Source organism: Lichenihabitans psoromatis, assembly GCF_004323635.1.
Classification (GTDB): Bacteria; Pseudomonadota; Alphaproteobacteria; order Rhizobiales; family Beijerinckiaceae; genus Lichenihabitans; species Lichenihabitans psoromatis.
On the sequence record NZ_CP036515.1, the window covers coordinates 1,423,187 to 1,479,276 of the forward strand.

Here is a 56,090-nt window from a genome sequence, read left to right on the forward strand (position 1 = left end):
AGTCCACGCCATCCAGGCAAGATGTTGAGCGATATAGTCCATGGATGCTCCTCAAACCCGCCCGAGGGCAAAGCCCTTGGCGATGTGGTTGCGGACGAACCAGATCACGATCGCGCCGGGAATCATGGTGAGGACGCCGGCCGCTGACAGCAGGCCCCAATCGAGGCCGGCGGCCGAATAGGCGCGCGACATCATCGCGGCAATCGGCTTGGCATCCACGGTCGTCAGCGTGGAGGCGAGCAATTGCTCCACCCAGGAAAACATGAAGCAGAAGAAGGCCGCGACCCCGATGCCATTGGCGATCAGCGGCAGGAAGATCTTGATGAAGAATCGCGGGAACGAATAGCCGTCGATCATCGCGGTTTCGTCGATCTCGCGCGGCACGCCCGAAATAAAGCCTTCCAAGATCCAGACCGCCAGCGGCACGTTGAAGAGGCAATGCGCCAGCGCCACGGCCCAGATCGAGTCGAACAGCCCGATCGACGAATAGAGGTTGAAGAACGGCATCGCATAGACGGCCGGGGGTGCCATCAGGTTCGACAGCAACCAGAAGAATAACGGTTTGTCGCCGATGAAGCGGTAGCGGCTGAACGCATAGGCGGCCGGGAGCGCGATGGTGACCGACACGACCGTGTTCACGGCCACGTAAAGGATCGAGTTGATGAAACTCGCATGCCAGTCGGGGTCGTTGAAGATCTTGCGATAATTGTCGAGGACGGGTGCATGTGGCCACAAGGTCAATCCCGACATGATGTCGGTGTTGGTCTTGAAGCTCATGTTGATGAGCCAATAGACCGGGATCAGCAGGAACAGCATGTAGAGAGCCATGCCGAGGGGACGCCCCATCGTGCCGCGCATCAGGCCGTCTCCTTGGCGTCTGCATGGGTCGTATAGGTGAAGAAGATCCAGCACACCGTCAGCGTGATGAGGTTATAGACCAGCGAATAGGCGGCCGCATTGCCGAGGTCGACTTGGCCGAGCGCCATCTTGACCAGGTCGATCGACAGAAAGCTTGTGGCTTCACCCGGGCCGCCGCCCGTCACCGTGAAGGGCTCGGTGTAGATCATGAAGCTGCCCATGAAACGCAGCAGCATGCCGATGATCAGCACCTTGCGAAGCTTCGGCAATTCGATGTTGGTGAACACCGCCCAGCGATTCGCGCCGTCGATCCGCGCGGCCTGATAATAGGCGTCGGGAATCGCCTTGAGGCCGGCGTAGCAGAGCAGCGCCACCATCGAGGTCCAGTGCCAGACATCCATGATGACCAGCGTGAACCAGGCCGAGGTCGCATCCTGCGTGACGTTGAAGCCGGTGAAGCCGATCGCCCGCAGGCCGACGCCGAGCAGGCCGATATCGCCGCGCGTGAACAACTGCCAGATCACGCCGACCACGTTGTAGGGGATCAGCAACGGCAGCGCGATGATGACCAGCACGGCACCGACTTTCCAGCCGTGTTTCGGAATACAAAGCGACACGGCGATGCCGAGCGGGATTTCAAGCGCCAGCACCACGAAGGAGAAGATGAGGTTGCGGGCCAGCGCACCCTGAAAGCGCTTGCCGACCTCCGTGGTAGGGTCGAGCAGGTTCTGGAACCAGCCCGCGCCGTTCCAGAAGAAGTTGTTCTGGCCCATCGTGTCCTGAACCGAATAGTTCAGCACCGTCATCATCGGGATCAGCGACGAGAACAGCACGAAGACCAGCACCGGCACGACGAAAAACCAGGCGCGGTTGTCCCAGATCTTGGTCTCGGTCATCGGGCGCTCCCCTCGGCATAGGCCGGTTGCAGACCGGCGACCGCGACACCCTCGACGAGCTTGTCGTCGCGATAGACATGCGTGCGGGCCGGATCGAAATGGACGCGCGCCTCGTCGCCCTCGATCGACAGGCCGTTCGGCACGAAGGCCACCATCGGCTGGTCGCCGAGACTCACGTGAGCGAGCCGTCGCCGCCCGAGGTCGTCGACCCGTCTGACCTTGACGGGCAAACCGCCCGACCCGGTCAGTGTCGCGTAATCCGGGCGGATCCCGAGTTTCACGGCCGCGTCGTCGGCCAGCGTCGGATAGGCTGAGCCGAGCGCGATCGCATGTCCGCCGACCGTGATGGTGCGGCCCGAAATGTGACCGTCGAGGAAGTTCATGCCGGGCGAGCCGATGAAATAGCCGACGAATGTATGGGCCGGGCGTTCGAACAGGTCCGACGGCGTGCCGATCTGCACGGCGCGTCCCTCGTTCATGACCACCACCTGATCGGCGAAGGTCAGCGCCTCGGTCTGGTCGTGGGTCACGTAGATCATGAGAAGATCGAGGGCGCGATGCACCTCTTTCAGCTTCGAGCGCAGTTCCCACTTCAGCGCCGGGTCGATGACGGTCAGCGGCTCGTCGAACAGCACGGCGGAGACGTCGGAGCGGACGAGGCCGCGGCCGAGCGAGATCTTCTGCTTAGCATCGGCCGTGAGGCCCCGCGCGCGGCGCTTGAGGTCGCTCGTGAGATCGAGCATGGCGGCGATCTCCTGCACGCGCGCATCGATTTTGGCTTTCGGAACCTTCCGGTTCTTGAGCGGAAAGGCGAGATTTTCGGCCACTGTCATCGTGTCGTAGATGACCGGAAACTGGAACACCTGGGCGATGTTGCGTTGTTCGGTTGGCAGGCGGGTCACGTCGCGATCGCCGAATAGCAACCGCCCTTCGGAGGGGATCACCAGCCCCGAAATGATGTTGAGCAACGTCGTCTTGCCACAGCCCGATGGTCCGAGAAGCGCATAGGCTTTCCCGGCCTCCCACACGTGATGCAGGGGTTTCAGGGCATAGTCTTTGTCGCTGCGCGCCGGTCCGCCGCCATAGGCGTGTCCGATGCCATCCAGGGTGATCTGCGCCATACCATCCTCTCCGAGCCTCACTGCCTGCTGGTCGGACTAAGCCTGCACCAGCGAAGCGGCTCACAAACCTTATGCGGACGCAGAAACGGTCCGTCGTTCACGTCCAAGCTGCGGCGCCGCGGCGGCGTCGAGCCGCTGTCCGTCAGCGCCGAACACAAAGATCTGCGACGGATCGAGTTGAACCTCGACCGTGTCGCCGGGCAGCCATTCCTGGATGCCGTCGACAAGGCAAACCCAGGTCGTGCCGACCGGACCGGCGCCGCCATGTCCGACCTCGACATGGACGAAGCTCTCCGATCCATTGATGTCGGTCACCGCGACCTTTCCTGGGAAGCCGAGCCGCCCTGGTTGTGCCGCACCGATCGTCACCGCATCCGACCGGAAGCCGAGCCGATAGGCGCCGTCCGCGAGGGTCGCGAGCCCCCCCTCCGCCGGCAGCGTACGCCCGCTCTCGAGCCGCACGGTGCCGCCCGCGATCGTCAGAGCGAGTTCGTTGAGGGGCGGGTCGGAGAAGACGCGCGCGGCGTCGAGATTGTCGGGTTGCCGGTAGACCGAGGCGGTCGGCCCGACCTGCGTGACACGGCCTTGCCAGAGCGTCGCCGTCTTGCCGCGCAGCAGCAGCGCCTCGGTCGGCTCGGTCGTCGCATAGACCAGGATCGCGCCGGTCTCGGCAAAGATGCGGGGCAGTTCCTCGCGCAATTCCTCGCGCAGCTTGTAGTCGAGATTGGCGAGGGGCTCGTCGAGCAGGACGAGACGGGCCTGTTTGACGAGCGCGCGCGCGATGGCGGTACGCTGTTGCTGGCCGCCGGAGAGTTGGGCCGGAAGGCGTTGGAGCATCGGCTCCAGCCGGAGCAGCTTGGCGGCGCGGGCGACGCGAGCCTCGATCTCAGCTTTCGGCAGGCCCTGAACCCGTAAAGGGGATGCGATATTCTCGTAGATCGTCAGCGTCGGATAATTGACGAACTGCTGATACACCATCGCGACAGAGCGCTTCCGGACCGACATGCCGGTCACGTCGACGCCATCGGCCAGAAGCCGCCCCGACGTCGGCCGGTCGAGCCCCGCCATCACCCGCATCAGAGTGGTCTTGCCCGATAGGGTCGGGCCGAGCAGCACGTTCATCGTACCGGCTTCGAGCGTCAGCGACACGTCTCCGATGACGACGTCTTTGCCGACCTGCAGAACGATATGATCGAGGATGAAGCTCAAGCGACCCGATCCATCGTGGGAAGGTCGATCTCGATTCGGCGCGTCCTTGGCATCGGTCTCCCCCTTAGAAGCGCAGCCACATACGGCGACCTCGCTCCGCATTCCCATCAAGAGCCGCTTTGTCGGGATAAAGCCCGAGGCTGCTCTGGCGACGCGTTGTTGCGCCGTCGATCTTGTCCGTAACCTATGTCGAAGATTACGGACGCCGCAAGCGAATAAAACGATCATCAGAACGAAAACGTGGAAGCGCCGGCGGAGGCGATGTCCCCGCCGTGTCGCGTTTAGTCGGCATCGTCCGGGTCCGCGTCGAGCGGCCCGCCCGCCTCGACAACCTGAACGCCGTGGGTGCGACACAGCTCGGCAATTTCCGCCGAGGGCAGCCGATCGGTGACGAAGATGTCGATCTCGCTGAGGTGGGCGACCCGTACCGGGGCCGATCGGGCAAACTTACTGCTGTCGGCCACCAGAACGACCTTGCGGGCATGTTCGATGATAGCGCGTGACGCTTGAACCTCGCGAATGTCGAAATCGAGCAGAGTTCCGTCCGGCTCGATGGCCGAGGCGCCGATGATCGCGAGATCGACCCGGAATTGTCCGATCAGGTTCACCGCATGGGAGCCGACGATGCCGCCGTCGCTCTGCCGCACCGTGCCCCCCATGACAAAGACTTCGATGGCGCTGTTGCGATAGAGCTCGAAGGCGACGTGCAAATTGTTGGTGATGACCAAGAGTCCGGTGTGACTCGACAGGGCGCGGGCGACCTCCTCGGTGGTGGTGCCGATGTTGATCAGCACGGAGGAATGGTCGGGCACGAGCTTGGCCGCGGCTTCGCCGATCAGCTTCTTGTGAGGCTGCGCGATCATCTTGCGCGCCTCGTAGGCGAGATTGACGACGCCGGACGAGACCATCGCGGCGCCATGGACGCGCACCACCATCTGGGCATCGCTGAGATCGTTGAGATCGCGCCGGATGGTCTGCGGCGTCACACCGAAATGAGACGCGAGATCATCGACCGCGACGCGGCCTTTCTCGCGCAGCAGATCGACGATTTCGATCTGGCGGCGAGACGAGGCTTTCGAAACCGGAAGCGTCATCGCGGGGCGTCGCTCCGTCACAAGCTGAGATTAAACGCGATCGAGATCCGCGTGCCGGTGCCCCGATAGGGGCGGACCTGATGCATCAGCCAGGATGGGAACAGGAACAGCAAGCCGGGTTTCGGCCGGATGATCTCGGCCCCGCCGACCGAGGCGCCATCCTCACCGGCAAATTTGAGCGCGGGCGCATACATGCCGGGACCAGGACCGCGCGGATCGAGCATTTCGAATTCCCCTCCGAGCTCGTGGTCGCTCGCGCAGCCGCCGTCATCGACGTAATAGGTGCCCGACCAGAACGAGCCGGGATGATAGTGGCAGATGTTCGCGTGACCGCTGGTGTTCACGTTAGCCCAAGCCCGCACCTGCCAGGCTGGGCGCAAAGCTTGTCCGTTCCGGTCGGCCGTCAACTGGCCCGCCATCCCCTTCGCCATGTCGATGATTTGCCCGACATGCGGACCACCCCAGGCGAGGATATCGCGATCCGAATGCCAACCGCCGGCATTTGAGGCTTGCACCGAGGGTGTGTCGTCGCGCCTGGCCAGAATCACGCGCTGCAACTCGGTGTTGATCGCCTCCGCGCCCGGCACGTCCAGCGCCGCCACCGGGGTTGCGAATAATCCGCGCACCGCGACATCGAGCCGAGTGGCCATGTGGTTTCTCCCTGCGGTCCGCCGTGACCCCGGAAGTCGTGCGTGTGGGCCTTGGGACGCTTCAGCAGCCCTATCCCAGCCACCCGGGATGATCGAGTCAAATCGAAACGCCGTTGACTATTCGTTTCGGCGTTCGATTTGATCGCTTGTTCGGCAAAGATATTCGTTTTATCCTCTTTTAAAAGCAACGAGACAGCGGCGGGAGCGACGGCCTTGGACAGTCCCTATGATCTCGCCATCATCGGCGGTGGCGTGAATGGTTGCGGCATCGCGCGCGATGCGGCCGGGCGTGGCCTCAAGGTCTATCTCTGCGAACAGAACGATCTCGCCAGCGGCACATCGTCGGCCGCCACCAAGCTGATCCACGGCGGCTTGCGCTATCTCGAACATTATGAGTTCCGCCTCGTGCGCGAGGCGTTGATGGAGCGGGAGGTTCTATGGGGCATCGCCCCGCATATCATTTGGCCGCTGCGCTTCGTCTTGCCCTACCACAAGGGGCTGCGCCCGGCCTGGATCCTGCGGCTCGGCTTGTTTCTTTACGATCATCTGGGCGGCCGGAAGCGCTTGCCTGCGACCCGCACCCTGGATCTCACGACGGACGAGGCGGGTGTGCCGCTGAAACGCGGCGAGTTCACCAAAGGCTTCGAATATTCGGATTGTTGGGTCGAGGACGCGCGCCTCGTGGCGTTGAACGCCCGCGACGCGGCCGATCGCGGTGCCCGAGTCGTCACGCGGACCAAGGCCATCACGGCCGAACGCGGCGCGGCCGAATGGGCCCTGACGGTGCAGAGCCGTGACACCGGGCTGCGCGAGACGATCCGGGCCAAGGTGGTGGTCAACGCGGCGGGCCCGTGGGTCGGGCAGGTGCTCAATGCGACCTTGCGGATCAACCAGGCCGCCAAGGTCCGCCTCGTCCAGGGCTCGCATATCGTGGTCCGTAAGCTTTACGATCACGACCGGTGCTACATTTTCCAGAATGCCGACGGCCGGATCTTCTTTGCCGTGCCCTACGAGCAGGATTTTACGCTGGTCGGCACCACCGACCGCGATTACGAGGGCGACCCAGCCGACGTCACAGCCTCGGACGAGGAGGTGGCCTATATCTGCGACGCCGCGGCCGAATATTTCACCAAGCCGATCACGAAAGCCGATATCGTCTGGTCTTATTCCGGGGTGAGGCCGCTCTACGACAAGGGCGATAGCGCCGCGCAGGCCGCCACGCGCGACTACGTGCTATCGCTCGATACCGATGGCAAAGCGCCCCTCTTGTCGGTGTTTGGCGGCAAGCTCACGACCTATCGCAAGCTCGCCGAACATGCGCTGACCCTGCTCGCCCCCCATATCCCGGCCGGCACCCGCAAGGAGGGGTGGACCGGGCATGAGGCCTTGCCTGGCGGGGATTTCCCGATCGACGGATTTCCGGCTCTGGTCGCGGAGATCGCGTCGCGCTGGCCGTTCCTGACACAACGTCACGCCACTCGATTGGCCCGCCTTTATGGCACCAAGGCGCGCGACATCTTGGGGACCGCGACATCGATGGCGGGATTGGGACGCGACTTCGGCGCGACCCTGACCGAAGCCGAGGTGGGCCATCTGGTCCGAACCGAATGGGCCCGCACCGCGCAGGACATCGTCTGGCGCCGCACCAAGCTCGGGCTTCGTCTCACGGCCGGCGAGATCGAAGCGCTCGACCTCTACCTGCAGGCGAGCGTCGAGCAACTGGTGGCGTGAGAACCGCCTGAAGCGATTACTGGGCCGCGTCCGCCATCGGCGCTCCGACGTGGTTGTCTTCGGCTTGCCCTGGCTTCGGTTCCTTGACCCGAAACCAAGCCACATAGAGCGCCGGCAGGAACAGCAGCGTCAGGGCTGTCGCGGCCAGGATGCCGCCGATCATCGAGAGCGCCATCGGGCCCCAAAAGATCTGCGGCGCGATCGGCACCATGCCAAGGCTCGCGGCCGCCGCCGTCAGCAGGATCGGCCGCATACGATGTTGAGTGGCTTCGACAACCGCCGTCCAGGGGTCCTTGCCCTCTGCCAGCACCGTGTCGATCTGCGCCATCAGGATGATCGAGTTGCGGATGATGATGCCGATCAGCGCCAGAATGCCGAGTGTCGCCACGAAGCCCATCGGTTTACCCGAGAGAAGCAATGCCGCCACTACGCCGATGAGACCGAGCGGCGCGACGCTGACGACCAGGAACATCTTCTGGAAACTCTGCAGTTGCACCATGATGAAAAACGCCATGGTGAGCAGCATCAGGGGAACGATGGCCACGATCGGCCCTTGTCCTTTGCCGCTTTCCTCGACCGCGCCGCCTGTCGCCACATGGAATTCTGGCGGCAACTCGCTCACGAAGGTTTTGAGCGGGTCCTGAAGCTGCTGCACGACGGTCGCGGGCTGGGTGTCGTCAGCCATCGCGGCCCGCAGCGTGATCGTGGCGACGCGATCCCGGCGCCAGATGATCGGCTGTTCCAAGTCGTAACGGATCGTCGCGAACGAGAGCAACGGGACGACATTGCCATTCTGCATCGGGATCTGAAGGCTTTGCAGGGTTCCGATATTGTGTCGCTCGCTCGCCTGCGCTCGCGCCACAACATCGACCAGATATATACTGTCCCGCACCTGCGTGATCGTGGCGCCGCCCACCACCCCATTCAAAATGGTGGCGACATCGGATGAGCTGATGCCGAGTTGCCGCGCCTTGTCCTGCGCGACATCGACCCGGATTACCTTGCCGGGTTCGTTCCAGTCGAAGGTCGGAGCAGCGAGATGCGGATTGGCGGCGATGACGCCCGCGAGCTTGAGCGCTTGCTCACGCAACACCTGCACGTCCGGGCCACTCAGACGATATTGCACCGGCCGACCGACCGGCGGCCCGAGATCGAGCGGATGAACGAAGGTGTCGATGCCGACGAACTCGTTGCGCCCGAGCCCCTTCAGCTTGTCGGACACGCGGCTGCGGGCCTCCAGCGACGCGGTCTTGACCACGATTTGGCCGAAGAAGGCATTTTCCAATTGCTGGTCGAGCGGCAGGTAGAAACGGATCGCGCCTTCGCCGACATAAGAGCTCCAGCCGACGATATCGGGGTCTCCCTTCAGGCCGTTTTCAAAGCGGTCCATCTGAGCTTTGGTCTCGAGGATGGTGCTGTTCTGAGGCAGCGTGAGATCGACCAGCAGTTCGGTCCGGTCGGAACTTGGGAAGAATTGCTGTTGGACGTGGCCCATCCCGTAAAGTGCGCCGCCCAGCAGGACGAGGCACACGCCGATCGTCAGCCAGTGCCAGCGCATCGCGCCGATCAGCATGGACGAGAACAGGCGCAGAACCATGCCGGGCTTTTCGGCATGTCTCTTCATGGTTTTGGGCAGCAGCTTGATGCCGATCAGCGGCGCGAACAGAACCGCCACGATCCACGACAACAGCAGCGCCGCCGCGATCACGACGAAGAGCGTATAGGTATATTCGCCGGCCGATGACCCGTTGAAGCCGATCGGGATAAAGCCCGCGACCGTCACGAGCGTGCCGGTCAGCATCGGGAAGGCGGTCGACGTATAGGCGAAGGTTGCGGCCTTCTTGAGATCGTCGCCGAGTTCGAGGCGACTGACCATCATCTCGACCGTGATCATGGCATCGTCGACCAGAAGCCCGAGCGCGATGATGAGCGCGCCCAGCGAGATGCGCTGCAGCGACACGCCGAAATAGCTCATGGCCACGAAGACGAGCGCTAGCACGAGCGGGATCGAGAAGGACACGACCAGTCCGGCCCGGAAGCCGAGGCTGATGAAGCTGACCACCAGAACGATCAGCACGGCCTCGACCAACGCCTCGGTGAAGCCGCCGACCGCTTCTTCGACGATCTTGGGTTGGTCGGAGACGAGATGCACGCCGACCCCGACTGGCAGATTGGCCTCGATCTCATGCATCCGGGCCTTGAGGGCTTCGCCGAATTGCAGGAGGTTGCCGCTCGCCGTCATGGCGATGCCGAGCCCGATGGCGGGTTGACCGTCGACCCGGAACAAAGGATCGGGTGGGTCCTTATAGCCGCGCGTAATCGTGGCGACGTCGCTCAACCGGAAAAAGCGGTCGTTGACCCGCAGGTTGATGGCCCGCAGGCTATCCTCGCTGGTGAATTGTCCGCCGACCCGAAGCGAAATCCGCTCCGGCCCCGCCTGCACGACACCGGACGGCTGCACGGCATTCTGGTTCTGCAGGGTCTGGACGAGCGATTGAACGTTGAGGCCGAGCGAGGCGAGTTTGCGGATCGAAATATCGAGGTAGATCACCTCATCCTGCGCGCCGATGACTTGGACCTTGCCGATGCTCGGGACCGACAGCACGTCCGAGCGGACCATCTCGACATAATCCCGCAACTGCCGCTGAGTCAGTCCATCGGCGGTAAACGCATAGATGTTGCCATAGACATCGCCGAATTCGTCGTTGAAGGCTGGCGCTTGGACGTTTGAGGGCAGGGTATATTGAATATCCTGGACGTGTTTGCGGATCTGATAGAAGAGCTGCGGAACGTCTTTGGCTTTGGTCGTATCCTTCAGTGTGACCAGGATCGTGGTTTTACCAGGGACCGTATAGCTCCGCGTATTATCGAGGGCGTCGATCTGCTTCAGCTCTTTCTCGAGCCGGTCGGTGACCTGATTGAGCGTGTCGTCGAGGGTCGCGCCGGGCCATTGCTGCTGCACCACCATGGTTTTGATGGTAAATGGCGGATCTTCCTCGCGACCGAGCCCGCGATAGGCCAGGACGCCGGCGAGGATCGAGACGATCATCAGGAACCACACGAACGAGCGGTGTTCGAGCGCCCATTCCGAGACGTTGAAACTTTTCATCTAATCCCCGATGAGCTTGACGGTCTGGCCGTCCGTCAATGAATGCACACCGGCCGTGATGACACGGTCGCCGGCCGCCAAACCGTCGATCACGACGACCTCGTCGGAGGGCAGATGCGCTGGAGCGATGCTCTCGCCCAGATGAGCGTCAGGCGGGCCGGCGAGAGTCACCGCGCGTCGCTCTGCCGTCTTGCCGGTGGTGAACAACCAGACGAAACGCTTGCCGGACTGTTCGAGAATTGCGGTCGCCGGAAGCGTGAAACGCGGCGAAATCGGACGCACAAGCGTGATCGTCACGGTGGTGCCGAGCCGGAAGGCTTGTAACGGATCCGTCAGGGTCAGCCGCACCCGCCGCGTCCGGGTCGATGCGTCCGCTTGGGGCGCGATCTCGCGGACCGCGCCGCTCGCCGAGACGGAGGCGTCGGCCTGAAGCGAGACCGCGAAGACGGCACCTGGCTTGACCGCGCCGACGAGGTCATCGGGAACATCGAAAACCGCATCCCGAATGGCCGGACGCGCGACCGTCACGATCGTCTGTCCGGTCGAGACGACCTGACCGACTTCGGCACTGTAAAGCGTGACCACGCCATCATGGTCGGCGTTCAAATCCGTATAGCCGAGCTGCTCCTGCGCTTTCTGCAGGGCGGCTTTTGTCTGATTGACGCGGGCTTCCGCCGTATCGTTGGCCGCGACGGCCGTATCGACCTGGGATTGAGCCACGCTGCCGGTCTGGATCAAGATGCGCTGCCGCGCCAACGTCGCGACCGCATTGGATAATTGAGCCTGGGCATTGGCGAGATCAGCCTGCGCCGACATCAGTGCAAGTCGTGGCAAAGTCTGGTCGAGGGAAGCGAGCCGGTCGCCCGCCACGACTTGATCTCCGACATTGCGATCCCGCGTGACGATGCGGCCCGCCGCACGGAAGCCAAGCGTCGATTGGTAACGCGGTTCGACCGTGCCGGTGAACGGTCCAAAAACGTCGGCCGTGGTCGGCGTGACGACGGTCGTCAGCACCGGCCGGATCGCCGGCGGCGGCGGATCGTCCTGTGTATGGCGATCGCAACCCGACAACAGGGTCGCGAGGATGGCAGCGGCGGCGACCTGCCGCAGACGTCGAGGCGTCGTCATGGCGTGTCTCCGGTCGCGATGTCGACCTTTTGACCGGGCCGGAGAAGTTGCAGGCCCGCCGTGACCACGCGAGTTCCGCTGTCGAGCCCCCCCGAGAGAACGACAATGCCGGCGCCATACCGATCGACCGACACCGTCTTGAGCGAAACGACGTCACCCTCTCCAACGACCCAGACGGCGGGTTTTGATTGCCACTCAAATAAAGCGCTCCACGGAACGCTCACCTCGTTTTTGCGATCCCATCGCCCGCGCCCGATCACGGCCGCGCCGAGGGTCATTTTCGGGGGGGTCGTGTCGAGCCCGACCTTGATCTTGATCGTGCTGGTCGCGGCATCGACCAAGGGCGAGATCTCGCGCACATGCGCAGTCGCCGTCACGCTCGGATCGGACTGGAGCTCGATGTCGACGACCTTACTCTCGAATGGCTTGGTCAGCAGGGCCTCGTAGACGTTGAAGACCGCGTCGCGCGGCCCGTCTTGCGCTACCGAGAACACCGTCTGTCCGGCTTGGGCGACCTGGCCGGTCTCCGCATTGCGCGACACGATCACGCCCGCGACCCCCGGCCTCAGATCCGTATAGGACAGTTGCTCCAGCGCCGTACTGAGCGCGGCGCGGGCGGCTTCGACCTGAGATTGGGTCGTCTGCAGGGTCTCCTTGGCCTGATCGAAACCGGCGCGGGTCGCGTAGCCGTTTCCGAGCAGCGTTTGCTGCCGGGCGAAGGTGGACTGCGCCTGCTGCAACAAAGCTTCGGCCGAGGCCAATCCGGCCTGCGCGTTGTCGACATCCGCCTTCTGCTCGGTCGGATCGAGACGCGCGAGCACGTCCTCCGGGCCGACATGCTGGCCGACCTCGACGAGGCGCTCGATGATCTTTCCGGTCAGCCGGAAGGAAATGTCGGATTGGACGCGCGCCGCGATCTCGCCCGATAGCGAAATGTCCGATTGGACGCTCGATGCCGTCACCGTGGTGGCTTTTACGCGCACGAGATCCACGCGTGCGGCCTCGGCGGCTCGTCCGGGCTGCGCCAGCATGAGACAGACGCCGGTCGCGATCGTCGTACCCCATCGACGATGACGTTGCTCAGGATGCGATCGGCCGGGTCGGGACAGCATGTGGTAAAACTCGGCTCACGAGGGTTGATCGCTGCGATATACAACGATACAAAGAAACCGTCCAGCCGGATTTTTTTAATGAACCAACCTGTTCAAACGCGTAGTATCGAGACGCTTCGGAAAATTTTGGAAGCCGCCGAGGCGGTCATTGGTCGTTCAGGCGCCCAACGGCTCACAATGGATGCCGTGGCGGCGGAAGCGGGCATCAGCAAGGGTGGCGTGCTGCATCACTTCCGCACGAAGGAAGGCCTGATCGCCGCGCTGGTGCGCGCGCGGCTGGAACGGTATGTGGCGGAGTATAAGGAGGAAGAGGCGGCGGCCGGCCCTGGAGAGGCGGCTTACGTGGTCGCCATGATCCGGCATATGAAACGGATGTATAGCGACGACGATGGATTTCCGCGCTCGTTGCTGGTCGCCGCCACCGATCATCCAGCCGCGCTTGAGGAATTTCGCGCTGTGCTACGGCAAAAGCTCGATGAGAGACGGGACGGACAGATACCAGAGGTTGGGGTCGCGATGCTGTTCGCGACGTTGGGGCTTTTGCTGACCAAGACCCTCGGCTTCGTCGATCTCTCGACGGACGAGCTTAATTCCATTTGTAAATCATTCGAACGGCTCGCATCGTCTCCATCGACGATCGCCGCGCCCACCGAAACCGTCGACTAAACCGACAATTGGCCCCTCAGCCTTGCAGGCGTTGCAGAACCTTTTGCCGCTCCGCCGCAAGCGATCCACTCCGCTCGGCGCGCGTCAGAGCGGATAGCAACATCGGGTAACCAATCAGCGCTTGTGCTTGCTGTGCCGGCTGCTGTGCTAGAATAGGCGCTAGAAAAGCCTTCGGGATGTTCGATAATCCATGGCTGATCAGAAGATTCAACATAACTAAGCTCCCCTCGCGTCGTTAATTCTTACCACTTCGTTACGGTTGCGTATCGAATTGATGAGAATTCGGTTAACGCGAACTGCGTTGAGGGCGTGTCGCGGCTTGGTCCACCGCATCCTGCGCGATGTTCAGAGCTAACCGCATATGCTCGTCGAGGTCGCCGACCTCGGTTTCGAAATCAGCGCGCGTGATCTGCTGAGCCGCCGCCAAGGCGACGCAGTCTGCCGCAAGCTGTGCGGCCTCGGTGGTGTCTCCGGCCGCCTTCATGCCGCTCGGATGCACGTTGGTGACGATCCAACTTCCCAGAAACGCTTCAGCTTGATGGCTCACGACGACCCTCGTTCATTATCGAGGACTTAACGCAATCGCCACGGCTAAGTTCAACCTTGATCGGCCAGATGGGCGGGCTCAAAGCGAGGATCTTAGGATCCGCCTCTTGCCTGTCGGGCTTGGTTCTACTCGGCGTGAGCCAAGCGGTCGATCAAAGTGGCGCGGCTGCGAAAGTTGCGGCTGACCGTGTTGGGCGTGACGCCAGCCATGTCGGCGATCGTGCGGCGCTTCAGAAGATCGATCCCTCCACCCGAAAAGATCTCGCGGGCCGCGACGAGGATACGATCACGCTCGCCTGTCTCCGGGGTGGACCGCGGGGTGTGCTGGAAACGGTCGGTCATGGCACGCCGGCTTTCTTCAAAGGGCGCCCCGATCCGTTTCCGCACAGTGGCGTATCGTTCCGGGACGCTTGTCGTCGATCAACCTGAAGTTGCACGTGGCGTGCCCGCCCAAATCCTCGCAGCCTGTTCCAATCGAGGATGGAACGTCGGCCCAACGCAGATCACGATCGATCAAGAAAGTGATTGACTATGATCTGTTCGGATTTAAGCTCTCGATCAGACGGCAGGAAAAGCCATGAAACCAGATCGCCTCGAAGCGCTTCGCCACCATCTCTATGCCCAGGGCACCTGCTCGATCGAAGAGTTGGCGAGCGCCACGGGTGCGTCGGTCGCGACCATCCGGCGGGATCTCACGACGCTCGAGCAACAGGGGATTGTGAGCCGCACCCATGGTGGTGCCAGGATCGCGGCGGGCGCGCAGATCGAAGTGGCATTTTCGGTGCGGGAGCGTCAGCAACTGGCTGAGAAGCGCGCCATCGCGGCCAAAGCCTACGATCTCATTCGCCCGCAAAGCTCCGTCTTTCTCGATGCAGGCACCACAGTCCTGCAACTGGCCCGCCGTCTGCGGGTCAGCCCGATGCCGCTGACGATCTTTACCAACGGTCTCATGGTGGCGCAGGAGCTCATGAATGTGCCGCAGCTTCGCGTCACCCTCTTGGGTGGCCAGTTGCGAAGCGAGAATGCCTCACTTGTCGGCCCGGCCGCCGAGGCCATGCTCGATCGGCTCTGGTTTGATCAGCTTTTTCTCGGCGCCAGCGCAATCGGCGACGACGGCGGCATCTATAGTGTCGATGCCAGCGAGGCGAGCCTCAACGACCGGATGATGGAGCGATCGGCCGCCGTCACGGTTCTGGCCGACGCCAGCAAATTCGGTCGTCGCACCACCTATCTGGTGGCCATGCTGGCGCCGCCTATGCGGGTGATCTCGGACAAGCAACTGGCGGCAGCGCGGCAACGCCGGCTGCGCGAGGCGGGCGTCGACCTCGTGATCGCGCCCGACACGCTTGGCCCCACTTCAAGCGCGCCGACGCCATGAGCCGGGATCTGCTTCTCGGACTAGATGGCGGCGGGTCGAAGACGATCCTGGCATGCGTTGATCGCCAGGGCTCGATCGTGGCGCTTCGGCACGGCACGGCCCTCGATCCGATGGCCGATCCGGATTGGCCGACACGGCTCGCCGATCTCCTCGCAAGTCTCCAGGATCTGCTGCCGGACGTCAGCCGTGCGGTGCTCGGGCTGCCGTTTCATGGCGAGGTGGAGGCGATCTCGCGGCAACAGAATGCGGTCGCGGCCTCGCTTCTCGCCATGCCCTGCGAAGTGCTGAACGACGTTCATGTGGCGTTCGAGGGCGCCCTCGCGGGCAGGCCGGGCGTCCTGGCGCTGGCCGGAACCGGCTCGATGGGCTGGGCCGGTGACGGCCGCGACCGTCATGTCCGGGTCGGCGGCTGGGGCGACCTTCTCGGCGACGAGGGAAGCGCCCATTGGGTCGGGCGCGAAGCTCTCTCACAGATGACCCAGGCGCTCGACGGCCGCAGCGCCGATAAGGCCTTCGCCGATGCGCTGCTGGCCCGTCTGCGGATCAGTGAGGCCGAGGTGATCGGCTGGTCCTATCTGAACAGCAGTCGTCGGTCCGATGTCGCGGCCTTGGCCGAAGTGGTCGACGACCTCGCTGAAACCGGCAATGCGACCGCGCTCACAATTCTGTCCCGCGCGGCCGATCATCTCATCGACCACGTGCGGGCCGCCGCACGGCGCATCGGGACCCCGCAGCCGCTCGTCTGGAGCCATGCGGGCGGGCTGTTTCGCAGCGCGACCGTGCTGCGGCTGATGACGGAGGCGCTCGGCGCCCCGGTCGCGCCAAATCTGCCGCCCATCGGCGGTGCGATCCTGCGGGCCGCACGACAATCGGGATGGACGACGGACGATCCGGCTTGGCGCGCCCGCCTCGCGGCGTCTTTCGCAGCGACGATCCGGCCCGGCGGTTTCCGGCATAGTGGGAGTGTAGCATGACCAAAACATGGTTGAGGGCCGTGTTGGCCGGCACCGTGGCAGCCGTAGCCCTGATGGCGATCCCCGCCTCGGCGCAGACCAAGCCTTATGCGGGCCAGAGCATTACCGTGCTGCTTCCCCCGTGGGGCACGCTGCCGAAGGATATGACCGACCGCTTCACGGCGCAGACCGGGATCGCGCTCGATATGCAGACGCTCGGTTGGGACGACATCCGCACCAAGATCGTGACCTCGACCTTGGCCGGCACCGCACCAGCCGATGTGACGGAGGTCGATTGGTCCTGGGTTGGGCAGTTCGGCGCCGCCGGCTGGTACGAACCCCTCGACGGCATGGTGGATGCCAGCCTGCGGAAGGATCTGCCGACCGACAAGATCTTCACCTATGACGGCAAGCTGATCGCGGTCCCGTATAATAACGATTATCGCGTCCTGATCGTCAACCAGGAGCAGATGAAGAAAGCCGGGATCGACAAGCCGCCCGCCACCATGGACGAGCTTTTGACCGATGCGAAAGCCGTGAAGGCCAAGGCCGGCGTCACGTATCCGATCGGCTTGCCGATGTCGGCGACCGAGGGGTCGGCCACCGCCTGGTACCTCCTGACCAAGGCGTTTAATGGCGAGCTGTTCGACAAGGACGGCAAGGCGCTGTTCACGACACCGGATTCGGCCGGCTACAAGGCTTTGGCCTTCGAAGCCGAGGCCCTGAAGGCAGGCTTGATCGATCCGGCGTCGACGGGCCTGAAGGACGTCGATATCCAGGAATTGTTCAAGAGCGGTCAGATCACCTTCGATCTCGCCGGCTGGGCCGGCAATCTCGCGCTCTACAACGACAAGGACAAATCGAAGGTCGCCGGACAGGCGATCGCGGCGCTGATGCCCAACGTCACGGGAAAGAGCCGGACCTTCGGTCTGCCGGGCGCTGTCGGTATTCCCAAAGCCTCGACCCACAAACAAGCGGCCGCCGCCTTCATCAATTGGCTGCTGCAACCCGAGAACCAAGCCGAATGCTACACGGCTCTCGGCAATTTGCCGACCCGCACCAGCGTGCTGACCTCGCTCAACCAGGAGGGGAAGCTTGCCGGGGGTTCCGTATTGATCGAGGAAGCCGCTCTCGTCGAGCCCCTGTTCGCGCAGGGCACGCCGGGCTGGTATCCGCAATTCTCGAGTGCGGCCGCGACCGCTATCAATCAGGTCGCAAAGGGTCAGCTGACGGTCGATCAAGCCGTCAAGCAGATCGCGGCCGGCGCTGAAGACGCGATGAAGTGACGATGACGCGCGCGGGTCGACGATCATGAGCGCCATTCCGGCCTCGGCCGACACGCCGGTCACGACCCGCGCGCGCTGGTTCGGCGCGGAGGCATGGCTCGGCCTTGCCTTCGCGGCGCCCATCGCGGTGCTGATGGGCGGACTGGTGCTCGGCCCGGTTCTGTTCACTCTCTGGGACAGCCTGCATCGGGTCGATCCGATGCGACCCGGTACGCCGTTCATCGGCTTGCGGCATTACATCGACCTGTTCGCCGACCCGAACGTCCAGGCGGCCTGGCTCAACACCTTCGCCTATGTGGCGATTGCGGTCGTGGCCGAAACGCTGGGTGGTCTCGGGGTGGCGCTGCTGCTCCATCAGGTCCGAACGGGGCGGCGCTGGTTGCTGGCCGCGATGGTTCTGCCCTGGGCGCTGCCGCCGGTCGTCAATGCGATCGTCTGGCTGTGGATCTACAATCCGAGCTACGGCCTTCTCAACAGCCTGTTGAAGAGCGCGGGCCTGATCACGACCAACCATGTCTGGTTCAACGATCATACGACCGCGCTGCTGCTGATCGGGCTCGTCCACGTCTGGCGCATGCTGCCCTTGACGGCCATCATCCTGCTGGCCGCGCTGCAGAGCGTCCCCGGCGAGCTCTACGAGGCGGCGCGTCTCGATGGCGCCGGCCCGATCAAGTGCTTTCGCATGATCACGCTGCCGCTGATCTCGGGGGGCCTTGCGATCGCGCTCAGCCAGTCGACCGTCTTCGCTTTCAACCTGTTCGACGAAGCGTGGATCCTGGCGGGGTCGAGCCTCGATACGCGAACCATCGTGGCGCAGGTCTATATGTCGGCGTTCCAGAACCTGCATTTTTCCTACGGCATGGCGCTGTCGGTGCTGATCATGATCGCCTCGCTCCTGGTGTCGCTGATCTACGTGCTGCGCGTCTATCGCGAAACGAGGTTCGACTGATGACCCGTTCGCTGTCCGGCCGCCTCGGCATCGGGGTCGGCGTCGTCTGTCTGCTGCTCTGGTCGCTCGGGCCGATCTATTGGTCGATTGCGACCAGCTTCACGCGCCCGGCCGATCTCGTGTCGCAGACGCCGCATTTCTTCCCGCCGAGCATCACGTTCGAGCATTATGCCAACCTGCTTGGGGGCACGAGCTCCTATCAGGGAACCGCGACCCAATCGGTGTGGCCGCAGTTCAGCCGGGCGCTGATCAATTCGCTGGTCACGACGCTCGCGGCCACCGCCATCACGGTGTTGCTGGCCGCCTTTGGGGGCTATGCCTTTGTGCGCCTGAGGTTTCCAGGGCGCGACGTGATCTTCGTGCTGGTGGTCGCGACCTTGGCGATCCCAGCCTATACGGTGATGATCCCGCTCTATCGTCTGATGATCGCGCTACGGCTCGTCGACACCTATCTTGGCGTCACGCTGATCTATGTGTCGGCCTTCCTGCCGCTCGCGCTCTGGCTCATGCGAAGCGTGTATCAATCGCTGCCGGTGTCGCTCGAAGAAGCGGCTTGGCTCGATGGCGCGGGTCGCGTCTACACGCTCGTCCGCATCGTGCTGCCGCTCGCCGCGCCGGGCTTGATCGCCAGCGCGATCCTCACATTTCTCAGCGCCTGGGGCCAGTTCATGATCCCGCTGGTGTTCTCGCCAACGCTGCAAACCAAGCCGCTTACCGTGCTGATCCCCGAATTCGTCACCAAAAACTACGTCGACTACGGGCTGATGAATGCGGCCGGCATGCTGGCGATCGTGCCGCCGTTACTGGTGGTGCTCTTTCTCAACCGATATCTGGTCCAGGGCCTCATGGCCGGATCGGGCAAGTAATCATAACGCCAGAAGGACACGTCATGAACATCACGGAGCAGGTCATCCGCGAGCAATTCCCGTTCTGGGCCAAGGCTCCGGCCGTCGCGGCCCTGCCGGCCGACGGCACCGATTATGTGATCGTCGGTTGCGGTACATCCTATTATCTCGCCCAGATCGTCGCGGCCTCCTTCAACCTCAAGGGCCTGTCGGCCAAGGCCGTGCCGGGTGCCGAATGGGCGCGCCGCCGCAAGGCTTATGTGGTGGACGACAGCCGCACTCATGTGATCGCTCTATCACGCAGCGGTGAATCGACCGAGACCGTCCAGGCCGTCGAGGTCAGCCGGGCGGCCGGCCTCACCACCACGGCCATCACCTGCGCAGAGGGCAGCAGCATCGTTCGCGCGGCCGCAACCACGATCTATGCCGAAACCCATCCGGGCGAGGGGATCGTTATGACCTCTTCGGCCAGCCTCATGCTGCTCGAAGGCTTGCGCCTCGCCGGCATCGCGATGTCGCCCAGCCTCGCCGCCGAGGCGCTCGCGATCCTCGATAAGACCGATGCGACACTGAAAGCCGCTCTGCAGGGCCGGTCGCATTTCGTCTATCTCGGCGCTGGCGCGCTTTACGGGCTCGCCGAGGAAGGCGCGCTCAAGCTGCAGGAAATGAGCATCAGCTATTCGCAGGCTTATCATCCGATGGAATATCGCCACGGCCCGATCAGCCTCGTCGACGACAAGACCTTCGTGGTGATGCTCTACAGCCCCGAGACGCGGGACGAGGAAGCCAAGGTCGCGGCGGAACTCACAGCCAAAGGCGCACGCGTGCTCGGCTTCGGCGGACCCGGCGACATCGAGATCGCGGTGCCGGACGAAACCTTGACCCGCGCTCTCGCAATTTTGCCAGCCTTGCAGATCCTCGGCGAACGGGTCGCCGAGCAACGTAACGTCGACACGGTCGCGCCGCGTCATCTCAGCAAAGTCGTGGTTCTGGTCTGACGCCCCAGCGGCTCTGACCGCTCTCAACCGGACCTTCAACCGAGATCGAGGAGAACCCCATTGGCGGATGTCGAGATCGCCCATATCAGCAAGTCTTATGCGGCCCATCCCGTCATCCGCGATGTCAGCCTCAAGGTCGCGGACGGCGAGTTCATCGCGCTCGTCGGCGCCTCGGGTTGCGGCAAGTCGACCCTGTTGCGGATGATAGCGGGCCTCGAAACCATCACGGCCGGGACGTTGTCGATCGGGGGTCGCGTCGTCAACGACGTCCCCTCGAAAGACCGGGACATCGCCATGGTGTTCCAAAACTACGCGCTCTACCCGCACCTGACCGTGGCCGAGAACATGGGTTTCAGCCTCAAGCTGCGGGGCGCCTCCAAAGAGCAAATGACCCGGGAGATCGGACAGGCCGCGCAAGTGCTTGGACTGTCGGATTATCTCGACCGCTATCCGCGGCAACTCTCCGGTGGTCAACGCCAGCGGGTCGCGATGGGACGCGCCATCGTCCGCAAGCCGCAGGTGTTTCTGTTCGACGAGCCGCTGTCGAACCTTGACGCCCAACTCAGGGTGCAAATGCGGGTCGAGGTCAAAACGCTGCAGCAGCGGCTCGGCACGACCTCGATTTACGTCACCCACGATCAGATGGAAGCGATGACGATGTCGGACCGCATCGTCATTCTCAATGCGGGCCGCGTGGAACAGATCGGGGCACCGCTCGAGGTCTATGACCGACCCGCCAACCTGTTCGTGGCAGCCTTCATCGGCTCGCCCGCCATGAACCTGCTGCGGGGCCGTCTCGTCGATGGTCCGCAGGGGCATGGCGTCGATCTAGGCGGCCTGATCTTGCCGCTCCCCGGGCGCGTGTCGGCCGAAGCGGGTCGCGCGGTCGTGTTCGGCATCCGCCCCGAGCGTCTCGTGGTCTCCATGGCGGAGGATGCCCTTTCCATGACGGTCGATCTTGTCGAGGCAACGGGTGCCGAGTTGCACGTCCACGGCCATCTCGGCGATCATAAGCTGATCCTGGCTATGCCGGGCCGACGGCTGGTGCGTTCGGGCGATCTCTTGCCGATCGCGGCCGAACCGGCCGATATCCATCTCTTCGACGCCGCCAGCGGGCAGCGGCTCGATCTTCAGCGGGAGAGCGTTCGCGCATGAACCACAATCGGATCGCCGACCTCCCGGCCCAGCGGCGCGCCGGCAGTCGCGCAGGAATCACCTCGGTCTGCACCGCGCATCCGACCGTGATCGAAGCCGCCTTGCGGTTCGGCCAGGCGCAGGGGGCGCCCGTGCTGATCGAGGCCACCTGTAACCAGGTGAACCAGCATGGTGGCTATACCGGCATGACGCCGGACGCGTTCAGGCGTTTCGTCGAGACGATTGCCGCAAGGGTCGGCTTTTCGGGCGAGTTGATCCTCGGTGGCGACCATCTCGGCCCCAATCCGTGGAAACATCGACCGGCCGACGAGGCCATGCGCGAGGCGAGCGTGATGGTGCAGGATTTTGCCCGCGCTGGTTTCACCAAGCTCCATCTCGACACTAGCATGGGCTGCGCCGGCGAAACGGTTGCCTTGTCGGACGAGACGACCGCAGCCCGAGCCGCTAGCGTCGCGGCCATCGCCGAGGAGGCCGCCCCGGCGCGCGAGACCTTGTCCTACGTGATCGGCACCGAGGTGCCGGTGCCGGGTGGAGCGCTGGAAGCACTCGATCATCTCGCGATCACCTCCCCGGACGCCGCGCGGCACACCGTTGCGGTGCACGAGCGGGCCTTTGCCAAGCTCGACCTGCAGGAGGCCTTCGGCCGCACCGTCGGCATCGTGGTGCAGCCGGGCGTCGAATTCGGCAACGCGGACGTCGTCCCTTACGATCGCGCCAAGGCGAAGGCGCTCAGCGATACGCTCGACGGTCTGCCGCACGTCGTGTTCGAGGCTCATTCGACCGATTATCAATCCGAAGCCGCCCTCGCGGCCCTGGTGGACGATGGCTTCGCGATCCTCAAGGTCGGCCCCGGCCTGACGTTCGCGCTGCGCGAGGCGCTTTACGGGCTCGATGCCATCGCGACGGTGCTGGGTCTGCAGCAAGCGGACGACAGCCTGTCGGCCGCGATGGAACGCGTGATGCTGCGCGAGCCGGGCTCCTGGCAACCCTATTACCATGGCGATGCGGCCGAGCTGCGGTTGCAGCGGCACTTTAGTTACAGCGATCGCATCCGCTATTACTGGCCCCATGCCGAGGCGCAGGCGGCCCTGTCGCGCCTGCTTGGCTTGTTCGGCGATCGCGCGATCCCCGCGACCTTGATCAGCCAGTATTTCGGCTTACTCGACCCAGAACTCCTAGCGCGGAGCGGCGGCGCGACCGCGACCGTGCTGCAGGAGGCCGCCGTCACGCGGGTTCTCGCGATCTATGCCCGCGCCTGCGGCGTGACCGTCACGACCTGACCGCGCGGCCGTACGGTGGCGAACCGAACGACGCTGAAGGGTCATATCCGATCGACCCGCCTCGCGGTCGGCGACGCGAGCCGACAACCCGCCTGCTTCGGCCTACGGCTGAGGGCGGCGCTGCAAGCGGCATCTGCGCACTTGCCCATGACGTCCGTCCCGATGCCACGCGCAGCCCTCCCGTCGGATCGGCCGATCATAGAGGTCGATCACGGCATGGTGCCGCCTGTCGTAGCGCTGATGCGAGAAGTCGTGGCCGCCGATGAACACCCCCCGCCCAAATCGCACGTCTGCGAGAGCCGGGGCGAAGATCGCCGCCGCGGCCAGGATGGTCACCGTCCATAACGACCGATGGATCGCGGCGGCTACGGTGTGACGAGCGTAGCGTGGCGCTGCAAAGTGCATTTCCACAAATACCCACCGTTACGAGGTTGCGCCACAAGGGAGTTTCTTAGACCAATGACATATCAATGCCGAGGTGCCTTACCATCCTGAGAACTTGCGCGGCCTTCTCGCTCGGGCAGAGAAGGTGGTTCCAGGCGTCGAAATGATGAGCGACCGAAGCGCAATGACGCAAGCCCGATGGTGCAATCGCGAAGTCGATGTAGTCCGCTTCGATCAGAAAGCGATTGATGCTTTCGAGGCCAGCATTTCCTAAGACTTCAATTGTCAAATAGGGTCTGTTCTTCGCGATCGTCTTTTGCCCGCCTTCGAGAACCGCATATTCGTGGCCTTCGACGTCGATTTTGATCAATCGAATGGGTAACGAACTCAGTCTCTCGCTCCACCGATCAAGCGTTTCGGTTTCGATCGTTTGCTCGTGATAAACTCCAATCGACTCGGCATGAGAGAGCTCGAGACTCGAACTGGTCGTCACCAAACCGACGTCGTTGATCGTTTCATAGAAGCATGACGTTCCTGCCTTATTGGATAAGCCAATAGATTCGATCGTGATTCTTGGTGCCAAAGTGGGATTGGCTGCGACATTGGCACCTAGCAATAATCGGACGCTTTCGAGCGGTTCGAAGGCGACAACGCGTATGAGCGGGTTAGCGGCGGCCGCGACAAGGCTTAACAGACCGGTATTGGCCCCCACATCGAGGAATAACCCACCCGCTTCGCGGGCTAAATAGATGATGATGGCTGGGGTCGGGAACTCATAGCTACCAAGTCCGTCTCTCGATATCTGGGTCGCGATCGTGTCGAGCTGATCGGCATTGCGGAAGAAAAAGCTCACGCCACTTTCCTCGTCGAGAATTAAAAACGGCTCATCCAAATTGATCATTTTTTGACCTGCTTAATTATGGAGAGCGATGCGAACACTTAAGAGTACGCCCCGTCTCCGGTTAATCCGCACGTAAAATGACGGCTCTGTTCTGGATGCAATTTCCAAATATTGTTTTTAGCTAGATTTCTTGATCTGGATTTTCCATGAGGTAATAGGCAATGATGCGTCGCATCGCGGTAGGACCGACCAACGCTTCAGCGCTGTTGCGGGCGTTCAAACCGATTTCTTTCCGCAAGTCAGGATCGTCCATCAGCCGCTTGACCTGCTGAACCGCCTCTTCAGTATCGTCGAAGAGAAATCCGTTGACCCCAGACTCGATCGCTTGTGCGTACCCTCCAAGCCGATGCGCCACAACGGGTACACCGCAGGCCATTGCCTCGATCACGACGCGTCCCCAAGGCTCGACCCAGGTGCCTGTCCGGTAAAAGTAACAATCGAGGCTACGAATAAAGTCTGGAATGCCTGAGCTGATTGTCGGTCTAAGATCGAGGCCGGTGATCGGACCGAACGTTTCTTGCATGCAGACGCCGCCGAGGACGATCGACCGCCCGCGTCCCGCTGAAACGGCGCGATATATTGCTGCGTCTTCAGGATGGTGTTTTTCCACAACATCGCGACTGTGACGTCCCAGCGTGAAAGGTCGCGTTGTGACCGTTGTGTCTGGAAAAAAGAGGTCCAGATCTGTCGGAGATGGTTCAAACACCCTAGGCAGCCCAAGTTCGGTCCGCATCATGTCCGAACAATAGATCAACTCCGTTCTCAAGCTGGTCCATTCAAAGATCGTCTCAATACGATCCATTGCGGTGGGAGCCTCGAAGGTATTGTAGAGACCGAGGACCCGGTGCGGCGCGATGAGCCGCATCCAGGGCCCGAGATCGAAATAGAGGCCGACGAGGACCACGATCCCGCCTGGCGATGGAAGCTGGCCAATCCAGGGATCGACGACCCGCACGGTCCCACTTTCGATGAAGGCCGTATGGCACATATCCGGAGCCCAAAGCTCGACAGTTGCATAGGCTCGGAGCCGTTCCGCCAAGTCGAGCGCATGCAACTCGCTCCCGCCTCGCGTCTGCTCGAATTTTGAGAAGATGTGAATTGTACGGCGTGGACCGGACTTTTCCGTCAGGAGGTCAGCGATTGCCGGATCCGATAGTGCCTCGAACCTTCTGATCGGTCGGTGAGCGACCATAGCCTCAAACCGGGACCCCTGATAAAGTGACTGAATTAATGCGGTTCCGAGGGCTAAAGGCGTCGCTGGTTCTTGGGGCTCGTGACTATCTCGTTGCTCCTCGACTGCAAAGCGGGCGAGCCAGCGATGATCATGTCGTACTCGCGTTCCGAGGTGGAAACGCCCGATCAGTAATCTGGCGTGATCCGAAAGGGCAGCCACCCGCATAACAGTGTAGAGCCGAAGCACGTCGCCGCGCGTGGCGACGACAAAGGGAACCTCGAAGGCGATGGTCGCGAATTCGGCTGTTGTGCTGAGATAGCCGGCGCTGATGAAGCCGCTTTCCAGCAACTGCCAGGAGTTTGGGAAACCGGGCAGTCTATCGATACAAAGAGCCAAGGTCGCTTTGAACCGGCCGGCTGCGGCACTAAGCCAGGCGTAGAACTCAACGAACGCCTTATCCTTCACGAAGCCAAACGATCGTTGCTCGCAGAGCGCCATCGCTCGACGACCTCTTCCGCTTTCGAAGAGGGAGCGACAATATTCCCGTAAAGCATAGGCGTCATCCGGATGGACATCCGACGCGCGCTGCCACGCTGCGAGGGTCGCCACAGCATCGCGCTGCCGCACGGCCATATGGGCTATTGCATGCAGTGCACGCGCATCGAAGCGCGTAAGCACGGAGAGCCGATCGAAAATAAGCGCCGCTTGGGCAGGTCCGCGAACATCTGCAACGGCATAACCGTGATCAAGTTCAATCTCGATGTCGAACGGGATCCCTGATTTACCGACTTCGATACGCTTCAGAGCTTCTTGGCGTGCATGGGCAAGTGTTGCGACCTTGTACAAAGCCCGTAACGCATCCGAGGCATTCCAATCATCCGAAAAGGTCGCCAGAGCGCCATCGGCCCTGTTCAGATCGCCGTCAATTGCCAAGTATTCGGCATATCGCTTTCGGTGCCAAATCGAATGCGGCCAGCGCCGGAGGAGAAAGCGACAAAGAAGCCGCGCCTTTCGAAGGTTGCCGCCCTTGGTATAAAGTTCGGAAAGCCAGTGGACTAAAATGAGATCGTTGTGGATGCGATACGCCGTACGCGCCACAAGTCGCGCCTCATCGATGGCGCCGATCGAAGCCAAAACGGACATTAGCCTCCGATGTAGCTCCAACTCCTCAGGACTGAGAGCCACGAGGGCTCTGAGATGAGCGATCGCGGCAACTAAATAGCCACTTCGCTCCGCGAGATCGGCGGCAAGAAGTACGAACGATCGATTGGTCGGCTCGATCTCTAAAAGCCGTGACGCGTAGGGAATGCCCAAAGAAGGATGCGTGCCGTCGAGACAGACAGAGCCCATTTCGTAAAGGAGTGCAGTGTCGTGTGGCGCGTCGCTTAACCCGGTATAAAGCAAGCGTAGCGTTTCTTGATGGTCGTTTTTCCGAGTGACCCTCGCCAGCGCAAGGATGCCGCTCGGCTGCTGCGCAACGGTCTTGGACAAAAGATGCGCGGCGCGAAGATTTGAGGCGGCTTCGACAAACCCACCCAGGAAACATTCGCACGTTGCTAAATTGATGTGGAAACGCGCCAGAGCCTCAGGGTCTGCAACGGCGCTAGCCCGATCGAAGCCGATCGTCACCTTCCAAGCTGTCCGCGCCTCGCTCCAACGCGAGCGTCGCTGCAGTGAAAACGCGATCGCCGCAAGACCAAAAAGATGGATGCGGCCGGCATTTCGAAGAAACTTAACGTTGAAGACAGATTGGTTGATCATCAATAAAATTGCAATCTGCAAGCCGCTATGACGATTTTAGATAGATCTATACTGCCTAAGCACGCGTATCACTGAAAAATAATACAAAGTAATCGTCAGAGATCTGAGTGTCTTACGAGAATTACAGATACAGACGGGTAGATAGGGACTCTCAACTTCAATCCCTTGAAAGCTCCGCTCATCCGTCGCCCTTTGTGCACGGCGCAAGTCATAGGGCGTCAGAGGTTGCTGGTCAAATAAAAAGCAACCTGGGGTTGTTAAGCCGCGCGGTTAAAAGAGCGCGGAGCTTGGGTCTGGACTTCAGGGAGACCGACTTGCTCGTCGCTCCGCCATCGTTCGTTTGACGCCTCCGCCCGCACGCCATAGAACGCCACGTTACGTTCACCACAACACCGCCCGGAGAGACGGTTCAAGGAAGTCAAAGCGATGCGCGTCTACTACGATCGGGATGCCGATCTCAATCTCATCAAGGGCAAGAAGGTCGCAGTGGTCGGCTACGGCAGCCAGGGCCATGCTCACGTGCTCAACATGCGGGATTCGGGCGTCAAGGACGTCGTCGTGGCGCTGCGCGAAGGCTCCCCCTCGGCCAAGAAGGCGGAAGGCGAGGGCCTCAAGGTCATGAACGTCGCCGATGCGGCCAAGTGGGCCGATATCGTGATGATGCTGACGCCGGACGAGCTGCAGGCCGACATCTACAAGGCCGATCTCGAACCCAACATGAAGAACGGTGCCGCGCTGCTGTTCGCGCATGGCCTCAACGTTCATTTCAACCTGATCGAGCCGCGTGCCGATCTCGATGTGTTGATGGTGGCGCCCAAGGGTCCCGGCCATACGGTCCGGTCGGAATACCAGAAGGGCGGCGGCGTGCCGTGCCTGATCGCCATCGCGCAGGACGCGTCCGGCAATGCTCATGATCTCGGATTGTCCTATGCCTGTGCGATCGGCGGGGGCCGGGCCGGCATCATCGAGACCACCTTCAAGGAAGAATGCGAGACCGATTTGTTCGGCGAGCAGGCCGTCCTCTGCGGCGGCTTGGTCGAGCTGATCCGCGCCGGCTTCGAGACGCTGGTGGAAGCCGGCTATGCACCCGAGATGGCCTATTTCGAGTGTCTGCATGAGGTGAAGCTGATCGTCGACCTGATCTACGAGGGCGGCATCGCCAACATGAACTACTCGATCTCGAACACCGCCGAATATGGCGAATACGTCACCGGCCCGCGCATCATCACACCGGAGACCAAGGCCGAGATGAAGCGCGTCCTGCAGGACATTCAGTCCGGCAAGTTCACGCGGGATTGGATGCTCGAAAACAAGGTCAGCCAGACCTCGTTCAAGGCCACCCGCGCCAAGGCCGCAAGCCACCAGATCGAGGAAGTCGGCGGCAAGCTGCGCGCCATGATGCCCTGGATCACCAAGAACAAGATGGTCGACAAAGAGCGCAACTAAGCGCGTTTCCCCGGCCTTCGTCGTCAAACTCAAGCCCGCTCGGCATCACGCCGAGCGGGCTTTTTGATTCAATCCTCGAAGGGCTCGGTCACGACCCGTTTGCCGATCATGAACGCATCGGCCGCCAGCTGGAACGGCGCGACATCGACGGCGCTGCTGCCGCTGTCGAGCAGCGTCGCGAACCGCTTGTAGATCCCGTCATATTCTCCGTGTTGCGGCGTCGGCGCGTCGAGCAACGGCGTACCGTCGATCGCAAGCTTCGAGCCGCCGCCCGTGAGGCTGAAGCGCTGGCCGGCCTCTGTCTCGATGTCGATGGTCCAGCTCTGCTCGCCGGTCTGCCGCCAGTCGAACGCGGCCGTGAGCGCGCCTGGCTGGGCCTCGCTCGCAACCGGGCTGCTGAAGACGAGGTCGGCCGCGATCGGCATGTCCCGGTTCGACGGATAGACGAGGCTCGCGTCGTGCACGAAGATCGGGCCAGGCATGATGCGGGTCAGGATCGAGAGCGCGTTGATGCCGGGGTCGAACACGCCGAAGCCGCCGACCTCCCAAATCCAATCCTGGCCCGGATGCCAGCGCCGGACATCCTCCTTCCAGGTGATCGTCAGCCGCTTGATGCGTTCGCCAATGAGCCGCGACCGAACCTCCTCGACCGCCGCATTATATTGCGAATGCCAGGTCGTGAAGATCACGCGATCCAGCGTCGCCGCGTAGCCGGCGAGATCGGTCAGTTCGGTGACGGTCGGGGCAGGGGGCTTTTCGAGCAGGACGTGTTTGCCGGCGTCGAGCGCCTCGCGCGCGATGGTATAGCGGGCACTGGGCGGCGTGCAGATCGCTACCGCGTCAAGATCCGGCATGGCGGCATAGAGCTCCGCCGGGGTCTTGAATGTCGGCACATCGGGATGCGCGAGGCCCCGTTGGCTGACCAGCGCCGCGAGACGGAAGTTTGGGTTATTGGCAATGACCGGCAAGTGCTGGTCTTGCGAGATCTTACCGACCCCGATGATCGCGATACTATAGACCGCCAAAGGCGTTCTCCTCCTGATCGGCGAGCATGTCCGATGGCTCGCATGTCTCTGCGCGACAAACCACAGGCGCGGGGCTGTGTTCAACTCCCGTATTCGGGCATCGACGTAAATCCAAGCGCTGCGGGATGAAACGCGATCCCCTATGCTACCCGTTCAACCAGAACCTCGAGCGTCATCCCATGAACATCCTGTCGATCCAATCGCATGTCGCCTATGGGCATGTCGGCAACGCGGCGGCGGTGTTTCCCATGCAACGCCTCGGCCATGAGGTTTGGCCGATCCACACCGTGCAGTTTTCCAACCATACGGGCTATGGGGCGTGGCGCGGGGAGGTGCTGCCCGCGAGCCTGATCGTTGATTGCGTCCAGGGCATCGCTGATCGCGGCGTGTTGAGCCGCTGCGACGGCGTGTTATCGGGCTATATGGGGTCGGCCGAGACCGGTCTTGCGATCCTCGATGCGGTCGACAAGGTGAAGGCCGCCAACCCATCGGCGCGCTATTGCTGCGATCCGGTGATCGGTGATGTCGGTCGGGGCGTTTTCGTCCGGCCGGGCATCGCCGAATTCATGCGCGACCGCGCCGTGCCGATGGCCGATCTCATCACGCCCAACCAATTCGAACTCGATATTCTGTCGGGAGGCTCGTCGGCCACCTTGGAGGAGGTGCGGCCCGCGCTCCGCGCTGTCCATGCCCGCGGCCCCGGCACGATCCTGGTCACCTCCTATCTCGGCCACGATACGCCTGCCGACAGCCTCGATCTGCTCGCCTCGGACGGCGGGGATCTGTGGCGGGTGCGAACCCCGAAGCTCGGCCTGTCGATCAACGGGGCCGGGGATGCGATCGCGGCTCTGTTCTTCGTGCATCACCTGGAAAGCGGATCCTTGCCCGAGGCGTTATCGCGGGCGGCGTCGTCGGTCTATGGCCTGTTGCGGATGACTCAAGATGCCGGCGCTGGCGAGATTCTGCTGATTGCCGCGCAGAACGAGATCGTCGAGCCGACGGCGCGCTTTCGGCCGGAGAAAATCTGACGGTCCGCGACCATCTCAGCTTCCGCTTAAGCTCGCCGCGATGGAACGCAACGGGCCGCAAAAGGGTTCTGAGTAACACGGCTGACGTGCCGTGAAGGGGATAGACATGGCCAAAGACACCACGAAACATAATGCGGACACCGATGCTTCGGCGCTGAAGACTCCCAGCGACCTTGGCGATAACGGCACCGCGCAGATCGCCGCCGAGATCAACAAGCTAGTGGCCGACGCTTTCGCGCTTTATCTCAAGACCAAGAATTTTCACTGGCACATGAGCGGCCCGCATTTCCGCGACTATCACCTGTTGCTGGACGACCATGCCGATCAGATCTTCGCCACGACCGATCCGCTGGCCGAGCGGGTTCGCAAGCTCGGTCGTCGAACGATCCATTCGATCGGTGAAATTAACGCGATGTCGCGCGTGAAGAACAACGATGCCGAGTTTGTCTCAGCCGCCGACATGCTCCGCGAGCTCCTGCAGGACAATCGCGACATGGTAACCAACATGCGGAAGGCGCATGAAGTGTGCGACGAACACAAGGACGTCGCGACCGCGAGCTTGCTCGAAAACTATATCGACGAGACCGAACGCAGGGCCTGGTTCCTGTTTGAGGCGACCCGCGACGCCGACGCGACTGGCCACTAAGCTACCGCTACGACACTCGAAACGCCGCCGGTTCGCCGGCGGCTTTTTTGTCTCGAGGTTGTTACGCGGATCAGCGTATGCGTCAGCGTCCGACCGTCATGGCGACGCCCATGCCGCCCCCGATACACAGGGTCGCGAGGCCCTTGCGAGCATCGCGTCGGGCCATCTCGTAAAGGAGTGTGGTGAGGACGCGCGCACCGGACGCCCCGATCGGGTGACCGATCGCGATCGCGCCTCCGTTGACGTTTACGATCGCCGGATCCCAACCCATGTCTTTATTGACCGCCAGCGCTTGCGCCGCAAACGCCTCGTTGGCCTCGACGAGATCGAGATCGGCGACCTTCCATCCCGCCTTCTCCAGCGCCTTGCGCGAGGCAGGGATTGGGCCGGACCCCATCACGGCGGGGTCGACCCCAGCGGTCGCCCAGGAGGTGATGCGTGCGAGTGGCGTCAGGCCGCGCTTCTTGGCCTCTGCGGCCGTCATCAGCACCAGAGCGGCGGCGCCGTCGTTGATGCCGGACGCGGAACCCGCCGTCACGGTCCCCTCCTTTGAGAAGGCGGGCTTCAGCTTCGTCAAGGCCTCGAGGGTCGTGCCGGGCCGGATATGTTCGTCCTGATCGATCACGACGTCCCCCTTGCGACCCTTGATCGTGAACGGCACGATCTCGTCTTTGAACCGCCCTGAGGCTTGAGCCTTCTCGGCTTTGTTCTGGGACGCCACGGCGAACTTGTCCTGATCCTCGCGGGTCAACTGCCATTGCGTCGCGACGTTTTCGGCTGTGACGCCCATGTGATAGCCATGGAACGCATCCATCAGGCCATCCTTCAGCATGGTATCGACGAGCTTCAACTCACCCATCTTCACGCCCGAACGGAGATAGGCCGCATGCTGCGCTTGCGTCATGCACTCCTGGCCACCTGCGACGATGATCGAGGCGTCGCCGCTGCTGATCTGCTGCAGCCCGAGCGCGACGGCCCGTAAGCCGCTACCGCAAAGTTGATTAAGGCCCCAGGCCGTCCGTTCCTGCGGCACGCCTGCCAACATGGCGGCCTGTCGCGCGGGATTCTGGCCCTGACCCGCCGTCAGGACCTGGCCCAAGATGACTTCATCGACCTCGTCGGCCGACAGTCCCGCGCGCGCCAGCGCCGCCGTGATGGCGGTCGCACCGAGTTCATGGGCTGCAGTATTGGCGAAGACGCCGTTGAAGGTTCCGACGGCTGTGCGGGCTGCACTGACGATCACGATATCGGCGGTCGACATGGACGCTCCTCGAGTGGGGTTCTCCGCCAATGTCTGAGGCGGTTGACGGTGATGGCGCGCAATGTTCGATGATGCGCTCGGGCAAGGCAAGCCCAAGAAGACGCCGCCGTTTCCCATATATGGTGATGACCGGCGGTGTTCGGAAGACTGGCGATTTCGCCATCATGGCTATTTCGCAACAGCAACAAACCGCCTATCCTCGACCGGGAGAGCGTCACGCGATCAGGCGAAGAACAAGCTTCGAACTTAAAATCTCAGGGTGGAACCGCTTAACGCGAGTGTCGAACGGCTCGAGACCCGTCCGTCATCTCGAAGGAGGCTGTTCCCCGGCTATGGCGGACCCAGCATGACCGCGACTGATAAACCGATCACGATCAAGAAATACGCCAACCGACGATTATACAATACGGGAACCAGCACCTACGTGACGCTCGAAGACTTGGCCGGTATGGTCAAGCGTGGCGAGGATTTTGCGGTCTTTGATGCCAAGACCGGAGAGGAAATCACCCGCAGCGTTCTGGCGCAGATCATTTTTGAGCAGGAGGGCAAGAACGGCCAAAGTCTCTTGCCGACCGCTTTTCTCCGCCAATTGATCCGTTTTTACGGCGACAGCATGCAGATGCTGGTCCCGAGCTATCTCGAATTTACCATCGATAAGCTGACCACCGACCAGCACAAGATGCGCGAGCAGGTCGAGACCGCCATCGGTGGCAGCATGTTGCCGGGTACGGCGTTTCGCAGTCAGATGTTCGATCAGCTCGAGGAGCAGACCCGCAAGAACATGCTGATGTTCTCGCAGGCTTTGACGATGTTCAGCCCGTTCACGCCCAAGATCCCGGTTGGCGCGGTCGCTGAACCGAGCCCGACATCGTCGGCCCCGACCGCCGACGATCTCGAAGCGCTGCGGACGGAATTGAGCGACATGCAGAAACGCCTGGACCGCTTGGCGCCGAAGCCTGCGAGCGAGTGACGATGCGACCAGCTTCGGCTGGGTCGCTTTGGATTCGAGGGTCGTTGGAGAGCGGGCGGCTTGATGCTTGCAGGTGATCGCGCCAACTCACCCCCCGCAAGCAGAAAGGGCGCCGACTTTCGCCGCGCGCCCTTCATTCAACCTATAAACCGGAGACGCGTCTTAGCGGGGCGCCAGGATCATGACCATCTGACGGCCTTCCATCGATGGCTCGGTCTCGACTTTGGCGATCGCGAGCGTCTCTGTTTTCACCCGATCAAGGAGGCGATACCCAATATCCTGGTGGGCCATTTCACGCCCGCGGAACCGAAGCGTAACCTTGACCTTGTCGCCTTCCTCGAAGAAGCGGTGCACCGCTTTCATCTTGGTATCGTAATCGTGTTCGTCGATGCCGGGCCGAAGCTTGATTTCCTTCACTTCGACGACCTTTTGACGCTTGCGCGCCTCGGCGGCCTTTTTCTGTTCGAGGAAGCGGAATTTTCCGTAATCCAAGATCTTGCAGACTGGAGGATTGGCATTTGGAACGATCTCGACAAGATCGAGTCCAGCCTCTGTCGCGATCTGCAGCGCCTCCTGCGTGTCGGTATTGCCACGATTGCGCCCCTCGGCGTCAATCAGCTGGACCTCCTTGACACGGATATCGAGGTTTATACGTGGCCCGTCTTTCTGCGGGACCGGTGCTGCTTTCATTGGACGACGAATGGTTTTCTCCTCTGCGACGATAGTCTGAGTGGTCGGCCGATGCGCTGCGACCCGTCATGACCTGATGGCTGGCGATAACATGATGCGGCATCCGCCCATGTCAACAATAAAGCCCAGGGCGACGCGAAAAACCACGGTCTTGTCACGTTGGAACACGCTATCACGCGGCAAGAAATGGCGCAATTGCATGCCGATGGACTTGAGTTTAGGCATCGGACATTGAAGATAGCGCGTAGCGCTCGTCCTGGTGGTGGCGAAGCAGGAAGGGAGCAGTGGTGTCGGAACCCGAACGCGCAGCCAATCGTGATTTGCGAGGGCTGAAGGTTTTCATCGTCGAGGATGAATCGCTCATTGCGATGCTGCTCGAGGACCTCCTTGGCGAGATCGAGTGCGACATCGTCGGCTCTGCTTTGACGTTCCGTCAGGCGATGGAACAGGCCCCAACGATTGCGGCCGATGTCGCGATTCTCGACATCAATCTCGGCGGCGACGCCATCTTCCCGGTCGCGGAGATCCTTGCGGCGCGCGGCATGTCAATCATCTTTGCGAGCGGTTATGGCGCAACGACGTTGCCGGAGGCGTGGCGCAACCGCCCGACGCTGCCGAAGCCGTTTTCGGCCGATCAAGTCGCTGATGTTCTGCAAAAAGCGATCGGAGCCTCGGCAGGATGAGCCGCCCCTTCGCCACGTTGGACGTGTTTACCGATGTGGCTCTCGCGGGTAATCCTCTGGCGATCGTCCTCGATGCGGACGCTCTCGATCCAGCGCGGATGCAAGCTATCGCTCGCGAATTCAATCTGTCCGAAACCGTTTTCGTTCAAACGCCGCGCGATCCCGCGCATGAAGCTCGTCTGCGGATCTTCACACCTGCGGCCGAGCTTCCGTTTGCCGGTCATCCGACCGTCGGAACGGCAGTGTTTTTAGCGCTGCGGTATCACCGCGACCGCCTCGCGACCGGCGACGTAACGGTGGTGCTCGACGAGACGATCGGGCCAGTGACCTGCCGGGTTCGGATGCGGGCGGGCGTGGCGCATGCCCGCTTCGATCTGCCTCGACTTCCGGCTTCGAGCGGCACGACCGCATCGAACACTTTGGTTGCGGCGGCCCTCGATCTGACCGTCGACGACATCGGCTTCGGCCGTCATGTTTCCAGCGTCTTTTCTGCGGGCGTGGCTTTTACTTTCATACCGTTGCGCGACCGCGAGGCCCTCGCACGGGCAAGGCCCGACCTCACGCGCTGGCGCGACGCGTTCGGGGAGTTCGGTGCCGTCTACCTCTACACCGACAACACCGCGAGCCCGGACCACCAGATCCGCGCCCGCATGTTCGCGCCAAACATGGGCATTGCGGAAGATCCGGCCACCGGTGGTGCGGTCGCGGCTTTCGCGGGCGTTCTCCTGCACTATGGCGACCTTGCCGACGGTGACCATGCATTCATCATCGAGCAGGGGTTCGAGTTGGGACGTCCGAGCCTCATCGAACTCGGCCTCACTCTGCGCGACGGGCGGTTGGTGTCCGCTTCGATCGGCGGCACCGCCATCGTGGTGTCGCACGGAACGCTGGAGCTTGAGTGACCGAGCGCGTCACTCCCGAAGGGCCGTTCACGCTCGATCATGTCGATGCCATCGACTGTTGTCTCGAGACGGTGCCGTGGCTTTTCGCCAGCGACCACGCCGATGCGATCGACGCGCATTGGGCGACGCTCCTGGCGGCCTTACCGAAGATGTTCAACGGCCGCGTCCTGCTACAGCATCGCGGCGCTGTGGAGCAGGACGACACGGGCCGGAGGGTCTATCGCGGCGCGTATTTCGAGGCCGAGTTCAAGGCCTTTCTCGCGTGGCGCGATTTCGGTTACCCGATGCTCGGCGTTCGCAACGGCTTCGCGATGGCGGCCTTGCGCGGGTCCGACGGGGGATTCGTGCTCGGCGAGATGGGTCCCCACACCGCCAATGCGGGGCGCATCTACTTTCCCTCCGGGACGCCGGATCTCAGTGATCTCGTGGGCGATCGCGTCGATCTCGACGGTAGCGCCCGGCGCGAACTCGTCGAGGAGACCGGGCTCGATCCCGACGACCTCGATTTTGCGCCCGGCTTCACTCTCCTGCACGATCCGGTGCGGGTGTGCTGCATGAAACTGGTCCGATCGCGCGAGCCTGCCGATGCGCTGGCGGCCCGGATCGAGGCGGCCCTCGCGCGGGACGCCGATCCGGAATTGGTCCGCATCCATGTGGTCCGGGGCGAGGCCGACATGCGCCCCGAAATGCCGGTCTTCGTGACCGTCTATATGCGGCATATGTTCGCGCGGGATCTGTAGTCCGGAGCGCTGATCAGCCCGGATAGCCATGCCGGCGCTTGGACGCCGCAACCATGCCGCTGGCTTGGCCATCATGCCCGGCCGAACAGGCGCTCTCGGCTTTGGCGATCTCACCCTTGATCTGGTTGTAGACCTTCGGTTCGATGTTGCCGCTGGCGTAATCGTTATCCTGCACGGCACGCCAACGGGCGATGTCGCCTGCGCAACCGGCTCCCTCCGGCATCTTGAAGTTCGGCGGCGTGAACGGCCGGGTTGCATAGCCTGCGTCGGGATCGTTGGCCTGTTGCGCGAGCGCCGCCGGTACGGTCCACCCGACGAGCACCAGCGTCGCCACGCTGATCACGGCCGACCGCTTGACCGGCCGCGAGCCCTGGTGACGCAGCATCGGATTTGCGTGCAATTTGGCCATGATGTTCTCTCCTGATTCGGCACGAAACCGTAGTCGGATCGCCGCGATGCGGAAAGATGCGGCTCGCCTCACGGAGATCGCCGATGGAACGCCGCTCTGGGCTCCGCTTCGCCGTCTTTCTGGCGCTTCTGATCGAAGCCTCACCGAGCTTCGCGCAGGAGCCTCCTCTCGCTTCGGGCAAACCGCATGTCGATGTGCTGCTGGTGCTCGCAGCCGACGTGTCCCGCAGCATCGACGAGCAAAAGTTCGAGCTGCAGCGGAAGGGATATGCGGCCGCTTTGGCCGATCCGCGCGTGCTCGAGGCGATCGCGTCCAACCCGGACAAAACCATCGCGGTCGCGTTCATGGAATGGGCTGGATCGGAGTCGCAGAAACTCGTGATCGATTGGACGCCGATCCGCAACGAGGCCGACGCCAAAGCGTTCGCCCAACTGGTGTTGGGGGCTCCGCGTTCCTTCTATGATCGAACCGCGATCGGCTCCGCGCTGGATTTTGCGACCGCGCAATTCGACCATGCGTCCTTCGTGGCAACGCGGCGCATCATCGATGTGTCGGGCGATGGGGCCAGTAACGGCGGCACGGACATCAAGGCGGCGCGAGACGCGGCTCTTGCCCATGGGGTTACGACAATCAACGGGCTGGTGATCCTGAGCAGCATGGACGGGCCGCGCTATCTCGTGGAACATACGCATCCACCAGGTGGACTTGCGGCCTATTACAAAACCAACGTGATCGGCGGCGTCGCCGCTTTCGTGTCGAGCGCCGAGAGCTTCGAGAGCTTCGATCGCTCGCTCATCGCCAAGATCGTCGAGGAAATTTCGTGAGCGACACCGACATCGGACCCGCGGCCGAGGCGCGACCCGAGGCCAAGCCGCGGATCGGTATCGTCTATTGCACGCAATGCCATTGGCTTCTTCGAGCCGCCTGGATGGCCCAGGAACTTCTGTCGACCTTCGGAACCGAGCTAGCCGAGGTCGCGCTCGTGCCGTCGACGGGTGGCACGTTCCGGGTCGAATACGACGACATCGTCATCTGGGAGCGCAAGCGCGACGGCGGCTTTCCGGAAGCCAAGGTGCTCAAGCAACGCGTCCGGGATCAACTCGACCCCGGTCGCGATCTCGGTCATTCGGACCGCTGAAGCCTCACGCCTCGGCCGGAATGGCCGACTGGCTCCGCCACAGGTCGATGCCGCCCTCGGTCGCATGCGTATCGATGCGCGCGAGTTCGTCGGTGTCGAAGGCCAAATTGTTGAGGGCATCGAGCGAATTGTCGAGTTGCTCGACCGTCCGCGCCCCGATGAGGGCCGACGTGACACGCTTATCGCGTAGCACCCAGGCGATCGCCATTTGAGCGAGTGACTGTCCGCGGGCTTGAGCGATGTCGTTCAGCGCCTTGATGCGGGCGAGATTGTCGTCCGAGACGTGATCGGGGGAGAACGACCCATTTTTGGCGGCGCGCGACGCCTCCGGCACGCCGTTCAGATATTTGTTCGACAGCAGGCCTTGGGCCAGCGGCGAAAAGGCAATGCAGCCGACGCCGATCTCCTCGAGTGTATCGAGCAGCCCATTCTCGACCCAACGGTTCAGCATCGAATAGGACGGCTGGTGGATCAGGAAGGGCGTGCCTTGCTGCTTCAGGATCGTGTAGGCCGCGCGAGTTCGCTCGGGAGAATAGGACGACACACCGACGTAGAGCGCCTTGCCGGAGCGCACGAGTTGATCCAGCGCGCCCATTGTCTCTTCGAGGGGTGTCTTAGGGTCCGGCCGGTGGTGATAGAAGATGTCGACATAGTCGAGGTTCATCCGCTTCAGACTATCGTCGCAGCTGGCGACGAGATATTTGCGCGACCCGAAATTGCCGTAGGGCCCGGGCCACATATCCCAGCCGGCCTTGGACGAAATGATTAATTCATTGCGGTAGGGACGGAAGTCGAGATCCATCCAACGGCCGAAATGGTCCTCGGCCGACCCGTAGGGCGGACCGTAGTTGTTGGCGAGATCGAAATGGGTCACGCCGCGATCGAAGGCGCGGCGCAGGATCGCGCGGCCGGTCTCGAAGACGTCGGTCCCGCCGAAGTTCTGCCAGAGCCCAAGCGAAATGGCCGGAAGATCGATGCCCGATCGCCCGCAGCGACGGAAGGTGGCAGTCTCGTAGCGGTGTTCTGCGGCCACATAGGTCATGATTGCTCCCTCGGAACGGGGGCGTGACCGCCTCGAAGACGCTCCGCCCGCTCGTCATTGTCCCCGATATCGACCCGCTTCCGCAGCGGGCCGATCGTTCAGGGGATACTCAGGCGGCGGCCGCAAGGTTGCGAAGCACGTATTGAAGAATGCCGCCGTGGCGGAAATATTCCAGTTCGTCGGCCGTATCGATGCGGCAAATCACCGGAACATGCGTCACGCGTCCCTTGTCGGACGTGATGACGGCTTCCATCGTCTGGCGCGGCTTTAGGCTTTCGCCCAAGCCGACGATCGACACCGTCTCGTCGCCCTTGAGGTTGAGGGTCTGCCACGACATGCCCTCTTCGAACGTCAGGGGCAGAATGCCCATGCCGACGAGGTTCGAGCGATGAATGCGCTCGAAGCTCTGCGCGATGACGGCGCGGATGCCGAGCAGTTTGGTGCCCTTTGCGGCCCAATCGCGCGACGAGCCGGTGCCATATTCCTTGCCGGCGAACACGACCAGCGGCACGCCCTCCTGCTTATACAGCATGGCCGCGTCGTAGATCGGCAGTTCCTCGCCTGACGGGTAGTGACGGGTCACGCCGCCTTCGACGCCGGGCACCATCTGGTTCTTGATGCGGATATTGGCAAAGGTGCCGCGCATCATCACTTCGTGGTTGCCGCGGCGGGTGCCGTATTGATTGAAATCCTGCGGGCGGACCTGATGCTCCATCAGGTAGCGGCCCGCTGGGGACGCGGCTTTGATCGAGCCGGCGGGCGAGATGTGGTCGGTCGTGATCGAGTCGAGGAACAGGCCGAGCACCCGCGCGTCCTTGATGTCCGCGATGGCAGCGGGCGTCTTGGTTAAGCCGTCGAAATAGGGCGGGTTTCTCACATAGGTCGAGGCCATGCTCCAATGGTAGGTCTCGCTGACCGCGATCTCGATGCCCTTCCAGTGATCGTCGCCCTCGAAGACGTTGCCGTATCGATCCGCGAAGGTCGCCTTGGTGACCGACGCCTTCCGCATATCGGAGACTTCTTCCTGGGTCGGCCAGATGTCGCGCAGGTAGACGGGGCCGTTGTGGCCCATGCCGAGTGGCTCGTTGACGAGGTCGACGTGGAGCGACCCTGCAAGCGCATAGGCCACGACAAGCGGGGGTGACGCGAGATAGTTGGCCTTCACGTCCGGATTGACGCGACCCTCGAAGTTTCGATTGCCCGAGATGACGGCCGACGCCACCACGTCATGGTCGTTGATGGTCTTCGAGATATCCGTCGGCAGCGGGCCGGAATTGCCGATGCAGGTCATGCAGCCGTATCCGGTCACGTTGAAGCCGAGCGCATCGAGATCCTGCTGCAGGCCTGTCTTGGCGAGATATTCACCCACCACCTGCGAGCCGGGCGACAGCGAGGTCTTGACCCACGGCTTGGTTTTGAGACCGGCCGCAACCGCCTTGCGGGCCAGCAATCCCGCCCCGATCATCACGTTCGGGTTGGAGGTGTTGGTGCAGGAGGTGATCGCGGCGATCACGACGTCGCCGTGGCCGAGATCGAAGGCGGCATTCTCGACCGAGAACCGCACATCGGTGTCGTCGACCTTATATTCCTTCAGCAAGGAATTGTTGAAGCTCGCCTTTGCGGTTTCCAGCGTGACGCGATCCTGGGGGCGCTTCGGTCCTGCCAGCGAGGGCACGACGTCGCTGAGATCTAGCTCGATCGTCTCGGTGAACAGCGGGTCGGGCAGCGATGAATCGCGCACCATGCCCTGCGCTTCGGCATAGGCCTTGACGAGCGCGACGCGCGCATCGGTCCGGTTAGTGGCCTCGAGAAAGGTGATGGTTTCTGCATCGATCGGGAAGAAGCCGCAGGTCGCACCATATTCCGGCGCCATGTTGCCGATGGTGGCACGGTCGGCGAGCGACAGGCTGTCGAGACCGGAGCCGTAGAATTCAACGAATTTATTGACGACCCCGAGCTTCCGAAGCATCTGCGTCACCGTCAGCACCAGATCGGTCGCGGTGCGGCCTTCCTTCAGACGATTGGTCAGTTTGAAACCGACGACCTGCGGCAGCAGCATCGATAGCGGCTGACCCAGCATAACGGCTTCGGCCTCGATGCCGCCGACGCCCCAGCCGAGCACCGCCAGTCCATTGACCATCGTCGTATGCGAGTCGGTGCCGACCAGCGTGTCCGGATAAGCGATCTGAACGGTTTCGCCGTCGATCGTCTCCGGGCGGCTCCACACCGTCTGCGACAGATATTCGAGATTGACCTGGTGGCAGATGCCCGTGCCGGGCGGCACGACGCGGAAATTCGAGAAGGCTTGCTGCCCCCAGCGCAGGAAGCGATAGCGCTCGCCGTTACGCTCATATTCGATATTGACGTTGTCGCTCAACGCCTGCGGCGTGCCGAACTCGTCGACGATAACCGAATGGTCGATGACGAGATCGACCGGGACCAGGGGGTTGATCTTGTTGACGTCGCCGCCGAGCCCGAGCATCGCGTCGCGCATGGCCGCGAGATCGACCACAGCCGGAACGCCGGTGAAATCCTGCATCAGAACCCGGGCCGGACGGAACGCGATTTCGCGTTCCTCCTTGCCACGCTTGTCGAGCCATTGCGCTACTTGTTCGATGTCGGCCTTCGTGACCGATCGGCCATCCTCGAAGCGCAGCAGGTTCTCGAGCAGCACCTTCATCGAGAAGGGAAGTTGCGACACGCCGGCGAGGCCGTTCTTCTCCGCCTCGGGAATGGAGAAATAAACGTATCTCTCGCCGCCGACGTCGAGCGTCCTGCGGCATTTAAAGCTGTCGAGCGAGGCCATAGCTTTTCCCTGATCGTGATGGGACGGGGGCGTGTTGTTGTAGATAGTTCTAAAGTTGCGGGGTACACGGAGCAAGGCTGCCTGCCAAGCATCAATGAGGTCTCGCCTGGATACGACCCGCTCTTCGCTGGCCCATCTTCTGGTCGACGACCTGACGATTGCCCGGGGCAGCCGCACTGTGTTGCAGGGCGTGTCGTTCAGCATCGCTCCGGGCGAGGCCGTGCAGGTGACCGGCCCGAACGGGGCCGGCAAATCCACGCTGCTGCGCGCGATCTGCGGGTTTCTGCCTTGGGTTTCGGGCACGGTCCTATGGACAGGAGCCGAGGGCGCCAACCGGGCCGATGCGCCGATGCTCGCCGAAAGCGTGCATTATGTCGGCCATGCCGATGGGCTGAAAACCGCACTGACGGCACGCGAAAATATCGAGATCGCGGCGGCCTTGAGCGGCGGCGTCACAACCTCGCCCGATCTCGCGCTGAAGCGCCTCGATCTGCTCCACGTTATCGACATCCCGGTCGGTTATTTATCCGCGGGACAGCGGCGGCGGGTGGCGCTCGCGCGGTTGCTGACGGCGCATCGTCCGCTATGGCTGCTCGATGAGCCAGCGACCGCGCTCGATCGCGCCGCGCAAGCCATGCTGGCCGAGATCATGACGGATCACCTGACCAGCGGTGGCTTGATCCTCGCGTCCACTCATGCGCCGCTCGACTTGCCGGGGCTGCGCGACCTGTGGCTCGAGCCGTGATGCGGGTCGGTCATCAGAATAAAGGGATTTCGCAAGTGATCTCGGACGTGATCCGGTGATCCGCGCGCTTCTGGCGCTGTTCCGGCGCGATCTCACCTTGGCGCGTCGCATCGGCGGCGGCGGCCTGATGGGCGTCGTCTTCTTTCTCAGTCTCGTCACCATCGTGCCGTTCGCGATCGGCCCAGACCTGAACCTCTTGTCGCGCATCGGCCCCGCCGTGCTCTGGATCGCGGCGCTTTTGTCTGGGCTGCTCGGGCTCGACCGATTGTTCCAAGCCGACGACGAAGACGGCTCGCTCGACCTGTTGCGGCTGAGCCCTGTTCCGCTCGAACTCGTGGTGCTGACCAAATGCCTCGCCCACTGGTGCGCCACCGGCCTGCCGATGGTGATCGTGGCACCTCTGTTCGGCCTGATGCTGGCCCTCGATGGTCCGGCGCTTTGGGGTGTCACGCTCAGTCTCTTGGTCGGTACCCCCGCGCTGACGTTCCTGGGTGCGATTGGCGCGGCCCTCACGGTCAGTCTCCGCCGCGGTGGGCTGCTGCTCTCGATCTTGGTGATCCCGCTTGCAGTGCCGGTGCTGATCTTCGGGGTATCGACCGCGCAGGCCGCGAGCGGCGGCACCGTCCCGTTCCTCACGCCGCTCCTGATCCTCTGCGGTCTCAGCCTCGGAGCTTTGGCGCTGGCGCCGTTTGCGGCCGCAGCGGCGCTTCGCGGCGCTGGGGAGTGAGGCACTGCGACGACCGGCGTCACCCAATCGGTTCATGCGACCGCAAGTCGTCGCTGGTAGGATGCGGCAGCTTGGCCTAAATTGAGGTCGTGTCGATCCTTACCACCTACGCCAACCCCACAAATTTTCTCCGGCTGACCGGCCGGCTGCTGCCGTGGCTCGCGAGCGTCGCGGCGCTCGCCCTGGCGGTCGGGCTGTATCTCGCGCTGTTCGTCGCACCCGCCGACTATCAGCAGGGCGAGACGGTGCGGATCATGTATATCCACGTGCCGGCCGCCTGGGTGTCGCTGTTGGCCTATCTGGTCATGACGGCCGCGGCGTTGGCGACGCTGGTCTGGCGGCATCCGCTGGCCGAAGCGGCCCAGAAGGCGGCCGCACCGCTTGGCGCAGCCTTTACGTTCATCTGCCTGGTCACCGGCTCGCTATGGGGCAAGCCGATGTGGGGCACCTATTGGGTGTGGGATGCGCGACTGACGTCGGAACTCGTGCTGTTGCTGATCTATCTCGGCCTCGTCGCCCTATGGCAGACGATCGAGGAGCCGGGCCGTGCGGCGCGCGCCGCTTCGATCATGACATTGGTCGGCTTCATCAACATTCCAATCGTCAAATTCTCGGTCGACTGGTGGAACACCTTGCACCAGCCGGCCTCGGTGTTCCGCATGGGCGGTCCGACGATCGCGGCCTCGATGCTGTGGCCGCTCCTCGTCATGGCGGTGGGCTATACGGCGCTGTTCGCGACCCTGCATCTGATGGCGACCCGCAACGAGGTGCTGCGACGCCGCGTGCGACGGCTCACCATGCTGGTCGCTGCGGGGGCGAAGCCGAGCGTCGCTCGTATGCGGCCCGCAAGGGTGTCGCCGTGATGGATCAGCCGGTCGACATGCACGTCGGTTTCATCGTCGCGGCCTTCGTGATCACCGGCCTCGTGCTGAGCGGCACCCTCGCGGCCGTGCTGCTCGATTATCGCGCCCAGTTGCGCGCCCTGGCGCGGCTCGGCCGCCCCGCCGGCAAGGACCTCGACGCATGACCGAGACGCCGCTTTCCGGGTCATCTGACATCGAGCGACCGCGGCGGCGCTTTCTCGTCATGCTTCCGCTGGTCGCCTTCGTGGCCCTGGCGGGCCTGTTCATGGTGCGGCTCGGCGCGGGCGATCCGTCCCGTATTCCCTCGGCCCTGATCGGGCGTCCCGCGCCCGTCTTCGCGCTGGCGCCGTTGCCAGGGCTCGAAACGCGCGGCCCCGGCGGCTTGACGGATGCCGATCTTCGTCAGGGTCATGTGACGCTCGTGAATGTCTTCGCCTCGTGGTGCGCCGAATGTCACGACGAGCACGACGCCCTGATGGCGCTGTCGCGCGACCCCGCGCTCGCCGGTGTCACCATGGCCGGCATTGTCTACAAGGAAGATCCTGAGAACGCCCGCCGCTACCTCGGCCAAAAGGGCAATCCGTTCGCACGCGTCGGGACCGACCCGTCCGGCCGAACCGGCATCGATTTCGGCGTCTATGGCGTGCCCGAGACATTCGTGATCAAGGGTGACGGTACGATCGCCTATAAGCTCGTCGGCGGCTTGACGGACGCGACACGCCCAGCCCTGCTCGAGGCGATCCGCAAGGCCGCGAGCTGACCGTTCCCGGCGTTTCCCGATCAACAGGTATGGTGCGCTTTGTCCTCGATTCCCTCACGATCCGGTCCCGGCACGATCTCGACGTCGCTCGCAGCCATCGCGCCCGTCGTCACCGCATTTCTGCTCGGTAATCTCGCGACCTTCCCGAATTTGCCGTGGTACGAGACGCTGACCAAGCCCGCGTTCAACCCACCCAACTGGTTGTTCGGCCCGGCTTGGACGCTGCTCTACATTTTGATGGCGGTCGCGTTTTTCCGCATCCTGCGGTTGCCGCCCGCGACGCGGGGGCGCAGCGCGGCCGTGATCTCGTTCCTGGTTCAGATCACGCTCAACGCCGCCTGGTCCTGGGCTTTCTTCGCCGGCCACAACCCACGCGTCGGTCTGATCGTGGTGGTGGCCCTCGTGGTCGCGGTTGCGGTCACGATGGTGTTGTTCTTCAGGCTGGATCGGATCGCGGGGTTTTGCTTCGTGCCCTATCTCGCCTGGGTGTCGTTTGCGACGGCGCTGAACGGCGCGATCCTGACGCTGAACGGCTAATTGTCGACGACGCCGATGTAGGGAAGTTGCCGATATTGGTGCGCGACATCCATGCCGTAGCCGACCACGAAAATGTCGGGACATTGAAAGCCGACGAAATCGGCCTCGAACGGCACGGCGCGTTTGCCAGGTTTCTCCAGCATCACGCCGGTGAAGACGCGGGCGGCGCCGCGCTCGATCAGCAGGGCCTTGGCATGCGCCAACGTGCGGCCGGATTCGAGAATGTCGTCCACCAGCAGAATATCGCGACCGGACACAGGCGCATCGATGTCTTTCACCACTTTGACGAGGCCCGACGACACGGTCGCATCGGCGTAGCTCGACAGGTGGATGAACTCGACCTCCGGTGCCATCCCCTTGCGGTGCATGGCGCGGATCAGGTCGGCCGCGAACATGAACGAGCCCTTGAGCACGGCGATGACCAGGAGATCATGCACGCCAACGGCCGCGATCTCGTCCGCCATCGCCTCGGTGCGATTCGCGATGGCGGTCTCGTCATACAAGACCGTGATGGATCGTCGGTTCATGGCGTGCCCCCGTCAATCCACCCTTAGAAGCCAACCCATCCGGCCTGGCAAGCCAAGGGGGACGAGCCAAGGGCGGGTCTAAGCCAGGCGAGAGTCGCTCAGGGGACGAGGCCCTCGGCGAAGCTGACACGGAAACCCTTGTCGGCGCCAAGCCGGGGGATGAGCGTGTGTGGGGTCGGTGCGGCCGTGCCGAACGAGATCCGGATGGCACCTTTGTGGATCAGCGGCACACCGATGGCCGCCACCACAGAGCCGATGCCGAACAGGCCGATCGCGATGGCGCCCAACGTGGTCCGGACTGTGGCGCCCGTCGACATTTGGCCAGGCTGTGGCCGGAGCCGCGCCCGCGCCGCGTTGAAGTCGATCGGCCGATCAGCCCTTTCGTTGCCCTGTGTGGCCGGTTGCGGCGTCGCGGGAATCCAGCCGCATTGAACGAACGGATCGGAACTCGTCGGCTCACCGACGGCACTCTGCGGTTCCGGCCGCGCCGGCCGAGCGGGCTCGTCGCCAGGCCGCACCAGCCACACGTCACGGCAATCGCCGCACCGCACGAGTTGTCCCGCTGCCGTCATATTGTCTGCATCGATATCGTAATGGATGGCGCAGGTTGGGCAGATGATCCGCATGGGGCGTCCGAATGCTGAAAGTTGGCTGCGGCCTTGAAAAGAATCGATGCGCCGCGCGCCGATGTCGCCATTGAGGCCGCTTATGGTTAAGGCGGATTTAATCCGTGGCGGGCTAATGAGAGATGTCCGGGCCGAATGCGACGACGCCCGAGCGGTCGTCCAAAATTGGGATGCGGGCTAGGGTTCATGGGGCGACTGATCGTTTCCGGGTGTTCAAGGATCGAGCATGGTGCGTTTTGAAAATGTCGGTTTGCGGTACGGAATGGGCTCAGAGATCCTCAAAGATCTCACCTTTTCGATCGAGCCGCATTCCTTCCAATTTCTCACCGGCCCATCGGGAGCCGGCAAGACGACCCTGCTGCGCCTGATCCTGCTCTCGCTCAAACCGACGCGCGGCCTCATCACGGTCTTCGGGCGCGACGCCGCCTCGCTGGCCAAAGATGAAATCACCGGGTTGCGCCGCAAGATCGGTGTGGTGTTCCAGGACTTCAGGTTGCTGGAGCATCTCACGACCTACGAGAATGTCGCCTTGCCGCTTCGGGTCAAAGGACGCGAGGAAGCGACGTATCGGTCCGAAGTGGTCGAATTGCTGCGTTGGGTCGGTCTTGGCGAGCGCATGCACGTGCTGCCGCAGATCCTCTCGGGCGGCGAGAAGCAGCGTGCCGCCATCGCGCGCGCCCTCATCATGCGGCCGGAGCTGCTGCTTGCCGACGAACCGACCGGGAATGTGGATCCGTCTCTGGCGCGGCGGCTGCTGCGGCTGTTCATGGAGCTGCATAAGTCGGGCACTTCGGTTGTGATCGCGACGCATGATCTCGCCTTGATGGACCAGTTCGAGGCGGCGCGCCGACTGGTCCTCGGCGACCGTCGCCTGCATGTTTACGAATGAGGAAGCCAGCATGGCTTTGGTGAAACGACCCTCTCGCGACGATGCTCCGGGTGCCGCGCAAACACCGGGTCGCTCGACGCCGGGCGAACTCGCGCTTCGCAAGGACATGCCGCTGGTGCCGATCAGCTCGATCGCGGGTCGGGCGCTCGTCACCGTCATCGCCATCATGACATTCCTCGGTTCGCTGACGGCCGGCAGCGCCATTCTGATCGCCGGGGCGTCGCGGGACTGGAGCCAGTCGGTCTCGCGAGAGATGACGATCCAGGTCCGCCCGATGGCGGGGCATGACATCGATGCCGAAGTCGCCAAGGCGGCCGCGATCGCGCGTGCGACGCCGGGCGTCGCGGATGCGACCGTCTTCGACAAGACGGAAGCGGAGCGTCTGCTCGAACCCTGGCTCGGGCAAGGCCTCGACATGGCGGAGTTGCCGATTCCGCGCCTCATCGTCATCCGGTTGCGTGACGAGGGTGGCGCCGATCTCGCGGCCTTCCGCAAGGCCTTGACCGATGCCGTGTCGGGCGTGAGCCTCGACGATCATCACCTCTGGCTGGCGCGTCTCGCCACCATGGCCAACACGGTCGTGGTCGTGGCGGTCTTGATCTTTTTGTTGGTGCTGGCCGCCATGGGTCTGGCGGTCGCCTTCGCGACGCGCGGCGCCATGTCGGGCAATCAGGAGATTGTCGGCGTGCTGCATTTCGTCGGCGCCGAGGATCGCTTCATTGCGCGCGAGTTTCAGAAGCATTTTCTCCGGCTGGGCCTCAAGGGCGGCCTTATCGGTGGCGGCCTCGCCTGCCTGATGTTCGTGGCGGCGGGTCTCGTTCAGAGCTGGATGGTGGCGACGCCCGGCGGTGACCAGCTCGAAGCCCTGTTCGGCTCCTTCACGCTCGGGCTGAAGGGCTATCTCGCGATCCTGGCGATCGCGGTCGGCATTGCATTCGCGACCGGAATCACGTCCCGCACCATCGTGTTCCGCCACTTGCAGGCACTTGAGTGAACCCGGCATCCGACGTCACCATGTCGCCTCTTCGACGGAGCGCAACCCAGAGGACGATGCGACCGTGACGGCCGAACGCGACAGTCCCGCTCGCGTGAGCCGACGCCACTCGCGACCCTCGCTGCTGCGCATGCTGAGCCGGCTGATCCTGTTGCTTTGCCTTTGTGCGACAGGCGGTCTCGTAGCCGGCTTTTTCTTGTTCGTGCAGACGCTCGACCGCAGTGAGCCCGAGCCAATCCACCACGCCGAGGGCGTCGTGGCGCTGACGGGCGGGGCCGATCGTATCACCGAGGCACTGGAATTACTGGCGAACGGCAATGCCGATCGCCTCCTGATCAGCGGCGTCAACCCAAATACATCCGGCCCCGCCATCGCGCGGCTGGCCCCTGAAACGCGTCGGCTCTTCGATTGCTGCGTCGAACTCGGTTATGCGGCGGAGAACACGGTCGGCAATGCGCTCGAGACCCGGCGCTGGGTGCGAACCCACAACATTCGATCCTTGATCGTTGTGACGTCCAACTATCACATGCCGCGTGCCCTAGCCGAAATCGGTCATGTCGTGCCGGGCGTCGAGCTTCTTGCCTTTCCGGTCGTGACCGAACGCGCCAAGGCCGGGGATTGGTGGGTGAACGGCCAACGGTTCAGGCTCGTTCTGGCCGAATACCTCAAATATGTCTTGGCTCTAGCGAGGCTCCATTTTGCTGATGCAGGGGAGGCCGGCCCTCGCGCGACCTCGCCGTCCCGGACGCTGGTCGGCGCGGAAACCAGAAAGGCGAACGCGCTCTAGCCTTTTGGCCGTCGATTTGGGACAAGCCATCATGCTGATCCTGCGCTCTCTCGTCTTCAACGTCGCGTTTTACATCGCGCTCGTGCTCATCATGCTGGTGCTGCTCCCCACCATCCTGTTCGGTCCGGATAAAGTGAAGGCGGCGGCCCGCATCTGGGGTCATGCCTCCTTGTGGCTGCTGCGCGTCATCTGCGGCACTAAGGTCGAATTCCGGGGACTGGAGCATATCCCGGAAGGGGGGTGCATCATCGCCCCGAAACATCAGTCTGTCTGGGAGGTCTTCGCGCTCATCACGGTGTTCAAGGACTTCACCTATGTGTTGAAGCGCGAACTCACGTGGTTGCCGCTGTTCGGCTGGTACATCGCCTGCGGGCGCCAGATCGCCATCGATCGATCGAAGGGGAGGGCCGCACTGTCCCAGGTGGCCCGCAAAGCGCGTGACATCATCGGCGAAAATCGGCAGTTGTTCATCTTTCCGGAGGGAACGCGGAAAGCGCCCGGTGCGCCGCCGGACTATAAATTCGGTGCCGCTTACGTCTACAACGACCTCAAAGTGCCATGTCTCCCGGTGGCACTCGACTCCGGCTTGTTCTGGCCGCGTCGCAGCTTCTTGCGACGACCCGGCACGATCGTGGTGGAGATTCTGCCGGTCATCGAGCCGGGTCTATCCGTCTCGGCTTTTCTTCGCACGCTGGAGGATCGCATCGAGACCGCGACCAACCGTCTGATGGCTGAGGCAATCGAGAAGGATCCAGGCTTAGCCGAGGGGCTCTATCGTGCGCCGGTCCGGGCTGTCGATCCGGCTTGAGGCGAGAGGCGGCGGGTCTGAAACCCTTTGGCCGGCACGGCCATCCTTGGACGGCCGTGCCTATTATCCGTGTCGCTTACCAGCGATGCCAGCGCCGATGCCAGCCATAGTGATGGTAGCCGCCATAACCCCAGGGCCGATGCCATCCATAAGGATGGCCGTAAAACGGGCGCGGACCATAAACCGGGCGCGGGCCATAATAGCCGTAGTTGGGCCGCCAGAAGCAGCGGTAGGGTCCGCACACCCAACGGGTCTCCTGCACGCCGGACACCTCGCCGGAATGCGCGACCGCGGCAGGATTGAGATCCACCATCGGCATCGCAGATGCGCCGATGGTCTGGGCCGCCAGACCGCCAAGCGCAAGCGTCGCTAAAACAGCACCTTTCGATAATTTGAACATCATCGTCTCCTCGAAGCGCCCCATAATCGCAGGCTACGGGACGCGCCATGAATTGCGGCTGAACGCCTTCAAATGAGGCCTTTCGCACGGCCCATGAATAACGCTTTGGGGCGCGATTGGTTGTCGTCGCGCGGGATTGCGGCCCGGCCCATCCGGCCCGATAGTGGCGTCAACACGACAAAGTAACGAGGGAGTAGGTCGATCACCCAGGACGCGGCGTCCGCCTTTTCGGACCGGTTGGGCCACGAGACGCCCCAGACGTCGTCGCCATATCGTTTCAGCCTGATGCCGACGCCCTGGCGGCGGAAGCGCCATGGGACACCCCTCGACGGAAAACCGTTGCCCAAGGCGCTGTTCGGCCTCGCCTGGCGATTGAGCGCCGGCGATCAGGTTTGGCTCTGCCTGCTGTCGATCAGCGTGGCGCTTCTCGACACCGCACCGATCGAGGTGCAGCGCCGAATGATCAACCACGCCATCAAAGAGAGCGGCATGCGCTCGATCATCATGCTGGCTCTGACCTATGCGGGACTTGTCCTGGCCCAGGGTCTGACCAAGCTGCTGTCGAACATCTACCGCAGCTGGGTGTCCGAACATGGCGTGCGGGTGCTGCGCTCCTACATCAACGATGGCGTCGACCCCGCTGCAGGCAACGAGACCGATGCGTCGACCCGAGAGGGAACGCAGATCTCGATGATCGTGGCCGAGAGCGAGCCGATCGGCGCCTTCGTCGGCGAGAGCCTGTCGGAGCCTTTGCTGCAGGCCGGCATCATGGTCAGCGTCGTCAGTTACCTCGTCTACCTGCAACCCGTGATCGCCCTGGTGCTTTTGGGCGTCTACGGTCCGCAGGTGGTGTTCGTTCCGCTCATTCAGCGTGCCATCAACCGGCGGGCACAAGCCCGAATCGCGACCTTGCGTGAGGCCAGTGCGGGCGTGCTCAGCGAGAACGGGACGGCAGGAAGCACCGACAAGCAGGAGGGCCGGTTCGAGCGCGTTTTCGAGCTCAACATGGGTGTTTATAAGCTGAAGTATTCGATGAATTTCCTCATGAATCTATGCCATCAGCTCGGCATAGCCGTGATACTCGGTGTTGGCGGTTGGTTCGTCGTGATCGGCAAGACTGAGGTTGGGACCGTGGTGGCGTTCATCTCCGGGCTCCATACCGTCAAGGATCCTTGGGACGATCTGGCGACCTGGTTCCAGACCATGATGGTGACGCGTGCGCGGTATGACCTGATGGTCAAAACCGTCGAGGGTCGCGTCAGCGGATCGGGCGCCGTCGCGGCTGAGGATTGAGCTCGAAAAGGGTCGCCGGGCGGGTGAGTCGCGACGGTTCCGTCGCAAGGTGAACACGTCGTGGAGGATCGCGGGAAGAGGGCTGTTTCATGAATATCGTCGGAACATGTCCATGAGTCCCTTTGATCTGCCCGCCTGGATCGCTGATCCGGTCATCAACACGATCGAGCCGTCTTTGCAGCGGCGTGAAATTTGCATATTTCTAATCACCTCGCGCGGATGCGGCACGGCGCAGGCCGGGGTGGAGACACGCCGATGATCGACGCGTGGGGGGGCGCCAACCGCGACAAATCCGTCGTGATGGGGATCGTCAACGTGACGCCGGATAGTTTTTCCGACGGCGGTCGCTTCGTGCCGGTCGAGGACGCCGTCGAGCATGCTCAAAAGCTTGTGGCCGATGGCGCCGGGATCATCGATATCGGTGGCGAATCCACCCGTCCGGGGTTCATTCCGGTGTCGTCCGAGGAGGAAACGTCGCGGGTTGTGCCGGTTCTCGACGCCTTGGCCGGGTTGATCGACATCCCGATCTCGATCGACACCAGCAAGGCGGTTGTGGCCCGTCAAGCTCTGGTGCGCGGCGCAAGCATCGTCAACGATATTTGGGGGTTGCAGGGCGACCCGGCGATGGCCGGCACGGTCGCGGAATTTGGCGCAACCGTCGTGATCATGCACAATCGTGCCAGCAAGGATGGCGCGATTGACATCGTCGATGACATGCGCCGCTTCTTTGAGACCTCGCTCGCGGTTGCTGCCTGGGCCGGAATCTCGCCCGCCAAGACGATCCTCGATCCCGGCATCGGTTTCGGCAAGACGCCTGCCCAGCAACTGCAAGCGCTCGCCGCTATCCCGCAATTGCGAGCCCTCGGCTATCCGATCCTGGTTGGCTTGTCGCGCAAGAGCTTTCTCGGGCGCCTGACCAAGGCCCCGGTCGCTGGGCGGCTCACCGAGACGATTGCGGCCAATTTGGCGGCCTGCAGCCTTGGCGCCTCCATCTTTCGGGTCCATGACGTTGCCGAACATGTGGCCGCGCTCGCGGTCTTCGCCGCTATCTGTCCGCCAAGCGAGGCCGCCGCTTGGCCGCCCGCTCGATCGGACCCGTCATGATCGACACCGCAGTCGAGGTCGCCTTGGGATTTGGCAGCAACGTCGGCGACAAGGCTGGCTTCATCGCCGAGGCTGCGGCCCGCCTGATGTCAAGCGGCTTGATTCACGATCTCGAGCTGTCGCCGCTCTATCGGACGGCACCCTGGGGCTATGTCGATCAAGACTGGTTCGTGAATGCCTGTGCGGTTGGCACGACGACCCTTACGCCGGCAAAGCTGCTCCAGCGCGTCAAGGCTCTCGAAGTTGACATCGGCCGCACCTCGACCCTGCGGTGGGGACCGCGTGTCATCGATATCGATATCCTCTATTATGGAGAGGTCGAGATCGCGACACCCGAGCTGATTGTCCCGCATCGGGAGCTTCTCAATCGCGCATTCGTCCTCGTGCCGCTGGCCGCGATCCGCCCCGACAGACGGATCGGCGGCGTCGCGCTGGTTGATGCCATTGCGCGTTTGGGGGACCAGGGGGTCGTTACGCTCGCGCCGGACGGACCATATCGCGATCCGGCTTGACGACACATTGCCTCATTCCTACCTCAAACTCACGCGGCCGGCAGTTCCGGTCCACCTGAAAGGTTTATTATGGCCGACTCCGTCACCACCAAAACCACCGATGCAAGCTTCGAACATGATGTGCTGCAATCCTCCGAGCCGGTCGTTGTCGATTTCTGGGCGGAATGGTGCGGTCCGTGCCGGATGATCGGTCCCTCGCTCGAGGAGATCGCCAAGGAGATGCAGGGCAAGGTCAAGGTCGTCAAGTTCAACATCGACGAGAACCCTGACGTGACCGTGCAGCTCGGCGTCCAGTCGATTCCGACCCTGATGTTGTTCAAGGACGGAAAGCTGGCGTCGAAGAAGATCGGCGCAGCGCCGAAGGGCGAACTCGTCCGCTGGATCAATTCGGCAATCTAACGCCGAACCACCCGGTTCCGACCTGAAGATCGACCAGAAGCCCGGCGACCACGCCGGGCTTTGATCTTATGGACCGTTGTCGGTGGAGGTCTTTGAATTTCGAAGCCGATCCACCCTGGCTGGTTTGGCAACATGAACCGGCGTGCTACCATAGCCATATGAGAGATGCCGGCATCATGGACGGGGTGAAGCTTGCTTGCGAGCCGCTGACACGCGGGCGTCGTGAGGCCGCCATCGTCGATGCCCTTGGCTCGAAATCGATCGTCCTGGTCGGCATGATGGGCGCGGGCAAGACTGTGGTGGGCCGCCGTCTCGCCGCTCGGCTTGGCCTCGACTTCGTCGATTCTGATCACGAGATCGAAGCTGCCGCCCGGATGAACATTCCTGAAATCTTCGAGCGTCACGGCGAGCCGTATTTTCGTGACCGGGAATGCAAAATCGTCGGGCGATTGGTGTCGGAGGGGCAGCGCGTCGTCGCGACCGGCGGCGGGGCATTTATCCATCCGCCGACCCGATCGGCGCTGATGAGCGGCACCGTATCGATCTGGTTGAAGGCCGAGTTTGATATTTTGATGCGGCGGGTTCGGAAGCGGCAAAATCGGCCCCTCCTGCAGACGGCCGATCCCGAAGGGACGATGCGCCGCCTGATCGACGAGCGCTACCCCATCTATGCCCAAGCCGATATGACCGTCATTTCCCGGGATGGGCCACACGATGCCGTCGTCGAAGACATCTTCGCGGCCATCGAGCGGCGCTCGTCCGCCCTCTGAAAGCGACCCTCGCGTCACACAATGCCTTTTGCATCATCATCGACGTCAAACGACCCAACCTCTCCCACCTCGGAGGGGTTGGGCGTCACGATCCGGGTCGACCTCGGACCCCGCTCCTACGATATCGTCATCGGGCCCGGCCTGATTGCGCAGGCGGGTGCTCACATCCGCCGCCTCGATCCCAAGTCCGCATGCGCGATCGTGACCGACACGAATGTGGCACGGCACCATCTTGGCCCACTGACCGCAAGCCTTGATGCCGCCCGCATCCGACATGCTTCGATCATGATCGAACCGGGCGAGAGCTCGAAATCCTACGCAGGCTTTGCCACCGTCTGTGACGCAATCCTCTCAGGTCGCTTTGAACGTGGCGACTTCGTCGTGGCGCTGGGCGGCGGGGTCGTCGGCGATCTCGCAGGCTTTGCGGCCGCGAGCCTGAAGCGCGGGATGCGGGTCGTGCAGATCCCGACCAGCTTGCTGGCGCAGGTGGATTCATCCGTTGGTGGCAAGACCGCCATCAACTCTCCGGTCGGCAAGAATCTCGTCGGTGCCTTCCATCAGCCAACTCTCGTTTTGGCCGATGTTGGGGCGCTCGACACGCTGCCGCGCCGCGAGTTGACGGCCGGCTATGCCGAACTTGCCAAATATGGCCTGATCGACGACGCGGCTTTCTTCGAATGGCTGGAGCGCAACCGAGCTGCGATCGTGGCCGGCGGCCCCGAGCGGATCGAGGCGATCGCACAAGCCTGCCGGTCGAAGGCCGCCATCGTGGCGCGCGACGAAACCGAGCAGGGCGATCGGGCTCTCCTCAATCTCGGCCACACATTCGGCCATGCGTTTGAGCGACTGACAGGGTATGACGGCGCGCGGCTGGTGCATGGCGAAGGCGTGGCTCTCGGCATTTGCCTCGCATTCCGCTTCTCGACCCGGCTCGGCGTCGGGACGGGCCAGGATGCCGACCGCGTGGCGCGGCACTTCCAAGCCGCCGGCCTGCCGACTGAAATCAGGGACGTGCCCGGTTTCAACGCATCGCCGGATGCGATGCTGGATGCGATCGGGCAGGACAAGAAAGTCCAACGGGGCAGCCTGACGTTTATTCTCGCCCATGGGATCGGGCGCAGCTACATCGCCAAAGGGGTCGATGCCGCCGATGTGCGATCCTTCTTGACCGATGAAATGGGGAGAAACTGACCGTGGATCCGTTGCCAGCCGTCGGCGTCAGCGATTTTTGGCTCGACATCGGTATCGTGGTCATCTGCATCGTGCTGTCGGCTTGCTTTTCGAGCGCCGAGACAGCCCTGACCGCGACATCCCGCGCCCGGATCCATGCCATGGAAAAGGTGATGGGTGCGAAACGCGTCGCCACGGTGACGCGCCTC

60 protein-coding genes (2 of these 60 running past the window's edge) are annotated in these 56,090 nt (G+C 62.8%); 36 read left to right on the forward strand and 24 right to left on the reverse strand.

The genetic code is table 11. The features are described 5' to 3' along the window. From EY713_RS06590 to EY713_RS06620, 7 genes are all read right to left on the reverse strand, one after another. Positions 1-42, reverse strand: partial view of a DUF2160 domain-containing protein gene (locus tag EY713_RS06590; protein WP_131114109.1) — the 5' end (the start) only. It extends 252 nt beyond the left edge of the window; 42 of the gene's 294 nt are visible here — the first part of the coding sequence; its start codon is at positions 40-42; its stop codon lies beyond the left edge, outside the window. A gap of 9 nt (positions 43-51) precedes the next feature. Then, positions 52-858: a carbohydrate ABC transporter permease gene (locus tag EY713_RS06595; RefSeq protein WP_131114110.1), complete on the reverse strand. Its 807-nt coding sequence runs from the start codon at positions 856-858 to the stop codon at positions 52-54. Beyond that, positions 858-1,754 carry a carbohydrate ABC transporter permease gene (locus tag EY713_RS06600; protein ID WP_131114111.1) on the reverse strand — a complete coding sequence of 299 codons (897 nt, stop codon included), beginning with the start codon at positions 1,752-1,754 and terminating at the stop codon, positions 858-860. Before EY713_RS06600 ends, EY713_RS06595 begins: the two co-directional genes overlap by 1 nt. Next, a complete protein-coding gene (locus EY713_RS06605; protein ID WP_131114112.1) occupies positions 1,751-2,875 on the reverse strand; it encodes an ABC transporter ATP-binding protein in 1,125 nt (374 codons plus the stop codon). The genes EY713_RS06600 and EY713_RS06605 overlap by 4 nt, the downstream gene beginning before the upstream one ends. A 69-nt stretch (positions 2,876-2,944) precedes the next feature. Further along, the gene (locus EY713_RS06610) at positions 2,945-4,084 is read right to left on the reverse strand and encodes an ABC transporter ATP-binding protein (protein ID WP_245572918.1); all 1,140 of its coding nucleotides are present in this window, start codon (positions 4,082-4,084) and stop codon (positions 2,945-2,947) included. A 281-nt stretch (positions 4,085-4,365) separates the two neighbouring features. Continuing rightward, positions 4,366-5,178: a DeoR/GlpR family DNA-binding transcription regulator gene (locus EY713_RS06615; protein ID WP_131114113.1), complete on the reverse strand. Its 813-nt coding sequence runs from the start codon at positions 5,176-5,178 to the stop codon at positions 4,366-4,368. A gap of 17 nt (positions 5,179-5,195) precedes the next feature. Then, positions 5,196-5,828 (reverse strand): TIGR02466 family protein, encoded by a 633-nt coding sequence (locus EY713_RS06620; protein WP_131114114.1) that lies wholly within the window; start codon positions 5,826-5,828, stop codon positions 5,196-5,198. A 213-nt stretch (positions 5,829-6,041) separates the two neighbouring features. Between EY713_RS06620 and glpD the strand changes: the two genes are divergently transcribed. Beyond that, the gene (gene glpD, locus EY713_RS06625) at positions 6,042-7,559 is read left to right on the forward strand and encodes a glycerol-3-phosphate dehydrogenase (protein WP_131114115.1); all 1,518 of its coding nucleotides are present in this window, start codon (positions 6,042-6,044) and stop codon (positions 7,557-7,559) included. 16 nt (positions 7,560-7,575) lie between these two features. Here the strand turns inward: glpD and EY713_RS06630 are convergent, their stop codons facing one another. From EY713_RS06630 to EY713_RS06640, 3 genes are read right to left on the reverse strand one after another with little or no spacing between them, the layout of a single operon-like run. After that, entirely contained in the window at positions 7,576-10,668 is a 3,093-nt protein-coding gene (locus tag EY713_RS06630; RefSeq protein ID WP_131114116.1) for an efflux RND transporter permease subunit, read from the reverse strand. Further along, the gene (locus tag EY713_RS06635; protein WP_131114117.1) at positions 10,669-11,796 is read right to left on the reverse strand and encodes an efflux RND transporter periplasmic adaptor subunit; all 1,128 of its coding nucleotides are present in this window, start codon (positions 11,794-11,796) and stop codon (positions 10,669-10,671) included. It lies immediately after the preceding gene. After that, complete coding sequence (locus tag EY713_RS06640; RefSeq protein ID WP_131114118.1) at positions 11,793-12,908, reverse strand: efflux RND transporter periplasmic adaptor subunit; 1,116 nt, start codon at positions 12,906-12,908, stop codon at positions 11,793-11,795. The genes EY713_RS06635 and EY713_RS06640 overlap by 4 nt, the downstream gene beginning before the upstream one ends. A gap of 78 nt (positions 12,909-12,986) precedes the next feature. Between EY713_RS06640 and EY713_RS06645 the strand changes: the two genes are divergently transcribed. Next, positions 12,987-13,574: a TetR/AcrR family transcriptional regulator gene (locus EY713_RS06645; protein ID WP_165491049.1), complete on the forward strand. Its 588-nt coding sequence runs from the start codon at positions 12,987-12,989 to the stop codon at positions 13,572-13,574. A gap of 16 nt (positions 13,575-13,590) precedes the next feature. On the opposite strand, the gene EY713_RS06650 is transcribed toward EY713_RS06645, so the two are convergent. From EY713_RS06650 to EY713_RS06660, 3 genes are all read right to left on the reverse strand, one after another. Next, positions 13,591-13,788, reverse strand: coding sequence for a hypothetical protein (locus EY713_RS06650; RefSeq protein ID WP_131114120.1), 198 nt, complete (start codon positions 13,786-13,788; stop codon positions 13,591-13,593). A gap of 72 nt (positions 13,789-13,860) precedes the next feature. Continuing rightward, a complete protein-coding gene (locus EY713_RS06655; RefSeq protein ID WP_131114121.1) occupies positions 13,861-14,121 on the reverse strand; it encodes a DUF768 domain-containing protein in 261 nt (86 codons plus the stop codon). Between the two features lie 125 nt (positions 14,122-14,246). Beyond that, positions 14,247-14,462 (reverse strand): helix-turn-helix domain-containing protein, encoded by a 216-nt coding sequence (locus EY713_RS06660; protein ID WP_131114122.1) that lies wholly within the window; start codon positions 14,460-14,462, stop codon positions 14,247-14,249. Between the two features lie 235 nt (positions 14,463-14,697). On the opposite strand from EY713_RS06660, the gene EY713_RS06665 reads away from it, so the two are divergent. The 8 genes from EY713_RS06665 to EY713_RS06700 are packed head-to-tail and all read left to right on the forward strand — an operon-like array spanning position 14,698 to position 22,964. Continuing rightward, entirely contained in the window at positions 14,698-15,498 is an 801-nt protein-coding gene (locus EY713_RS06665; RefSeq protein ID WP_131114123.1) for a DeoR/GlpR family DNA-binding transcription regulator, read from the forward strand. After that, on the forward strand, positions 15,495-16,472 hold the full coding sequence (locus EY713_RS06670; protein ID WP_131114124.1) for an N-acetylglucosamine kinase: 978 nt from the start codon (positions 15,495-15,497) through the stop codon (positions 16,470-16,472). Before EY713_RS06665 ends, EY713_RS06670 begins: the two co-directional genes overlap by 4 nt. Continuing rightward, positions 16,469-17,737: an ABC transporter substrate-binding protein gene (locus EY713_RS06675; protein WP_131114125.1), complete on the forward strand. Its 1,269-nt coding sequence runs from the start codon at positions 16,469-16,471 to the stop codon at positions 17,735-17,737. The genes EY713_RS06670 and EY713_RS06675 overlap by 4 nt, the downstream gene beginning before the upstream one ends. Before the next feature lie 25 nt (positions 17,738-17,762). Further along, positions 17,763-18,686 carry a carbohydrate ABC transporter permease gene (locus tag EY713_RS06680; protein WP_131114126.1) on the forward strand — a complete coding sequence of 308 codons (924 nt, stop codon included), beginning with the start codon at positions 17,763-17,765 and terminating at the stop codon, positions 18,684-18,686. Further along, entirely contained in the window at positions 18,686-19,552 is an 867-nt protein-coding gene (locus EY713_RS06685) for a carbohydrate ABC transporter permease (protein WP_131114127.1), read from the forward strand. Before EY713_RS06680 ends, EY713_RS06685 begins: the two co-directional genes overlap by 1 nt. Positions 19,553-19,575: 23 nt before the next feature. Continuing rightward, complete coding sequence (locus EY713_RS06690) at positions 19,576-20,529, forward strand: SIS domain-containing protein (RefSeq protein WP_131114128.1); 954 nt, start codon at positions 19,576-19,578, stop codon at positions 20,527-20,529. 60 nt (positions 20,530-20,589) lie between these two features. Next, positions 20,590-21,684, forward strand: coding sequence for an ABC transporter ATP-binding protein (locus EY713_RS06695; RefSeq protein ID WP_131114129.1), 1,095 nt, complete (start codon positions 20,590-20,592; stop codon positions 21,682-21,684). Continuing rightward, entirely contained in the window at positions 21,681-22,964 is a 1,284-nt protein-coding gene (locus EY713_RS06700; RefSeq protein WP_131114130.1) for a D-tagatose-bisphosphate aldolase, class II, non-catalytic subunit, read from the forward strand. The genes EY713_RS06695 and EY713_RS06700 overlap by 4 nt, the downstream gene beginning before the upstream one ends. 451 nt (positions 22,965-23,415) lie before the next feature. Here the strand turns inward: EY713_RS06700 and EY713_RS06710 are convergent, their stop codons facing one another. Together EY713_RS06710 and EY713_RS06715 are read right to left on the reverse strand one after the other, a co-directional pair. Beyond that, on the reverse strand, positions 23,416-24,249 hold the full coding sequence (locus EY713_RS06710; RefSeq protein WP_131114132.1) for an FkbM family methyltransferase: 834 nt from the start codon (positions 24,247-24,249) through the stop codon (positions 23,416-23,418). Between the two features lie 121 nt (positions 24,250-24,370). Further along, positions 24,371-27,205, reverse strand: a complete 2,835-nt coding sequence (locus EY713_RS06715) for a glycosyltransferase (RefSeq protein ID WP_131114133.1) — start codon at positions 27,203-27,205, stop codon at positions 24,371-24,373. Between the two features lie 405 nt (positions 27,206-27,610). Between EY713_RS06715 and ilvC the strand changes: the two genes are divergently transcribed. Continuing rightward, on the forward strand, positions 27,611-28,630 hold the full coding sequence (gene ilvC, locus EY713_RS06720; protein WP_131114134.1) for a ketol-acid reductoisomerase: 1,020 nt from the start codon (positions 27,611-27,613) through the stop codon (positions 28,628-28,630). A gap of 68 nt (positions 28,631-28,698) precedes the next feature. Here ilvC and EY713_RS06725 read toward each other — a convergent pair whose 3' ends face one another. Then, the gene (locus EY713_RS06725) at positions 28,699-29,655 is read right to left on the reverse strand and encodes a Gfo/Idh/MocA family protein (protein ID WP_131114135.1); all 957 of its coding nucleotides are present in this window, start codon (positions 29,653-29,655) and stop codon (positions 28,699-28,701) included. Between the two features lie 179 nt (positions 29,656-29,834). Here EY713_RS06725 and pdxY point away from each other — a divergent pair, with 179 nt between their 5' ends. Both pdxY and EY713_RS06735 read left to right on the forward strand, forming a co-directional pair. Next, complete coding sequence (pdxY, locus tag EY713_RS06730; protein WP_131119365.1) at positions 29,835-30,683, forward strand: pyridoxal kinase PdxY; 849 nt, start codon at positions 29,835-29,837, stop codon at positions 30,681-30,683. A 106-nt stretch (positions 30,684-30,789) separates the two neighbouring features. Beyond that, positions 30,790-31,329 carry a Dps family protein gene (locus EY713_RS06735; protein ID WP_131114136.1) on the forward strand — a complete coding sequence of 180 codons (540 nt, stop codon included), beginning with the start codon at positions 30,790-30,792 and terminating at the stop codon, positions 31,327-31,329. A gap of 82 nt (positions 31,330-31,411) precedes the next feature. Here the strand turns inward: EY713_RS06735 and EY713_RS06740 are convergent, their stop codons facing one another. Then, on the reverse strand, positions 31,412-32,590 hold the full coding sequence (locus EY713_RS06740; RefSeq protein WP_131114137.1) for an acetyl-CoA C-acetyltransferase: 1,179 nt from the start codon (positions 32,588-32,590) through the stop codon (positions 31,412-31,414). A gap of 346 nt (positions 32,591-32,936) precedes the next feature. Here EY713_RS06740 and phaR point away from each other — a divergent pair, with 346 nt between their 5' ends. After that, the gene (gene phaR, locus EY713_RS06745) at positions 32,937-33,560 is read left to right on the forward strand and encodes a polyhydroxyalkanoate synthesis repressor PhaR (RefSeq protein WP_131114138.1); all 624 of its coding nucleotides are present in this window, start codon (positions 32,937-32,939) and stop codon (positions 33,558-33,560) included. Positions 33,561-33,722: 162 nt separating this feature from the next. Here the strand turns inward: phaR and infC are convergent, their stop codons facing one another. After that, on the reverse strand, positions 33,723-34,250 hold the full coding sequence (gene infC, locus EY713_RS06750) for a translation initiation factor IF-3 (protein WP_131114139.1): 528 nt from the start codon (positions 34,248-34,250) through the stop codon (positions 33,723-33,725). A 287-nt stretch (positions 34,251-34,537) separates the two neighbouring features. On the opposite strand from infC, the gene EY713_RS06755 reads away from it, so the two are divergent. The 3 genes from EY713_RS06755 to EY713_RS06765 are packed head-to-tail and all read left to right on the forward strand — an operon-like array spanning position 34,538 to position 36,575. Continuing rightward, positions 34,538-34,933, forward strand: coding sequence for a response regulator (locus EY713_RS06755; RefSeq protein ID WP_207388308.1), 396 nt, complete (start codon positions 34,538-34,540; stop codon positions 34,931-34,933). Next, positions 34,930-35,835 (forward strand): PhzF family phenazine biosynthesis protein, encoded by a 906-nt coding sequence (locus EY713_RS06760; RefSeq protein WP_131114140.1) that lies wholly within the window; start codon positions 34,930-34,932, stop codon positions 35,833-35,835. Before EY713_RS06755 ends, EY713_RS06760 begins: the two co-directional genes overlap by 4 nt. Beyond that, on the forward strand, positions 35,832-36,575 hold the full coding sequence (locus EY713_RS06765) for an NUDIX hydrolase (protein WP_131114141.1): 744 nt from the start codon (positions 35,832-35,834) through the stop codon (positions 36,573-36,575). Before EY713_RS06760 ends, EY713_RS06765 begins: the two co-directional genes overlap by 4 nt. Before the next feature lie 13 nt (positions 36,576-36,588). Here EY713_RS06765 and EY713_RS06770 read toward each other — a convergent pair whose 3' ends face one another. Then, entirely contained in the window at positions 36,589-36,984 is a 396-nt protein-coding gene (locus tag EY713_RS06770) for a hypothetical protein (protein WP_131114142.1), read from the reverse strand. Between the two features lie 83 nt (positions 36,985-37,067). Between EY713_RS06770 and EY713_RS06775 the strand changes: the two genes are divergently transcribed. Beyond that, positions 37,068-37,808: a DUF1194 domain-containing protein gene (locus EY713_RS06775; protein WP_131114143.1), complete on the forward strand. Its 741-nt coding sequence runs from the start codon at positions 37,068-37,070 to the stop codon at positions 37,806-37,808. Further along, positions 37,805-38,122, forward strand: coding sequence for an Rdx family protein (locus EY713_RS06780; protein WP_245504321.1), 318 nt, complete (start codon positions 37,805-37,807; stop codon positions 38,120-38,122). The genes EY713_RS06775 and EY713_RS06780 overlap by 4 nt, the downstream gene beginning before the upstream one ends. A gap of 4 nt (positions 38,123-38,126) precedes the next feature. Here EY713_RS06780 and mgrA read toward each other — a convergent pair whose 3' ends face one another. Together mgrA and acnA are read right to left on the reverse strand one after the other, a co-directional pair. Next, positions 38,127-39,164, reverse strand: a complete 1,038-nt coding sequence (gene mgrA, locus EY713_RS06785) for an L-glyceraldehyde 3-phosphate reductase (protein ID WP_131114144.1) — start codon at positions 39,162-39,164, stop codon at positions 38,127-38,129. Between the two features lie 109 nt (positions 39,165-39,273). Then, positions 39,274-41,970, reverse strand: coding sequence for an aconitate hydratase AcnA (gene acnA / locus EY713_RS06790; RefSeq protein ID WP_131114145.1), 2,697 nt, complete (start codon positions 41,968-41,970; stop codon positions 39,274-39,276). Positions 41,971-42,064: 94 nt separating this feature from the next. On the opposite strand from acnA, the gene ccmA reads away from it, so the two are divergent. The 6 genes from ccmA to EY713_RS06820 all read left to right on the forward strand — a co-directional run bounded on the left by ccmA (position 42,065) and on the right by EY713_RS06820 (position 45,602). After that, entirely contained in the window at positions 42,065-42,715 is a 651-nt protein-coding gene (gene ccmA / locus EY713_RS06795; protein ID WP_131114146.1) for a heme ABC exporter ATP-binding protein CcmA, read from the forward strand. A gap of 55 nt (positions 42,716-42,770) precedes the next feature. Beyond that, positions 42,771-43,442 carry a heme exporter protein CcmB gene (gene ccmB, locus EY713_RS06800; protein WP_131114147.1) on the forward strand — a complete coding sequence of 224 codons (672 nt, stop codon included), beginning with the start codon at positions 42,771-42,773 and terminating at the stop codon, positions 43,440-43,442. 89 nt (positions 43,443-43,531) lie between these two features. After that, complete coding sequence (locus EY713_RS06805; RefSeq protein WP_131114148.1) at positions 43,532-44,305, forward strand: heme ABC transporter permease; 774 nt, start codon at positions 43,532-43,534, stop codon at positions 44,303-44,305. Then, a complete protein-coding gene (ccmD, locus tag EY713_RS06810) occupies positions 44,305-44,469 on the forward strand; it encodes a heme exporter protein CcmD (protein ID WP_170314070.1) in 165 nt (54 codons plus the stop codon). Before EY713_RS06805 ends, ccmD begins: the two co-directional genes overlap by 1 nt. Beyond that, complete coding sequence (locus tag EY713_RS06815) at positions 44,466-45,065, forward strand: DsbE family thiol:disulfide interchange protein (RefSeq protein ID WP_131114149.1); 600 nt, start codon at positions 44,466-44,468, stop codon at positions 45,063-45,065. Before ccmD ends, EY713_RS06815 begins: the two co-directional genes overlap by 4 nt. 39 nt (positions 45,066-45,104) lie before the next feature. After that, on the forward strand, positions 45,105-45,602 hold the full coding sequence (locus EY713_RS06820; RefSeq protein WP_131114150.1) for a TspO/MBR family protein: 498 nt from the start codon (positions 45,105-45,107) through the stop codon (positions 45,600-45,602). On the opposite strand, the gene hpt is transcribed toward EY713_RS06820, so the two are convergent. Together hpt and EY713_RS06830 are read right to left on the reverse strand one after the other, a co-directional pair. After that, positions 45,599-46,129 (reverse strand): hypoxanthine phosphoribosyltransferase, encoded by a 531-nt coding sequence (gene hpt / locus EY713_RS06825; protein ID WP_131114151.1) that lies wholly within the window; start codon positions 46,127-46,129, stop codon positions 45,599-45,601. The two genes, EY713_RS06820 and hpt, sit on opposite strands and share 4 nt — an antisense overlap. A 98-nt stretch (positions 46,130-46,227) precedes the next feature. After that, entirely contained in the window at positions 46,228-46,755 is a 528-nt protein-coding gene (locus EY713_RS06830) for a zinc-ribbon domain-containing protein (protein WP_131114152.1), read from the reverse strand. 226 nt (positions 46,756-46,981) lie between these two features. Between EY713_RS06830 and ftsE the strand changes: the two genes are divergently transcribed. From ftsE to EY713_RS06850, 4 genes are all read left to right on the forward strand, one after another. Further along, on the forward strand, positions 46,982-47,644 hold the full coding sequence (gene ftsE / locus EY713_RS06835; protein ID WP_131114153.1) for a cell division ATP-binding protein FtsE: 663 nt from the start codon (positions 46,982-46,984) through the stop codon (positions 47,642-47,644). A 10-nt stretch (positions 47,645-47,654) separates the two neighbouring features. Next, entirely contained in the window at positions 47,655-48,638 is a 984-nt protein-coding gene (locus tag EY713_RS06840; protein WP_245504322.1) for a cell division protein FtsX, read from the forward strand. A gap of 64 nt (positions 48,639-48,702) precedes the next feature. Then, a complete protein-coding gene (locus EY713_RS06845; RefSeq protein WP_131114154.1) occupies positions 48,703-49,425 on the forward strand; it encodes a YdcF family protein in 723 nt (240 codons plus the stop codon). 31 nt (positions 49,426-49,456) lie between these two features. Next, positions 49,457-50,233, forward strand: coding sequence for a lysophospholipid acyltransferase family protein (locus tag EY713_RS06850; RefSeq protein ID WP_131114155.1), 777 nt, complete (start codon positions 49,457-49,459; stop codon positions 50,231-50,233). Positions 50,234-50,309: 76 nt separating this feature from the next. Here EY713_RS06850 and EY713_RS06855 read toward each other — a convergent pair whose 3' ends face one another. Next, on the reverse strand, positions 50,310-50,636 hold the full coding sequence (locus tag EY713_RS06855) for a hypothetical protein (protein WP_131114156.1): 327 nt from the start codon (positions 50,634-50,636) through the stop codon (positions 50,310-50,312). 282 nt (positions 50,637-50,918) lie between these two features. On the opposite strand from EY713_RS06855, the gene EY713_RS06860 reads away from it, so the two are divergent. The 7 genes from EY713_RS06860 to EY713_RS06890 all read left to right on the forward strand — a co-directional run. Continuing rightward, the gene (locus tag EY713_RS06860) at positions 50,919-51,926 is read left to right on the forward strand and encodes an ABC transporter transmembrane domain-containing protein (protein ID WP_131114157.1); all 1,008 of its coding nucleotides are present in this window, start codon (positions 50,919-50,921) and stop codon (positions 51,924-51,926) included. 255 nt (positions 51,927-52,181) lie between these two features. Next, positions 52,182-53,030 carry a dihydropteroate synthase gene (gene folP / locus EY713_RS06865; RefSeq protein WP_210215316.1) on the forward strand — a complete coding sequence of 283 codons (849 nt, stop codon included), beginning with the start codon at positions 52,182-52,184 and terminating at the stop codon, positions 53,028-53,030. Continuing rightward, entirely contained in the window at positions 53,027-53,542 is a 516-nt protein-coding gene (gene folK / locus EY713_RS06870; protein ID WP_131114158.1) for a 2-amino-4-hydroxy-6-hydroxymethyldihydropteridine diphosphokinase, read from the forward strand. The genes folP and folK overlap by 4 nt, the downstream gene beginning before the upstream one ends. A 69-nt stretch (positions 53,543-53,611) precedes the next feature. Next, entirely contained in the window at positions 53,612-53,941 is a 330-nt protein-coding gene (gene trxA, locus EY713_RS06875) for a thioredoxin (RefSeq protein ID WP_131114159.1), read from the forward strand. Between the two features lie 176 nt (positions 53,942-54,117). After that, positions 54,118-54,711: a shikimate kinase gene (locus EY713_RS06880; RefSeq protein WP_131114160.1), complete on the forward strand. Its 594-nt coding sequence runs from the start codon at positions 54,118-54,120 to the stop codon at positions 54,709-54,711. A 78-nt stretch (positions 54,712-54,789) separates the two neighbouring features. Continuing rightward, the gene (gene aroB, locus EY713_RS06885) at positions 54,790-55,902 is read left to right on the forward strand and encodes a 3-dehydroquinate synthase (protein WP_245572919.1); all 1,113 of its coding nucleotides are present in this window, start codon (positions 54,790-54,792) and stop codon (positions 55,900-55,902) included. Between the two features lie 2 nt (positions 55,903-55,904). Continuing rightward, positions 55,905-56,090, forward strand: the 5' portion of a protein-coding gene (locus tag EY713_RS06890) for an HlyC/CorC family transporter (RefSeq protein WP_131114162.1). It continues 1,122 nt past the right edge of the window; only the first 186 of its 1,308 coding nucleotides appear in the window; it begins with the start codon at positions 55,905-55,907; its stop codon lies off the right edge, out of view.

Coding starts and splice junctions, on each gene's coding strand:
- EY713_RS06710 (WP_131114132.1), bottom strand. CDS start 24,249: ATGATCAATTTGGATGAGCCGTTTTTAATTCTCGACGAGGAAAGTGGC.
- mgrA (WP_131114144.1), bottom strand. CDS start 39,164: ATGACCTATGTGGCCGCAGAACACCGCTACGAGACTGCCACCTTCCGT.
- EY713_RS06690 (WP_131114128.1), top strand. CDS start 19,576: ATGAACATCACGGAGCAGGTCATCCGCGAGCAATTCCCGTTCTGGGCC.
- phaR (WP_131114138.1), top strand. CDS start 32,937: ATGACCGCGACTGATAAACCGATCACGATCAAGAAATACGCCAACCGA.
- pdxY (WP_131119365.1), top strand. CDS start 29,835: ATGAACATCCTGTCGATCCAATCGCATGTCGCCTATGGGCATGTCGGC.
- EY713_RS06860 (WP_131114157.1), top strand. CDS start 50,919: ATGCCGACGCCCTGGCGGCGGAAGCGCCATGGGACACCCCTCGACGGA.
- EY713_RS06775 (WP_131114143.1), top strand. CDS start 37,068: ATGGAACGCCGCTCTGGGCTCCGCTTCGCCGTCTTTCTGGCGCTTCTG.
- trxA (WP_131114159.1), top strand. CDS start 53,612: ATGGCCGACTCCGTCACCACCAAAACCACCGATGCAAGCTTCGAACAT.
- EY713_RS06675 (WP_131114125.1), top strand. CDS start 16,469: ATGACCAAAACATGGTTGAGGGCCGTGTTGGCCGGCACCGTGGCAGCC.
- ilvC (WP_131114134.1), top strand. CDS start 27,611: ATGCGCGTCTACTACGATCGGGATGCCGATCTCAATCTCATCAAGGGC.
- EY713_RS06850 (WP_131114155.1), top strand. CDS start 49,457: ATGCTGATCCTGCGCTCTCTCGTCTTCAACGTCGCGTTTTACATCGCG.
- acnA (WP_131114145.1), bottom strand. CDS start 41,970: ATGGCCTCGCTCGACAGCTTTAAATGCCGCAGGACGCTCGACGTCGGC.
- EY713_RS06735 (WP_131114136.1), top strand. CDS start 30,790: ATGGCCAAAGACACCACGAAACATAATGCGGACACCGATGCTTCGGCG.
- EY713_RS06815 (WP_131114149.1), top strand. CDS start 44,466: ATGACCGAGACGCCGCTTTCCGGGTCATCTGACATCGAGCGACCGCGG.
- EY713_RS06830 (WP_131114152.1), bottom strand. CDS start 46,755: ATGCGGATCATCTGCCCAACCTGCGCCATCCATTACGATATCGATGCA.
- EY713_RS06700 (WP_131114130.1), top strand. CDS start 21,681: ATGAACCACAATCGGATCGCCGACCTCCCGGCCCAGCGGCGCGCCGGC.
- ccmD (WP_170314070.1), top strand. CDS start 44,305: ATGGATCAGCCGGTCGACATGCACGTCGGTTTCATCGTCGCGGCCTTC.
- EY713_RS06680 (WP_131114126.1), top strand. CDS start 17,763: ATGAGCGCCATTCCGGCCTCGGCCGACACGCCGGTCACGACCCGCGCG.
- EY713_RS06630 (WP_131114116.1), bottom strand. CDS start 10,668: ATGAAAAGTTTCAACGTCTCGGAATGGGCGCTCGAACACCGCTCGTTC.
- EY713_RS06880 (WP_131114160.1), top strand. CDS start 54,118: ATGGACGGGGTGAAGCTTGCTTGCGAGCCGCTGACACGCGGGCGTCGT.
- EY713_RS06620 (WP_131114114.1), bottom strand. CDS start 5,828: ATGGCCACTCGGCTCGATGTCGCGGTGCGCGGATTATTCGCAACCCCG.
- EY713_RS06605 (WP_131114112.1), bottom strand. CDS start 2,875: ATGGCGCAGATCACCCTGGATGGCATCGGACACGCCTATGGCGGCGGA.
- EY713_RS06770 (WP_131114142.1), bottom strand. CDS start 36,984: ATGGCCAAATTGCACGCAAATCCGATGCTGCGTCACCAGGGCTCGCGG.
- EY713_RS06665 (WP_131114123.1), top strand. CDS start 14,698: ATGAAACCAGATCGCCTCGAAGCGCTTCGCCACCATCTCTATGCCCAG.
- EY713_RS06595 (WP_131114110.1), bottom strand. CDS start 858: ATGCGCGGCACGATGGGGCGTCCCCTCGGCATGGCTCTCTACATGCTG.
- folK (WP_131114158.1), top strand. CDS start 53,027: ATGATCGACACCGCAGTCGAGGTCGCCTTGGGATTTGGCAGCAACGTC.
- EY713_RS06670 (WP_131114124.1), top strand. CDS start 15,495: ATGAGCCGGGATCTGCTTCTCGGACTAGATGGCGGCGGGTCGAAGACG.
- EY713_RS06660 (WP_131114122.1), bottom strand. CDS start 14,462: ATGACCGACCGTTTCCAGCACACCCCGCGGTCCACCCCGGAGACAGGC.
- EY713_RS06635 (WP_131114117.1), bottom strand. CDS start 11,796: ATGACGACGCCTCGACGTCTGCGGCAGGTCGCCGCCGCTGCCATCCTC.
- EY713_RS06640 (WP_131114118.1), bottom strand. CDS start 12,908: ATGCTGTCCCGACCCGGCCGATCGCATCCTGAGCAACGTCATCGTCGA.
- infC (WP_131114139.1), bottom strand. CDS start 34,250: ATGAAAGCAGCACCGGTCCCGCAGAAAGACGGGCCACGTATAAACCTC.
- EY713_RS06685 (WP_131114127.1), top strand. CDS start 18,686: ATGACCCGTTCGCTGTCCGGCCGCCTCGGCATCGGGGTCGGCGTCGTC.
- folP (WP_210215316.1), top strand. CDS start 52,182: ATGATCGACGCGTGGGGGGGCGCCAACCGCGACAAATCCGTCGTGATG.
- ftsE (WP_131114153.1), top strand. CDS start 46,982: ATGGTGCGTTTTGAAAATGTCGGTTTGCGGTACGGAATGGGCTCAGAG.
- EY713_RS06600 (WP_131114111.1), bottom strand. CDS start 1,754: ATGACCGAGACCAAGATCTGGGACAACCGCGCCTGGTTTTTCGTCGTG.
- EY713_RS06615 (WP_131114113.1), bottom strand. CDS start 5,178: ATGACGCTTCCGGTTTCGAAAGCCTCGTCTCGCCGCCAGATCGAAATC.
- EY713_RS06760 (WP_131114140.1), top strand. CDS start 34,930: ATGAGCCGCCCCTTCGCCACGTTGGACGTGTTTACCGATGTGGCTCTC.
- EY713_RS06650 (WP_131114120.1), bottom strand. CDS start 13,788: ATGTTGAATCTTCTGATCAGCCATGGATTATCGAACATCCCGAAGGCT.
- EY713_RS06740 (WP_131114137.1), bottom strand. CDS start 32,590: ATGTCGACCGCCGATATCGTGATCGTCAGTGCAGCCCGCACAGCCGTC.
- EY713_RS06645 (WP_165491049.1), top strand. CDS start 12,987: ATGAACCAACCTGTTCAAACGCGTAGTATCGAGACGCTTCGGAAAATT.
- ccmA (WP_131114146.1), top strand. CDS start 42,065: ATGAGGTCTCGCCTGGATACGACCCGCTCTTCGCTGGCCCATCTTCTG.
- EY713_RS06840 (WP_245504322.1), top strand. CDS start 47,655: ATGGCTTTGGTGAAACGACCCTCTCGCGACGATGCTCCGGGTGCCGCG.
- EY713_RS06855 (WP_131114156.1), bottom strand. CDS start 50,636: ATGATGTTCAAATTATCGAAAGGTGCTGTTTTAGCGACGCTTGCGCTT.
- hpt (WP_131114151.1), bottom strand. CDS start 46,129: ATGAACCGACGATCCATCACGGTCTTGTATGACGAGACCGCCATCGCG.